The organism is Micromonospora sp. NPDC002717 (genome assembly GCF_040295705.1).
GTDB lineage: Bacteria > Actinomycetota > Actinomycetes > Mycobacteriales > Micromonosporaceae > Micromonospora.
Window position 1 is genome coordinate 168,187 of sequence record NZ_JBEOVW010000001.1, and the last position, 56,225, is coordinate 224,411.

At 74.4% G+C, this 56,225-nt stretch carries 56 protein-coding genes (1 of these 56 running past the window's edge); 22 read left to right on the forward strand and 34 right to left on the reverse strand.

What is annotated here, in order from left to right; all coding sequences use genetic code 11:
• The 9 genes from eccB to ABT006_RS00890 form a co-directional block, all read left to right on the forward strand.
• Nucleotides 1-600 carry the end of a type VII secretion protein EccB gene (eccB, locus tag ABT006_RS00850; RefSeq protein WP_350701659.1) on the forward strand. 993 nt of this gene lie to the left of the window's left edge, so only the last 600 of its 1,593 coding nucleotides appear in the window; its start codon lies beyond the left edge, outside the window; it ends in the stop codon at nt 598-600.
• A gap of 107 nt (nt 601-707) precedes the next feature.
• Nucleotides 708-1,076, forward strand: coding sequence for a hypothetical protein (locus ABT006_RS00855; protein WP_350701661.1), 369 nt, complete (start codon nt 708-710; stop codon nt 1,074-1,076).
• The gene (locus ABT006_RS00860) at nt 1,069-2,346 is read left to right on the forward strand and encodes a WXG100 family type VII secretion target (RefSeq protein ID WP_350701662.1); all 1,278 of its coding nucleotides are present in this window, start codon (nt 1,069-1,071) and stop codon (nt 2,344-2,346) included. The genes ABT006_RS00855 and ABT006_RS00860 overlap by 8 nt, the downstream gene beginning before the upstream one ends.
• Nucleotides 2,347-2,547: 201 nt before the next feature.
• The gene (locus ABT006_RS00865; RefSeq protein WP_350701664.1) at nt 2,548-2,922 is read left to right on the forward strand and encodes a hypothetical protein; all 375 of its coding nucleotides are present in this window, start codon (nt 2,548-2,550) and stop codon (nt 2,920-2,922) included.
• A 304-nt stretch (nt 2,923-3,226) separates the two neighbouring features.
• A complete protein-coding gene (locus ABT006_RS00870) occupies nt 3,227-4,039 on the forward strand; it encodes a hypothetical protein (RefSeq protein WP_350701666.1) in 813 nt (270 codons plus the stop codon).
• 156 nt (nt 4,040-4,195) lie between these two features.
• Nucleotides 4,196-4,528: a DUF1232 domain-containing protein gene (locus ABT006_RS00875; RefSeq protein WP_350701668.1), complete on the forward strand. Its 333-nt coding sequence runs from the start codon at nt 4,196-4,198 to the stop codon at nt 4,526-4,528.
• Nucleotides 4,529-4,561: 33 nt separating this feature from the next.
• The gene (locus tag ABT006_RS00880) at nt 4,562-4,966 is read left to right on the forward strand and encodes a pyridoxamine 5'-phosphate oxidase family protein (RefSeq protein WP_350701669.1); all 405 of its coding nucleotides are present in this window, start codon (nt 4,562-4,564) and stop codon (nt 4,964-4,966) included.
• A gap of 347 nt (nt 4,967-5,313) precedes the next feature.
• Entirely contained in the window at nt 5,314-6,000 is a 687-nt protein-coding gene (locus ABT006_RS00885) for a C39 family peptidase (protein WP_350701671.1), read from the forward strand.
• 221 nt (nt 6,001-6,221) lie between these two features.
• Nucleotides 6,222-7,106: an aminoglycoside phosphotransferase family protein gene (locus tag ABT006_RS00890; protein WP_350702658.1), complete on the forward strand. Its 885-nt coding sequence runs from the start codon at nt 6,222-6,224 to the stop codon at nt 7,104-7,106.
• A gap of 41 nt (nt 7,107-7,147) precedes the next feature.
• Here ABT006_RS00890 and ABT006_RS00895 read toward each other — a convergent pair whose 3' ends face one another.
• The 3 genes from ABT006_RS00895 to ABT006_RS00905 form a co-directional block, all read right to left on the reverse strand.
• Nucleotides 7,148-7,384, reverse strand: a complete 237-nt coding sequence (locus ABT006_RS00895) for a ferredoxin (RefSeq protein WP_350701672.1) — start codon at nt 7,382-7,384, stop codon at nt 7,148-7,150.
• Nucleotides 7,385-7,388: 4 nt separating this feature from the next.
• Nucleotides 7,389-8,594, reverse strand: coding sequence for a cytochrome P450 (locus tag ABT006_RS00900; protein WP_350701674.1), 1,206 nt, complete (start codon nt 8,592-8,594; stop codon nt 7,389-7,391).
• A 195-nt stretch (nt 8,595-8,789) separates the two neighbouring features.
• Nucleotides 8,790-8,972: an antitoxin gene (locus ABT006_RS00905; RefSeq protein ID WP_350701676.1), complete on the reverse strand. Its 183-nt coding sequence runs from the start codon at nt 8,970-8,972 to the stop codon at nt 8,790-8,792.
• Between the two features lie 270 nt (nt 8,973-9,242).
• Between ABT006_RS00905 and ABT006_RS00910 the strand changes: the two genes are divergently transcribed.
• Nucleotides 9,243-10,379, forward strand: coding sequence for an AI-2E family transporter (locus ABT006_RS00910; protein ID WP_350701677.1), 1,137 nt, complete (start codon nt 9,243-9,245; stop codon nt 10,377-10,379).
• A 152-nt stretch (nt 10,380-10,531) separates the two neighbouring features.
• Here ABT006_RS00910 and ABT006_RS00915 read toward each other — a convergent pair whose 3' ends face one another.
• The gene (locus tag ABT006_RS00915; RefSeq protein ID WP_350701679.1) at nt 10,532-11,197 is read right to left on the reverse strand and encodes a dienelactone hydrolase family protein; all 666 of its coding nucleotides are present in this window, start codon (nt 11,195-11,197) and stop codon (nt 10,532-10,534) included.
• A gap of 210 nt (nt 11,198-11,407) precedes the next feature.
• Here ABT006_RS00915 and ABT006_RS00920 point away from each other — a divergent pair, with 210 nt between their 5' ends.
• Nucleotides 11,408-11,584, forward strand: coding sequence for a hypothetical protein (locus ABT006_RS00920; RefSeq protein WP_350701680.1), 177 nt, complete (start codon nt 11,408-11,410; stop codon nt 11,582-11,584).
• 39 nt (nt 11,585-11,623) lie between these two features.
• Here the strand turns inward: ABT006_RS00920 and ABT006_RS00925 are convergent, their stop codons facing one another.
• The 9 genes from ABT006_RS00925 to ABT006_RS00965 all read right to left on the reverse strand — a co-directional run bounded on the left by ABT006_RS00925 (nt 11,624) and on the right by ABT006_RS00965 (nt 24,014).
• The gene (locus ABT006_RS00925) at nt 11,624-13,996 is read right to left on the reverse strand and encodes a glycoside hydrolase family 65 protein (RefSeq protein ID WP_350701681.1); all 2,373 of its coding nucleotides are present in this window, start codon (nt 13,994-13,996) and stop codon (nt 11,624-11,626) included.
• Nucleotides 13,993-14,745 carry an HAD-IA family hydrolase gene (locus ABT006_RS00930; protein ID WP_350701683.1) on the reverse strand — a complete coding sequence of 251 codons (753 nt, stop codon included), beginning with the start codon at nt 14,743-14,745 and terminating at the stop codon, nt 13,993-13,995. The genes ABT006_RS00925 and ABT006_RS00930 overlap by 4 nt, the downstream gene beginning before the upstream one ends.
• A gap of 64 nt (nt 14,746-14,809) precedes the next feature.
• On the reverse strand, nt 14,810-15,274 hold the full coding sequence (locus ABT006_RS00935) for a DUF4442 domain-containing protein (RefSeq protein ID WP_350701684.1): 465 nt from the start codon (nt 15,272-15,274) through the stop codon (nt 14,810-14,812).
• A 46-nt stretch (nt 15,275-15,320) separates the two neighbouring features.
• Complete coding sequence (locus ABT006_RS00940; RefSeq protein WP_350701686.1) at nt 15,321-16,616, reverse strand: ABC transporter ATP-binding protein; 1,296 nt, start codon at nt 16,614-16,616, stop codon at nt 15,321-15,323.
• 159 nt (nt 16,617-16,775) lie between these two features.
• Nucleotides 16,776-18,983 carry a bifunctional glycosyltransferase/CDP-glycerol:glycerophosphate glycerophosphotransferase gene (locus ABT006_RS00945; RefSeq protein WP_350701687.1) on the reverse strand — a complete coding sequence of 736 codons (2,208 nt, stop codon included), beginning with the start codon at nt 18,981-18,983 and terminating at the stop codon, nt 16,776-16,778.
• 16 nt (nt 18,984-18,999) lie between these two features.
• Nucleotides 19,000-21,012 carry a DUF5941 domain-containing protein gene (locus ABT006_RS00950; protein WP_502890819.1) on the reverse strand — a complete coding sequence of 671 codons (2,013 nt, stop codon included), beginning with the start codon at nt 21,010-21,012 and terminating at the stop codon, nt 19,000-19,002.
• Nucleotides 21,009-21,755 (reverse strand): ABC transporter ATP-binding protein, encoded by a 747-nt coding sequence (locus ABT006_RS00955; protein ID WP_350701689.1) that lies wholly within the window; start codon nt 21,753-21,755, stop codon nt 21,009-21,011. Before ABT006_RS00955 ends, ABT006_RS00950 begins: the two co-directional genes overlap by 4 nt.
• A gap of 2 nt (nt 21,756-21,757) precedes the next feature.
• Nucleotides 21,758-22,585 carry an ABC transporter permease gene (locus ABT006_RS00960; RefSeq protein WP_350701691.1) on the reverse strand — a complete coding sequence of 276 codons (828 nt, stop codon included), beginning with the start codon at nt 22,583-22,585 and terminating at the stop codon, nt 21,758-21,760.
• A 58-nt stretch (nt 22,586-22,643) separates the two neighbouring features.
• Nucleotides 22,644-24,014 carry an L-serine ammonia-lyase gene (locus tag ABT006_RS00965; protein WP_350701693.1) on the reverse strand — a complete coding sequence of 457 codons (1,371 nt, stop codon included), beginning with the start codon at nt 24,012-24,014 and terminating at the stop codon, nt 22,644-22,646.
• A gap of 367 nt (nt 24,015-24,381) precedes the next feature.
• On the opposite strand from ABT006_RS00965, the gene ABT006_RS00970 reads away from it, so the two are divergent.
• Entirely contained in the window at nt 24,382-24,576 is a 195-nt protein-coding gene (locus tag ABT006_RS00970; protein ID WP_350701694.1) for a PspC domain-containing protein, read from the forward strand.
• Nucleotides 24,577-24,886: 310 nt separating this feature from the next.
• Here ABT006_RS00970 and ABT006_RS00975 read toward each other — a convergent pair whose 3' ends face one another.
• The 7 genes from ABT006_RS00975 to pdxH all read right to left on the reverse strand — a co-directional run bounded on the left by ABT006_RS00975 (nt 24,887) and on the right by pdxH (nt 31,074).
• Nucleotides 24,887-25,651, reverse strand: coding sequence for a DUF4230 domain-containing protein (locus tag ABT006_RS00975; protein WP_350701696.1), 765 nt, complete (start codon nt 25,649-25,651; stop codon nt 24,887-24,889).
• 143 nt (nt 25,652-25,794) lie between these two features.
• Nucleotides 25,795-26,955 carry an acyl-CoA dehydrogenase family protein gene (locus ABT006_RS00980; protein ID WP_350701698.1) on the reverse strand — a complete coding sequence of 387 codons (1,161 nt, stop codon included), beginning with the start codon at nt 26,953-26,955 and terminating at the stop codon, nt 25,795-25,797.
• 99 nt (nt 26,956-27,054) lie between these two features.
• Nucleotides 27,055-27,360 (reverse strand): type II toxin-antitoxin system VapB family antitoxin, encoded by a 306-nt coding sequence (locus tag ABT006_RS00985; RefSeq protein WP_007454850.1) that lies wholly within the window; start codon nt 27,358-27,360, stop codon nt 27,055-27,057.
• Between the two features lie 187 nt (nt 27,361-27,547).
• Nucleotides 27,548-28,150, reverse strand: coding sequence for a nitroreductase family protein (locus ABT006_RS00990; RefSeq protein ID WP_350701700.1), 603 nt, complete (start codon nt 28,148-28,150; stop codon nt 27,548-27,550).
• 12 nt (nt 28,151-28,162) lie between these two features.
• Nucleotides 28,163-29,092 carry an aldose 1-epimerase family protein gene (locus ABT006_RS00995; RefSeq protein WP_350701702.1) on the reverse strand — a complete coding sequence of 310 codons (930 nt, stop codon included), beginning with the start codon at nt 29,090-29,092 and terminating at the stop codon, nt 28,163-28,165.
• Nucleotides 29,093-29,146: 54 nt separating this feature from the next.
• Nucleotides 29,147-30,448: an MFS transporter gene (locus tag ABT006_RS01000; RefSeq protein WP_350701704.1), complete on the reverse strand. Its 1,302-nt coding sequence runs from the start codon at nt 30,446-30,448 to the stop codon at nt 29,147-29,149.
• Nucleotides 30,445-31,074 carry a pyridoxamine 5'-phosphate oxidase gene (gene pdxH, locus ABT006_RS01005; RefSeq protein ID WP_350702662.1) on the reverse strand — a complete coding sequence of 210 codons (630 nt, stop codon included), beginning with the start codon at nt 31,072-31,074 and terminating at the stop codon, nt 30,445-30,447. The genes ABT006_RS01000 and pdxH overlap by 4 nt, the downstream gene beginning before the upstream one ends.
• Before the next feature lie 281 nt (nt 31,075-31,355).
• Here pdxH and ABT006_RS01010 point away from each other — a divergent pair, with 281 nt between their 5' ends.
• The 4 genes from ABT006_RS01010 (at nt 31,356) to ABT006_RS01025 (ending at nt 36,174) form a co-directional block, all read left to right on the forward strand.
• A complete protein-coding gene (locus tag ABT006_RS01010) occupies nt 31,356-32,462 on the forward strand; it encodes a citrate synthase 2 (RefSeq protein WP_350685273.1) in 1,107 nt (368 codons plus the stop codon).
• A 254-nt stretch (nt 32,463-32,716) separates the two neighbouring features.
• The gene (gene serC, locus ABT006_RS01015; protein ID WP_350701706.1) at nt 32,717-33,844 is read left to right on the forward strand and encodes a phosphoserine transaminase; all 1,128 of its coding nucleotides are present in this window, start codon (nt 32,717-32,719) and stop codon (nt 33,842-33,844) included.
• 187 nt (nt 33,845-34,031) lie between these two features.
• Nucleotides 34,032-35,111 carry a septation protein SepH gene (gene sepH, locus ABT006_RS01020; RefSeq protein ID WP_350701708.1) on the forward strand — a complete coding sequence of 360 codons (1,080 nt, stop codon included), beginning with the start codon at nt 34,032-34,034 and terminating at the stop codon, nt 35,109-35,111.
• Nucleotides 35,112-35,187: 76 nt separating this feature from the next.
• Entirely contained in the window at nt 35,188-36,174 is a 987-nt protein-coding gene (locus tag ABT006_RS01025; protein WP_350701710.1) for an aldo/keto reductase, read from the forward strand.
• Between the two features lie 188 nt (nt 36,175-36,362).
• Here the strand turns inward: ABT006_RS01025 and thpR are convergent, their stop codons facing one another.
• The 5 genes from thpR to ABT006_RS01050 form a co-directional block, all read right to left on the reverse strand.
• Nucleotides 36,363-36,941: an RNA 2',3'-cyclic phosphodiesterase gene (gene thpR / locus ABT006_RS01030; protein ID WP_350701712.1), complete on the reverse strand. Its 579-nt coding sequence runs from the start codon at nt 36,939-36,941 to the stop codon at nt 36,363-36,365.
• 13 nt (nt 36,942-36,954) lie between these two features.
• Nucleotides 36,955-37,464, reverse strand: a complete 510-nt coding sequence (locus ABT006_RS01035; RefSeq protein ID WP_350701714.1) for a hypothetical protein — start codon at nt 37,462-37,464, stop codon at nt 36,955-36,957.
• A gap of 103 nt (nt 37,465-37,567) precedes the next feature.
• Complete coding sequence (locus tag ABT006_RS01040; protein ID WP_350701715.1) at nt 37,568-38,851, reverse strand: MFS transporter; 1,284 nt, start codon at nt 38,849-38,851, stop codon at nt 37,568-37,570.
• 71 nt (nt 38,852-38,922) lie between these two features.
• Nucleotides 38,923-39,372, reverse strand: a complete 450-nt coding sequence (locus ABT006_RS01045; RefSeq protein WP_350701717.1) for a MarR family winged helix-turn-helix transcriptional regulator — start codon at nt 39,370-39,372, stop codon at nt 38,923-38,925.
• 119 nt (nt 39,373-39,491) lie between these two features.
• On the reverse strand, nt 39,492-40,970 hold the full coding sequence (locus tag ABT006_RS01050; RefSeq protein WP_350701719.1) for an NCS2 family permease: 1,479 nt from the start codon (nt 40,968-40,970) through the stop codon (nt 39,492-39,494).
• An 88-nt stretch (nt 40,971-41,058) separates the two neighbouring features.
• On the opposite strand from ABT006_RS01050, the gene ABT006_RS01055 reads away from it, so the two are divergent.
• Nucleotides 41,059-41,307: a DUF2530 domain-containing protein gene (locus ABT006_RS01055; protein WP_350701721.1), complete on the forward strand. Its 249-nt coding sequence runs from the start codon at nt 41,059-41,061 to the stop codon at nt 41,305-41,307.
• 171 nt (nt 41,308-41,478) lie between these two features.
• On the opposite strand, the gene ABT006_RS01060 is transcribed toward ABT006_RS01055, so the two are convergent.
• Nucleotides 41,479-42,318, reverse strand: a complete 840-nt coding sequence (locus tag ABT006_RS01060; protein WP_350701723.1) for a DUF3027 domain-containing protein — start codon at nt 42,316-42,318, stop codon at nt 41,479-41,481.
• Nucleotides 42,319-42,405: 87 nt separating this feature from the next.
• Here ABT006_RS01060 and ABT006_RS01065 point away from each other — a divergent pair, with 87 nt between their 5' ends.
• Both ABT006_RS01065 and ABT006_RS01070 read left to right on the forward strand, forming a co-directional pair.
• A complete protein-coding gene (locus ABT006_RS01065; protein ID WP_350701725.1) occupies nt 42,406-44,064 on the forward strand; it encodes an MFS transporter in 1,659 nt (552 codons plus the stop codon).
• Nucleotides 44,061-44,711 carry a futalosine hydrolase gene (locus tag ABT006_RS01070; RefSeq protein ID WP_350701727.1) on the forward strand — a complete coding sequence of 217 codons (651 nt, stop codon included), beginning with the start codon at nt 44,061-44,063 and terminating at the stop codon, nt 44,709-44,711. Before ABT006_RS01065 ends, ABT006_RS01070 begins: the two co-directional genes overlap by 4 nt.
• Nucleotides 44,712-44,817: 106 nt before the next feature.
• Here the strand turns inward: ABT006_RS01070 and ABT006_RS01075 are convergent, their stop codons facing one another.
• Nucleotides 44,818-45,720 (reverse strand): GNAT family N-acetyltransferase, encoded by a 903-nt coding sequence (locus ABT006_RS01075; protein ID WP_350701729.1) that lies wholly within the window; start codon nt 45,718-45,720, stop codon nt 44,818-44,820.
• Between the two features lie 676 nt (nt 45,721-46,396).
• On the opposite strand from ABT006_RS01075, the gene ABT006_RS01080 reads away from it, so the two are divergent.
• Entirely contained in the window at nt 46,397-47,290 is an 894-nt protein-coding gene (locus tag ABT006_RS01080) for a 1,4-dihydroxy-6-naphtoate synthase (RefSeq protein ID WP_350701730.1), read from the forward strand.
• Here ABT006_RS01080 and ABT006_RS01085 read toward each other — a convergent pair.
• Nucleotides 47,251-47,637 (reverse strand): cold-shock protein, encoded by a 387-nt coding sequence (locus ABT006_RS01085; RefSeq protein ID WP_091098926.1) that lies wholly within the window; start codon nt 47,635-47,637, stop codon nt 47,251-47,253. The genes ABT006_RS01080 and ABT006_RS01085 overlap by 40 nt on opposite strands.
• Before the next feature lie 28 nt (nt 47,638-47,665).
• Complete coding sequence (locus ABT006_RS01090; protein ID WP_350701732.1) at nt 47,666-48,289, reverse strand: HAD family hydrolase; 624 nt, start codon at nt 48,287-48,289, stop codon at nt 47,666-47,668.
• Between the two features lie 87 nt (nt 48,290-48,376).
• Here ABT006_RS01090 and ABT006_RS01095 point away from each other — a divergent pair, with 87 nt between their 5' ends.
• Complete coding sequence (locus ABT006_RS01095; protein WP_350701734.1) at nt 48,377-50,860, forward strand: helicase-associated domain-containing protein; 2,484 nt, start codon at nt 48,377-48,379, stop codon at nt 50,858-50,860.
• Nucleotides 50,861-50,921: 61 nt separating this feature from the next.
• Here the strand turns inward: ABT006_RS01095 and ABT006_RS01100 are convergent, their stop codons facing one another.
• Both ABT006_RS01100 and ABT006_RS01105 read right to left on the reverse strand, forming a co-directional pair.
• Nucleotides 50,922-51,170 carry a hypothetical protein gene (locus ABT006_RS01100; RefSeq protein WP_350701735.1) on the reverse strand — a complete coding sequence of 83 codons (249 nt, stop codon included), beginning with the start codon at nt 51,168-51,170 and terminating at the stop codon, nt 50,922-50,924.
• A 132-nt stretch (nt 51,171-51,302) separates the two neighbouring features.
• Nucleotides 51,303-52,169, reverse strand: coding sequence for a L,D-transpeptidase family protein (locus ABT006_RS01105; RefSeq protein ID WP_350701736.1), 867 nt, complete (start codon nt 52,167-52,169; stop codon nt 51,303-51,305).
• Nucleotides 52,170-52,345: 176 nt separating this feature from the next.
• Between ABT006_RS01105 and ABT006_RS01110 the strand changes: the two genes are divergently transcribed.
• Entirely contained in the window at nt 52,346-54,025 is a 1,680-nt protein-coding gene (locus ABT006_RS01110) for a DNA repair helicase XPB (RefSeq protein WP_350701737.1), read from the forward strand.
• A gap of 70 nt (nt 54,026-54,095) precedes the next feature.
• Here ABT006_RS01110 and ABT006_RS01115 read toward each other — a convergent pair whose 3' ends face one another.
• The 3 genes from ABT006_RS01115 to ABT006_RS01125 form a co-directional block, all read right to left on the reverse strand.
• Nucleotides 54,096-54,455, reverse strand: coding sequence for a hypothetical protein (locus ABT006_RS01115; RefSeq protein ID WP_350701739.1), 360 nt, complete (start codon nt 54,453-54,455; stop codon nt 54,096-54,098).
• A 337-nt stretch (nt 54,456-54,792) separates the two neighbouring features.
• Nucleotides 54,793-55,389: a dihydrofolate reductase family protein gene (locus ABT006_RS01120; RefSeq protein WP_350701741.1), complete on the reverse strand. Its 597-nt coding sequence runs from the start codon at nt 55,387-55,389 to the stop codon at nt 54,793-54,795.
• Complete coding sequence (locus tag ABT006_RS01125; RefSeq protein ID WP_502890820.1) at nt 55,389-56,153, reverse strand: TIGR03089 family protein; 765 nt, start codon at nt 56,151-56,153, stop codon at nt 55,389-55,391. Before ABT006_RS01125 ends, ABT006_RS01120 begins: the two co-directional genes overlap by 1 nt.
• Nucleotides 56,154-56,225: the final 72 nt, after the last annotated feature.

Below are 56,225 nucleotides of genomic sequence, written 5' to 3' on the forward strand. Positions count from 1 at the left end.
ATCTGCGCGACCTTCCGGGAGGGGGTCAACGGCGGTCCGCCCACCACCACGCTGGAGGTCTTCGACCGCGCGCCGCAGGAGCTGGTCGCAGCCGTTCCGGTGCGGCAGACCGGGCGCGACGGCGTGCGTACCGCCGAGGCCGTGCTGCTGCCCGGCGGCAAGGGCGTGCTCGTGCAGGCCGCTCCAGGGTCCGGCGAGAGCGGCACGCCCGCCGCCGGCGCCACCGTCTACCTGATCAGCGCCCAGGGGGTCCGCTACCCGCTCGGCATCGGCGCCATGAGCGCGCTCGGCTACGAGGGGCACAAGCCGCTGGCCGTACCCGCGTCGCTGCTGGCCCTCGTGCCCACCGGGCCGACCCTGTCGCGGGACGGCGCGCTCGCCCACTTCTCGCCCGGCACCGCGCCGTCGGCCAGGCCGGCGGCCTCCTCGGGCGGGGCGGCGAAGCCGTCGGACAGCCCGACGTCGAGCCCGTCGGGCGGGTCGGCGGAGCCGTCCGGGAGGCCGTCGTCGGGCGGGTCCACGGAGCCGTCAGGCGGGCCGTCGTCGGGGGCGCCGGCCTCGCCCGACCCGGCCGCCTCCTCGCCGGGCGCGGGCAACTGAGCCCGGACGCGACGGATCGGTACACCCGGCGGGTCGCCCGACTCGCATCGGTCGACTAACCTGTGCGTGCCAACGGTTTATCGACGATGACGTACGGGGATGCTGCCATGACGGGGCGCACGACAGTCGACCTGATGTCCCTGGAGGACTTCCAGCAGAAGTTGGCCACCCGGCTGACCGAAGCGGAGAAGGCGTTGCGGAAGCTGCGCACCGAGATGCAGTGCCGGCCGCCGGCGCTGGGCTCGTTCGCCGACGCGACCGAGAACGCCCGTCGCTATTCCGAGATCTACCAGTCCTACGTGGACCAGGTCGATCGGCTGCGCGAGGCGGTGAAGGCGTCCCAGAGCGCGACCGCGACGATCCTGTCCAACTACCGCACCACCGAGGAGCGCAACGCGGCCAACGCCGCCGACATCGAGGCCGCGCTGGCCGGGGTCGACGACGCGCTGAAGCGGGAGGGGGAGCCGCGTGTCTGAGTACACCCAGCGCTACCAGCACGTCAGCCACCAGCAGCTCTACGACGGTGTGATGGCCGGCCAGCCGGGCCAGATCGACGGCATCGCCGCCCAGTGGACGTCCCTCAAGGGCATCCTCGACGGGCTCGTCAAGGAACTCGACGGCGACCTCGACAAGCTGGCCAACACGTGGACGGGTTCGGCCTCGCAGGAGTTCCAGCGCCGGCTCGCCCTGGTCAGCGACTACGCCGGCAAGCTCGGCGAGGGCATGGCCGACGTCAGCCGGGGGCTGACGCTGATGGCCGCCGACCTGCGCACCGCCCGCGAGCAGGCGGAGAGCCCGGCCGAGACCGACGACCACGACAAGGCGCTCTCCGGCGCGGCCAAGGGCGCCGTCTTCGGCGTGCCGGGCGTCCTGGTCGGCGGGCTGCTCGGCCACCAGCAGGACAAGGCCGAGCAGGAGAAGGCGCACCAGCGCATGGTCAAGGTGGTGGCCGAACTGGCCGCCGGCTACGACCTGTCGGCGTACGGTCGCCTGGTCCCGCCGCCCCCGCCGGACCCGGACATCCCCGGTACCACCCAGAACAACTCCGTCACGGTCCCGCGCCTCGGCCCGGGTTCCACCACGCCGACGGCCGCGCCGACCAGCAGCGGTCTCGCGGGGCAGCCGGGCGGCGCCACCATCGCGGCCCCCGACCGGCCGTCCTCCGGGCCGGAGACCGGCTCCGGCCAGGGCTCCCCGGCGCCGGGCGGCAGCGGGCAGCCGGGCACCGGCACGACCGGCGGCGTGCCGGGCGGCGTCGGTGCCGGCACCTCCCTCGCCGGGGCCGCGCTGCTGACCGGCGCGACGGCCGGCACGACCGGCCTGACCGGGCCGGGCGGCACCGCGACGGCCTCGGCCAACCCCGGCCTGAACTTCGGCCCCCAGGGCGGCACGCCGGCCGGCGGTCTGGTCGGCACCGGCGCCCTCGCCGGGTCGAGCACCGCGCCGAGCACGGCGGCCCGGCCCGCAGGCGGCACCCCCGCGGCGGAAAACCGAGCGGCCACCGGGATGGGGCGGCGCTTCGACGCCTCGCGTCAGGGCACGGCCGGTGCCGGCAACCAGGCAGCCACCGGGGCGGGACGGCCGGGCGCGGGCCGGGCCGCGAACCGGCCCGGCATCCTGGGTGCCCGCCAGGGGCAGCACGACGACGACACCGCCGACGGCCGGCTGACCTGGCTGACCGAGGACGACATGGTCTGGCGGGACGGCGCGGACGCCGCGCCGCCGGTGCTCGGCACCGACGGCTGACAGCACGACGACGGCCCATCCGGCGGGAGGCTTCCCCCGGGTGGGCCGTCGCATGTCCGGCGGCCGGCGCTGGCCCACCCGGCCCGGACGGCACTCCCACGGCGTCGACCAGCACCTCCACAGGGGACGGCGTGGTGTCGGTCACCGAACCGGCGTGGCCGCCGCGCTGCGCCGGCCGCTCGCGGGGGATAGGTTGGAACGGTGCCGTTCGTAGCGCCCGCCGACCCGTTCTGGTCGGTCACGCTGCGCTCCCTGCGCGAGCTGACCCGGCTGGCGGTCGCCGCGCTGGTGCTCGCCGTCGGCCTCGGCGGCGTGACCGCCGCACCGGCACCGCCCGCCCCCGCCCTCGGCCCGGCCGCCGCGAGCGCCCCCGCCGCCGTTGGCGGCCCGGTCGAGCAGCCGCTTCCGGGCCGTGCCCCGGCCGCCGAGCACGTGGTCGACGCGGCCACCCCGCCGGCCGTCCGCCGGGCCGTCGTCCCGGCCGAGACCGGGGCCGAGGCGCTCGTCCGCCGGGACGTGCCGGCCCGCGACCCCGGCCGGGGGGTGCCCGCCCGGCGCGGTCCACCCACCGCCTGACCCGTCGGCCACCGGGCCTCTCCGAGGCATCGGCCCCGCCACGGACCGCCCGCGCGCCGCGCGAGGCCCGTCCGGCCGGGCCGCCTCCCGACATCCCGGCCGCCTCGGCACCCGGTCCGCCACCGCGTGGACCGGCACGCCAATTCCGGCCGCCCCGCCTCGGTACCGGCCCGTCCGGCCGTTCCCGCACGCCCGCCGGAACGACCACCGCCGACGTACACCCAAGCGTCCACGATGCCCGACCGCCCGTCAGACGGGCACGACCACACGTCGATTTCGCTCGATCGACCGCGAGGTGCTGACCATGCAGACCGTGCTCTCCTCCGTCCTGCTCGATGTGCCGCGGGCCGCCGTGATCTGGCTGAGCCTGCTCGGCGTCGTCGCCGTCACCGTCGCCGGCCTGTTGCTGCGGCCGGGCCGGCTCCGCTTCGACGCGGGGGGCCTGATCCGCCGCGCGGCGATGCCGAGCGAACTGGAACGGGCCGAGGAGCAGCGCGAACGGTCCCGGTACGCGGAGGAGGTCGCGGTGGCCGCGGAGCGGGCCGCCGCCACCGCCGCCCGCCTACGGGCCGAGTGGCTGACCACGCAGGAGGCGGTCGAGACGGCCTGGCAGGCGTACGAGGCCGCCGAGGCGGACGTCCGACGGCTGGCGAACGCCGAGGCGATGCCCCTGCCGCGTACCGGCCGGACCCCCGCCGAGTACGCCGAGCGCGAGCGCTTCCTGCACCGGGCCGCGCTGGACGCGTACTGGCGCAAGGAGCTGTCGGTGGAGCAGCTCAGCGACGTCTTCGCGCACCGCAACGGGTGGGACCCGCGGCTGCACCCGGTCGAGCAGGAGCTGGTGCTGCGCCGGGCGGTACGGGACAACCTGTTCGCCCGGCAGCAGGCCGCCCGGGAGCGGGAGCAGGCCGCCTGGCGCGCCGCCGAACTCGCCGCCGAGTCGGCACGCAGCCTGCGGGACGAGGCGTTCGCCGCGGTCAACCGCCAGCCCGAGGAGTCGCCGTCGCTGCTGCCGCTGATCGAGGGGCCGGTGGAGCAGACCCGGGAACTTCCGGCGGTGTCCGGCCGGGAGGTTCCGCCGGCGGCCCGGGGTCGGGCGGCCGTGGCCGCGTACTGACCGGCGCGGCCGGGTGGCCGTGGCCGCGTACTGACCGGCGCGGCCGGGTGGCCGTGGCCGCGTACCGACCGGCACGGCCGGGTGGCCGTGGCCGCGTACCGACCGGCCGGCCGACGGATCCGGGCGGAGCTGGCCCGGCTGGGCTAGCGTGGCCGTATGTCCAGGGAGGCGTGGGTCCTCGTCGGTGTCGTGGCGGTCGTCACGCTGGTCGGCGCGGTGCTGCTGGCCGTTCGCGTGATCCGCACCCGCCGGCTGCTCGGCACGCTCGGGGTGAAGGGCAAGGTCGCCTTCTACGGGGCGCTGCTCTACACCGTGCTCCCGATCGACGTGCTGCCCGACCCGATCTACCTCGACGACATGGCCGTGCTGACCGGCGCGCTGATCTACCTCGGTCGGCTGCTCCGGCACCGACGCGCCGGCAGTCCTCCGCTGCCCGGCCGACCGGTCGCCGGGCCGGAACCGGACCGGAACCGCCGCCGCGTTCCCTGACCCGGCACGCCCACCGCGAGACAGGGGACGGACATGCCCGACCACCGGTTGGCACCGCAGGACGAGCGGGTCGCCGCGTTCTGCCGGGAACGGCACCTGGCGACGTTGACCACCCTGCGGGCCGACGGCACCCCGCACGTCGTGCCGGTGGGCGTCACCGTCGACGCTGCGGCGGGCCTGGCCCGGGTGATCACCAGCGGCACGTCCCGCAAGGCCCGACACGTCGCCGCCGCCGGCCCCGTGGGCGCCCCCGTGGCCGTCTGCCACGTCGACGGGCGACGGTGGCTCACCATCGAGGGGCGGGCGGTCGTCCGCTCCGACCGGGCCGCCGTGGCCGAGGCCGAGCGCCGGTACGCCGAGCGGTACCGGACACCGCGCCCCAATCCCGACCGGGTCGTCATCGAGATCACCGTGACGCGCCTGCTGGGAAGTCTGTGACCGTCTGACCGGTTCGCCCGGCCTGCCGGTGTCGGCTGCGGTAGACGGCCGACCACCGCTGCCCGGGGCACCGCCGGCACGAGCCCGAGGAGCCCGTCGCACGTCGCGGGTGTGACGAGCCGCATCCGTACGCCGGAATCCTGCTGCCCCTGGCGCCGTTGCATCTCATCGTGCCGCCGGACCCCCGGCCCCTGCCCCGGAATGCCCCGTGGAGCAGGGCCGTTGGGTCCCTGGTACGCCCGGCCACGGACGCGCTCCGGGCCGTCGAATCCCTTTAGGCGAGCGCCTGTCCCGGTGCTTGCGCCTCCGGCTCCCGGAGGCGTCAACCCCCGATTGGAGCCCGACCAATGAAGCCGATCATCCACAAGAGCGGTCTCTCCGTCGCCGGCCTGCTGGTGGCGGGCAGTTGCATCGCCGGACCCGCGATGGCCGCCCAGGCCGCGCCGGTGGCCACCGCCCCGGTCGCCTCGGTGCACACCGACAAGGGCGGGCGGGCCGACAAGGCCGACAAGAACGGCCGCCCCGACAAGCGGGCCGAGCGCACGGTGGGCATCGAGTACCAGGCGCAGCCCAACTTCTACTACTGCGGCCCGGCCGCGACGCGGATGGCCCTGTCCGCGCAGGGCAAGATCCTCTCGCAGGACGAGGTCGCGAAGCTGCTGGGCACCACGGAGGCCGGGACCGACTCGGCCCTGGACACCACGCGGGTGCTCAACGAGCTGACCGGCGGCCGGTACCGGACCACGGAGATTTCGGGCCCGGTGGCCAAGCCGGAGCAGGTCGACAAGCTGCGGGCCGACGCGGTCGCCGCCCTGGACGAGGGCCGGCCGGTGGTGGCCAACGTCAAGGGCACCGCGGTCGACACCGACGGCCACCCGCAGTCGTACGAGGGCGGGCACTACCTGACCCTGGTGGGCTACCGGGACGGCGGTGACCTCATCCGGATCGCCGACCCGGCCTCTCCCGAGGGCGAGTACTGGATGACCCTGGAGAAGGTCGCCAACTGGATCGCCGAGCGCGGTTACTCGGCCTGATCCGACGCACCGGCGAGGGCCGGTCTCCCCGCACGGGGGGACCGGCCCTCGCGCGTACCACCCGACCCTTGCCCGTCCCCACCGGCGCTTGCGCGCGTTCCTGCGGTGCCTCGCGCCGGGCCACGCCCGGTCCGGTGGGCACCCGGGTGCCGGCCCCTGGCGCGCCCGGTGAAAACCGGTCGCTCTGTCCCCGGGGCGGCGGCAGGATCGGCCCGGTGAGGATGCATGCCGACCAGGTCGACGTCACCACCGACGTCGTCACCGCCCTCGTCGCCGACCAGTTCCCCCGCTGGCGCGGGCTTTCGGTGCGCCCGGTCACCTCGTACGGCACCGTGAACGCGCTGTTCCGACTCGGCGAGGACATCGTGCTGCGCTTCCCGCTGCAACCCGGCGTCGACCCGGAGCTCCGCGACGACCTGCGGCGCGAGCAGGAGGACGCGCGCCGCCTCGCCCCGCACGTACCGCTGCCGGTTCCCGAGCCGGTGGCCCTCGGCGAGCCGGGCGAGGGCTACCCGGGACCGTGGACGGCGTACCGCTGGATCCCCGGGGAGACCGCCGGCGACCGGAGCATCGGCGATCCGGTCGAGTTCGCCCGCGACCTCGCCGGGTTCGTCCGTGCGCTGCACGAGGTGGACACCGGCGGCCGGGCGTGGAACGGACGCACCCGGGGCGGCCCGCTGCCCGTCCGGGACGAGTACGTCCGTAGCTGCCTGGCCGAGAGCACCCACCTGACCGACACCGCCCGGGTCGCCCGGGTCTGGGCGGAGTGCCGCGACGCCCCCGCACACGACGGGCCGGACGTATGGATCCACGCCGACCTGATGCCGGGCAACCTGCTGGTCCGCGACGGCCGGCTCGCCGCGGTCATCGACCTCGGGGCGGTCTGCGTCGGCGACCCGGCGGTCGACCTCATGCCGGCGTGGAACCTGTTGCCGCCCGACGCCCGGGAGACCTACCGCCGGGCGCTGGGGGCCGACGACGCCACCTGGGCGCGCGGGCGGGGCTGGGCGATCGTCCAGGCCGTCGGCACCCTCCCCTACTACGTCGACACCAACCCGGTGATGGCCGACACCGCCCGCCGCACCCTGGAGGCGGTCCTCGACTGAGGCGTGGGAGCGGCCGGACGCGGGCTTGGTGGACCGGCCGCTCACGGCTCCGGTGCGATCCGGCGCAGGCTGTCCACCTCGGACACGATGACCGCCTCCATGGGGCACGAGTCCGCGGCGTCCACCAGCGCGTCGTCGGGTGCCACCCGCTCGGCCAGCGGGCGGGACAGCCCGTCCACCAGCACGAAGTGCCCCGGCGCGGTGCCCGCGCAGATCCCCGACCCGATGCACCGGGTCCGGTCCACGTGCACGCGCCACTGCTCGTCCGGCCCGCTCACCGCGTCACCAGCTCACCGGCATGGCCACCAGGCCCCGCACCAGCAGGCCACTCTTCCAGGTCAGCTCCGACTCGGGCACCGCCAGGCGCAGGCCGGGGGTGCGGGCGATCAGGGTCTCCAGGACGACCTGGAGCTCCATCCGGGCGAGTTGCGCGCCGACGCAGTGGTGCACCCCGTGGCCGAAGCCGAGGTGGGGGTTGGCCTGCCGGGCCAGGTCGAGCCGGTCGGGCTCGGCGAAGACCGTCTCGTCCCGGTTGGCCGACGGGATCGACACCACGACCGGTTCGCCGGCACACACCAGCACGCCGCCGAGCTCGACGTCCTCCAAGGCGTAGCGGGCGAAGGCCGACGACGCGCCGAGCGGGACGAAGCGCATCAGCTCCTCCACGGCGCCGGGCACCAGCGCCGGCTCGGCCCGCAGCCGTGCCCACTCGGCCGGGTGGGTGAGCAGCACGTACACGAAGTTGGGAATCTGGGTCACGGTCGTCTCGTGCCCGGCGGCGAGCAGCCCGGCGGCCAGCCGCACGACCTCGTCCGCCGCGAGCCGGTCGTCGGCGTCCCGGGCCCGGACCATCGCGCCGAGCAGGTCGTCGGTGGGTTCGCGGTGCCGGCGCGCGATCAGCTCGCCCATGTACGCGAACAGGTTGTCGATGTACTGCTGGGCCTGTTCCGGGCTCAGCGAGGTGGTCGACACGATCGCCTCGGACCAGGTGTGGAAGCGGTCCTGGTCGGCCACGGGCACGCCGAGCAGGTCGCAGATGACCCGGATCGGCAGCGGGGTGGCCAGGTGCTCCACCAGGTCGGCCGGGGGGCCGGCGGCGAGCATGCCGTCGACCAGTTCGTCGGCGGCCCTCCTGGTGCGGGGGCGCAGCTCCTCCACCCGGCGGGCGGTGAAGGCCTTCGCCACCAACCGACGCAGCCGGGTGTGCTCCGGCGGGTCCATGGCCAGGATCCCGGTGTCCTGCTGCCGTGGCGAGTTGCGGGGCTCGTCCCGGCCCACCGAGGCGGCCCGGCTGAACCGGGGGTCGCCGAGCACCGTACGCACGTCGGCGTGCCGGGTGGCCAGCCAGGCCGGCTCCCCGAAGGGCATCCGGATCCGGGTGAGCGGTTCGTCCCGGCGCAGCCGGGCGTAGCGCGGGTCGAGGTTGAGCCGGTCGGGGTCGCTGAACGGATAGCGCTGGGGGACGGTCGTCTCGGGTGCCTCGGTCACCGGCTGACTTCCTCTCGTCGCGGCGTCCGCGGGGGACGCCGGTCCGGCCGGGGGCGACTCGACGGCGAGTCATGTTCCGACTGCGGATAGTAGCGAGAATGGTCGATGCCTGGCTAGCGGTGACCGTCGATCCGCCGGAAACGACGCTCCCGGGCCGCCGACCGCGCGGCGACCCGGGAGCGGACCGAAGGAGCTTCAGCGGACCTGGTCACCCTCGCCCGTACGGGCCTGGGCCTGGTCGACGCCCTTGTCGATCTGGTCGTCGTACTTCCCGCCGGTACGCTGGTCGGCCATCTCGCCGCCCTTCTCCAGGCCCTGGTCGACCTGCTTGTCGTGCTTGTCGGCGAAGTCCTTGGCCTTGTCCATGAAGTCGCTCATCGGGTCCTCCTCGGGTCGGGTTTCGATCTCTGCCTTCCCTGGGGCCCCGGGCACAAACGCGACCGGGCAGGCCGTCACCGACCGGACGGGCGACCCGTGGAGCGCCACAGAAGGCCATGGAGCGGACAGGCCGGCGGGAACGCCACGCGAGGGCGCTCGGCCGCCGACTCGCCCTCCCGGGCCGGGTGCGGCATCCAGGTTGACAGGGGCCACGGGTGTCGGGAGGACGCCGGCCGGGTACCGACTCGCGGAAGATCGAGGAGGGCCGACGTGGTCGCAGACGGTGCCGGGCGGACGCCCGAGGGGACGACGGACCGGGCCTCGGGGCCCCGACAGGCCTGGGCGGCGCTGCCCTGGCCGGTCCGCTCGGCCGTGGTGTGGAGCGCCTGCCTGGTGGTGGTCGTCGCCGGGCTGTACCTGCTGGGAAAGATCGCGGTGCTGCTCGCGCCGCTGGCCATCGCGCTGGCCGCCACCGTCTTCCTCACCGCGCTGCTCGACCCGGTGCAGCTCGCGCTGCGCCGCCTCCGGCTGCCCGCGTCGCTGGCCGCCCTGCTCACCGTGCTGCTGCTGCTCGGCGTGCTGTTCGGGGTCGGCGCGCTGGTGTGGAAGCTGACCGCCAGTCAGTTCAGCGAGCTGAGCCAGGAGCTGAGCCAGGGCCTGCAACGGACCCGGGAGTTCGTGACCTCCACGCTGCCGGTCAGCGACCAGCAGCTCGACCGGCTGCTCGACCAGGCCCGGCAGGGTCTCGGGCAGGGCTCGGTCGACCCGGTGTCGGGGGCTCGGACGGCCGCCGAGGTGATCGGCTCGGCGCTGCTCGCGCTCGTGCTGCTGTTCTTCCTGCTCAAGGACGGCCGGTCGATGTGGCACTGGGTGCTGTCCCGGATGACCGGCCCGAACCGGTCGGTGACCGCCGAGGCGGGCCGGGTGGGCTGGCGGACGCTGGGCGCGTACAGCCGGGGCACCATGATGATCGCCGCGATCGACGCGATCGGCATCGGCCTGGCCCTGGTGCTGCTCCGGGTGCCGCTGGCCTTTCCGCTGGCGCTGATCACGTTCTTCGGCGGCTTCGTCCCGATCATCGGCGCGACCGTGGCCGGCGCGGTCGCGGTGCTCGTCGCGCTCGCGGCGAAGGGGCCGGTCACCGCGCTGCTGGCCCTGGCCGCCGTGATCGCCGTGCAGCAGATCGAGGGCAACCTGCTGGAGCCGCTCATCATGAAGCGCCAGGTGCGGCTGCACCCGGCGGTGATCCTGGTGGCGGTCACCGCCGGCACCCTGATCGCCGGCATCGCCGGCGCCTTCGTCTCGGTGCCGATCACCGCCGTCGTCTGGCGCGTCATCGACACCGTCCAGCAGCACCGCGAGCGCCCCGCCCCGGACGCCAGGGCCACGCCGCCGGCCCCCGCCTGAGCGGGGCCTGTCAGGCCGCTGCCCCGCCTGAGCGGGATCCGCCAGGCCGGCGGTTCCCGCCTGAGCGCGATCTGCCAGGAGGGCGGTGCCCGCCGGCCGAGCCGTCCACGGGGCCGGTGCCCGCACGAAGCGGCCGTCCACCGGGCCGGCGCTCAGGCCGGGCGGGGCACGGCGAGGTGGGCGTTGAACCAGTCGGCGGCGCAGTGGGCGACCTGCTCCAACTTGCCGGGCTCCTCGAAGAGGTGCGTGGCGCCGGGGATCACCGTCAGCTCGGCGCTCTCCGGCAGCGCCTCCTGCGCCTGCTCGTTGAGGGCGATCACCTGCTCGTCCAGGCCGCCGACCAGCAGCAGCGTGGGCGCGCGCACCTCCCCGAGGGCCGGGCCGGCCAGGTCGGGCCGGCCGCCCCGCGAGACGACCGCGCCGACGAGGTCCGGTCTGGCGGCCGCCGCCACCAGCGCGGCGGCGGCCCCGGTGCTGGCCCCGAAAAGGCCGATCGGCACCCGACCGAAGGGCCGCTCCGCCGCCAGCCAGTCCACGACCGCCGCGAGCCGGCCGGCGAGCAGTGGGATGTCGAAGCGCAGCTCGGCGGTCCGGGCGTCCACCCGGTCCTCGGCCGGGGTCAGCAGGTCGACCTGCACGGTGCCGAAGGCGTCGCGGTTGAGCACGTGCGCCACGGCGGTGTTGCGCGGACTGTGCCGGGAGCTTCCGCTGCCGTGGGCGAAGAGCACCACGCCGGCCGGCTCGGCCGGGACCAGCAGGTCAGCCGGGAGTTGCGCGTCCCCCGCCGGGATCGTCACCTCGCTGCTGCGCACGTCCATCTCCGCCTCCGTCCCGTACGTCGTCGGCCAGGACCGGTCGTCCGAACCACCGGACCACGGCTCCTCCCCGGCGGCTCGCATACCCGCCCGCACGGCCCGCAAGCGGGCCGGCCGCCCCGGTGTTTGCCACCGGGGGCGTCGGGTAGCCGGCGGGTGACCGCAGACCGTACCGGCGCAAGACCGCGCCCCCGACGGATCGCGAGGATCGCCATGGCGCAGCAGCGAGAGTCCCGCCAGCAGACCGCCGACCGGGAACGGCGCGAACAGGACGCCGAACGCGGCCGGGACTGGGCGGACGAAGCGGCCCAGGCACGCACGGCCGACGACCCGCGGGCGATGACGCCCCGCGACGCGGCCGGCCGCCCCTCGCAGGGCAGGCCGCTCTGACCGACGCCGCCGGCCCGCCGAGCGCGGGCCGGCGGCGGGTCACGGCTCGTTCTCGGGCAGGCGGAGCAGCGGGGCCCGGCCCGGCGCCTGCTCCGGGGCCGGTCCGGAGACCTCCAGCGGCGGGATCGGCACGGTGACGGGCTCGTCGCAGGTGACCCGGACCGTCTCGCCGTGGTGCCGCAGCTCCAGCACGTCCTCCGGGTCACCGTGGCGCAGCGCGTACGTGGTCTCGTGCGGCCGGACGTCCACCCGCAGCCGCATCCCGCGCCACTGGAGCGAGAACTCCAGCCGCCCGAGCCGGCTGGACAGGCGCGGCGCGAACGACAGCGTGCCGTCGTGGTCGCGCAGCCCGCCGAACCCGGCCACCAACGCGATCCACGCGCCCGCGAGCGACGCCATGTGCACGCCGTCGCGGGTGTTCTCGTTGAGGTCGTGCAGGTCCATCAGCGCGGCCTCGCGCAGGTAGATGTGCGCCAGCTCCGGATGGCCCACCTCGGCCGCCAGCACCGCCTGGGTACACGCCGACAACGACGAGTCCCGCACCGTCCGGCGCTCGTAGTAGAGGAAGTTGCGCAGCTTCTCCTCCGGGGTGAACGCGTCGCCCCGCCAGTGCATGGCGAGGACCAGGTCCGCCTGCTTGACCACCTGCTTTCGGTAGAGGTCGAAGTACGGGTAGTGCAGCAGCAGCGGGTACTTCTCCGGCGGCGTGTGCCCGAAGTCCCACTCCTGGAGCCGGGTGAAGCCCTCCACCTGCTCGTGGACGTCGACCTCCTCGTCGTACGGGATGTGCATGGAGGCCGCCGCGTCCCGCCAGGCGGCCGCTTCCTCGTCGGTCACGCCGAGGTGGAACGCCTCGTCCCGGTAGCGCATCACCGCGTCGGCGGCGGTGATCAGGTTCCGCTGCGCCATCAGGTTGGTGTAGATGTTGTCGTTCTTCACCGCCGTGTACTCGTCGGGGCCGGTCACCCCGTCGATGTGGAACTGGCCGTGCCGGTCGTGGTGGCCCAGCGACCGCCACAGCCGGGCGGTCTCCACGAGCAGCTCCAGCCCGATCTCGCGCTCCAGCTCGGTGTCCTCGGTGACCTGCACGTAGCGCCGCAGCGCGTCGGCGACGTCGGCCGCGATGTGGAAGGCAGCGGTGCCCGCCGGCCAGTACGCCGACGACTCCGGTCCCTCGATGGTGCGCCAGGGGAACGCCGCACCCTCCAGGTTGAGCATCCGGGCCCGCTCGTGCGCGGCGGCCAGCGTGCGGTGCCGCCAGTGCAGCGCGTCCCGCACGGCGGCCGGGTGGGTGTAGGTGAGCACCGGCAGGACGAACATCTCGGTGTCCCAGAACGCGTGCCCGTCGTACCCGGGGCCGGTCAGGCCCTTCGCGGCGATCGGCCGCCGCTCCGCCCGGGTGCCCGCCTGGAGGACGTGGAACAGTCCGAACCGGACGGCCTGCTGGACCTCCGGGTCGCCCTCCACCACCACGTCGGCGGCGTCCCAGAACTCGTCGAGGTATTCCCGCTGCTCCCGGTGGAGCCCGTCCCAGCCGTCCAGCCGCGCCGCCGCCAGGGCCGCGCCGACCTGGTCCCGCAGGGCCGGCAGCGAGCGGCGGCTCGACCAGCCGTAGGTGAGGTATTTGACCACCCGCAGGGTCTCGCCCGGCTTGAGCACGCACCCGATCGTGGTACGCACCCAGTCCTCGTACCCCTCGGACTCGATGGTCTTGCGCGCCGGGGCGTACACCTCGTGCTCCATCGCGGCGGCGACCCGCAGCCCGGAGAGCTTGGTCCGGTGGATCAGCAGCCCGCCGTCGTCGGTGGTGAGTTCCTCCTCGGCCTGCAACGGCGACTCCAGCACGGCCGCCACCCGGGGGTCCCGGCTCTGCGCGGGCAGCGTCTCGTTCGCGACGAGTTCCGACTGGATGATCAGCCGCAGCGGGGCGCCGACCGCCTCCACCTCGTAGTTGATCGCCGCGACGGAGCGCTGGGTGAAGGAGACCAGCCGGGTGCTGCGGACCTTGACCTCGCGGCCGGCCGGCGACCGCCAGTGCAGCTCGCGGTGCAGGGTGCCGGCGCGCAGGTCGAGGACCCGCTCGTGGGAGAGGAGTTCGCCGTACCGGACGTCGAGCGGCTCGTCGTCGACCAGCAGCCGGATCAGCTTGCCGTTGGTGACGTTGACGATGGTCTGGCCGGATTCCGGGAACCCGAACCCGGCCTCCGCGTACGGCAGCGGGCGCAGCTCGTAGAAGGAGTTGAGGTACGTGCCGGGCAGGCCGTGCGGCTCGCCCTCGTCCAGGTTGCCGCGCAGCCCGACGTGCCCGTTGGAGAGCGCGAACACCGACTCGGACTGGGCCAGGACGTCCATGTCCAGCCGGATCTCCCGGATGTGCCACGGCTCGACGGGATAGGCGCGTTCCCTGATCACGCGGGCCGCCCGGTGTCGAGCAGGTCGGCGAGGTCGGTGACCACGACGTCGGCGCCGTGGGCACGCAGCTCGGCCGCCTGGCCGACCCGGTCGACCCCGACCACGTAGCCAAACCCGCCGGCCCGGCCGGCGGCCACCCCGGCCAGCGCGTCCTCGAAGACGGCGGCGTGGGCCGGGTCGACCCCGAGCAGCCGGCCCCCGGCCAGGAAGGTGTCCGGGTGCGGCTTGCCGCGCAGCCCCTCGGCGCGGGCGACCAGCCCGTCGACCCGCGCCTCCAGCAGCGGCTCCAGGCCGGCGGCGGCGACCACCTGCCGGCCGTTCGCGCTGGCCGTGACGACCGCGCGCCGCAGGCCGGCGGCGGCCGCGGCCTTCAGGTAGGCGACCGAGCCGGGGTAGACGTCCACGCCGCGGGTGCGCAGCTGATCCAGCAGCAGCACGTTCTTCCGGTTGCCGACCCCGTTGACCGTGTCGGCGTCCGGGGGGTCGTCGGGCGCTCCCTCGGGCAGCACGATCCCCCGCGAGGCGAGGAAGGTGCGCACCCCGTCGGCGCGGGGCCGGCCGTCGACGTACCGGTTGTAGTCCGGCCCCGGGTCGAAGGGGCGGAACGCCTCGCCGGTGGCGGCGGCACGCTGCCGCAGGAAGCCGTCGAACGTCTCGGTCCACGCGGCGTTGTGCACCCGGGCGGTCTGCGTCAGCACCCCGTCCAGATCGAAGAGACAGGCGGTCACGTGAGCAGGCAGGCCCAGCACGGTTACGAATCTATCCAGACCTCCGCGCCGGCAAACCGGTTTCGGCCCGGTTGCCCGGAACGGCTCAGTGCGGGCGCAGCGTCCAGACGACCGTCATCGCGCCGGTGGCCTTCCCCTCCTCGGTGGCGATCTCCACCTGCACCGGGAACTCCGGCCGCCGGCCGGCCTCCAGCTCGGCGACCACCTCGGCCGGAGGCCGGCCGAGCCGCGCCGTCGCCAGCACCGGGCCCATGGCGAGCTTCCGGTACGCGATCTCGGCCCGCACCGCCAGCGGCGTGGCCCGGTCGAGCAGCGGCGCGAACGCGGCCAGCACGACCGCGCCGGAGGCGGTCTCGCCGAGGGTGAACATGGCCCCGGCGTGCGGCCCGCCGACGTGGTTGTGGGTGGCCGGCGAGTCGGGCAGGCGGACGACCGCCCGCACCCCGCCCTCCGCCTCGGGGGCCACCTCGACGAATTCGAGGCCGAGCGTACGCGCGAACGGCACGGCCTCCAGCATGCCGGCCGCCACCTGGCGCGAGTCGATGGTCATGCCCCGACGTTACTAGTCGGTAACTTCACCGGCAAGGGCCACCCGGTCAGCGCCAGCCGACGTCGATGCGGTCGCCCCGCTCGTCGAAGAAGTGCAGCGCGTCCATTCGCACGGAGACGGCCAGGGGGTGACCGGCGGAGACCGCGGGGTACGGCGCGAGCCGGACCGCCAGCTCGGCCGGGCGGCGGTGGTGCCGGCCCGGGTCGCTCAGCACGCTGGTCCGGGCGCTGTGGCTCGGGGCGGGCTCGTCCTCCGCCGCGCGCCCGGTCAGCCGCTGCATCATCTGGCCGAAGCGGCGCAGACCGCGCTGGTCGACCGGGGCGTCGACGGGGGTGCCCATCTCGTCCACCACGATCGCGGTGGCCCCGATGTCGACGAACGCGAGCGACTCGTGACCGTGGTGCTCCAGGTAGCGGATCCGGCCGTGGAGCACGTCGCCCGGCGTGTCCGGGGCGACCGGGGTGAGCGCCTCGGCCCGCATCCCGACCACGATCCGCTCGCCGTGGTAGTGCGCGACCGCCCGGCTGCGGATGTCGTCCCAGGGCAGGCGCAGCGCCTGCTCGCCGAGGGTGAGGGTGACGTAGCGGTCCAGGTGGACGTAGACCGACGCCTCCAGCAGGTTCATCCGCGGGCTGCCGAGGAACGCGGCCACGTAGAGCGTGGCGGGGCGGCCGTAGACCTGGGTCGGGGTCCCCACGTCCTGGAGGACGCCCCTGCGCATGATGGCGACCCGGTCGGCCATGGTCAGCGCCTCGGCCTGGTCGTGGGTGACGTAGATGGTGGTGACGCCCAGCTCGCGGGTGAGCCCGGAGATCTCGGCGCGCAGCTCGGCCCGGAGCCCGCTGTCGAGGTTGGACAGCGGCTCGTCCATCAGGAACAGGCCGGGGCGGCGGACGATCGCCCGCCCCATCGCGACCCGCTGGCGCTGCCCACCGGAGAGCTGGTTGGGCCTGCGGCCGAGCACGTCGCCGATGCCGAGCGCGCTGGCCACGTCGGTGACCCGCTCGCCGCGCGGCTCCGCATCCATGCCGGCCAGCCGGAGCGGGAAGGCGATGTTGTCGCCGACCGTCATGTGTGGGTAGAGCGCGAAGTCCTGGAAGACCATGGCGATCTTCCGCTCCCGCGGCGGCAGGTCGTTGACCAGCTCACCGTCGAGCAGCACCGCGCCCGACGTCGGGTCCTCCAGCCCGGCGACCATCCGCAGCACCGTGGACTTCCCGCAGCCCGACGGGCCGAGCAGCACCATGAACTCGCCGTCGTTGACGTCCAGGTTGACGCTGTCGACGGCGAGGGTGCCGTCCCTGAACACCTTCGTGACATCCTTGAGCGCGACGGTGGTCACCGTCACCTCCCCCCAGCTCGTCGACCGAACCCCGAATGACTGTGACGAGGATCATTCGATCCGGATATCGGGTAAACGTGCCATGTTCGACTCGTGACGTCCCTGTTGCGCCCACCGGGTGCGACGGGCAGGCGACCCCGGGGGCGCGGGCGGTCGCGGTCAGCGGCAGCGGGGCTGCGACTGCTCGCCGAGGAAGACCCGGCGGACCACCCGTTCGGCGGCGTGGCCGTCCTCGAGCGCGCAGAACCGGGCCCGGAACCGCTGCCGGGCCCTCGCCGCCTCCGCCGAGTCGACCCCGCCGGCGCGGAACAGGTCGAGCAGGTCGGCGAAGCTGGTGGCCACCGCGCCGGGCGGCTCCGCGAGCAGGTCGAAGTAGACACCGCGGGCCAGCCGGTACGCCTCCCAGTCCGGGGCGTAGACCACGATCGGCCGGTCCAGCACGGCGTAGTCGAACATCGCCGACGAGTAGTCCGTGACCAGCACGTCCGCCACGAGGTAGAGGTCCTCGACGCGCGGGTGGCCGCTGACGTCGCGCACCCGGTCCCGGTCCACCGGGCGCCGGGCCCGCCGCTCCCGGTCGTGGAAGTAGTGGCTGCGCATCAGCAACCGGCCGGCCGGGCCGAGCACGTCGAGCAGCCGCCCCGGGTCGAACGGCGGCCGGTAGCCGGGCAGGTGTTCCCGGTGCGTCGGGGCATACAGGACGACCCGCTCGCCGAGGCCGAGCCCGAACTCCGCGCGCAGCCGGAGCACCTCCTCGGCGGTGGCGTTGACCAGCCGGTCGTTGCGCGGGTAGCCCACCTCCAGGGTGGTGTACTCCGCCGGATAGGCCCGCTCCCACATCTGGGTGGAGAAGCTGTTCGCGCTGATGCTGAAGTCCCACCGGTCCACCCGGCGCAGCAGCCCGGCGAAGTCCATCCCCACCGCGCCGATCGGATACCGCTGCTGGTCGAGCCCCATCACCTTCACCGGCGTGCCGTGGTGGGTCTGCACGTGCACCGACCCGGGCCGCTTGCGGACGTAGTCCGGGAAGTTCACGTTGTTGACCAGCCAGCGCGCCCGCGCCAGCGCCCGGTAGTAGGCGGCGGTGCCGGCCACCACGTACTCGACGCCCTCGGGCATGGTGTCCACCCGGTCGCGTCGGACGATCCACACCCCCCGGACCTGCGGCGCCAGCCGCCGCGCCGCCTCGTGGACCGCGGCCGGGTTGTCCGCGTAGCCGCGGTACCAGTAGGCCGCGTACACGGCCAGCGTCGGGTCGACGGGTCGGCGCAGCTCGGCCCGGTAGTACTCGCGCAGCAGCGTGTCCCGGGCCAGCCGGGCGGCCCGCCGGGCCCGGGGCGCGACCCGCCGCCTCGTCGTCCGGGCGGTACGCCGGGCGGTGTCCCGCGCCAGGTAGGCGGTGCGCAGGGCGCTGAACGTGCGCCAGCGGCCGGCGGCCACCAGCCGGTGCTTGAGCCCCTCCGCGCCCCCCGGGGCCGGGTAGCCGCCGGACGGCAGCCAGCGCGCGTAGTCGGCGGTGATCTGGGCGAAGAAGGCGGGCCGCAGCTCCGGCGCGATCCGCTGCCCGTTGCCGAGCACGGTCAGGTAGTGCCAGATCATCCGCTCGAAGACCGCCGGGCGCACGTCGTCGACCACCGACCCCCAGGAGTCCATCAGCCGGAACACCCGGTGCCACTGCTGGAAGACCTCGAAGTGCCGGTCGCCCCGCGTCCTGGTGATCGCGCCGGACCGCCGCTGGCGGTAGTTGACGCAGACCCGGTCCAGCACGCCGATCCGCTCGGCGGCCATCAGCACCGGGTAGCTGAACGAGACGTCCTCGTACCAGCCGGGGGCGAAGCGCAGCCCCAGGTCGCGTAGGAACTGCCGGCGGACCAGCCGGTTCCAGGCGGTGTGCAGCACCCGCAGCGTCTCGGGCCGGTCCCGCAGCCGGAAGGTGCCCTCGCCGGGTGGCTCGGGGAACACCTCCGCCATGGCGCTGCGGGTGACGGCGTTGTTCCAGTACGTCCGGACGTGGTCGACCAGGAGGACGTCGGGGCGGGTGGCGCGGAGGCGCTCGGCCACCTCCACCAGGCACTCCGGGGCGAGCCAGTCGTCGCCGTCGACGAACCAGACGTACTCGCCGACGGCCCGGTCCAGCCCGACGTTGCGGGCCGGACCGAGCCCGACGTTCTCCGTCAGCCGGACGGTGTGCATCCGCCGGTCGCGGGCGGCGTACTCGGCGAGGATCTCGCCGCTGTCGTCCGGCGAGCAGTCGTCGACGCCGATCACCTCGATGTCGGCGACGGGCTGGTCGAGGATGGAGTCCAGGCACTCGCGCAGGTAGCCCTGCACCCGGAAGGCCGGCACGACGAAACTGATCAGTGTCATCCGGCCGGCCCCTCCGTCAGCCCGGCGAGCGGCCCCCCGCACCGGCCAGGCCCACCGACGCCCGCGCGGCGCGGGCGGGCAGAACGACCCAGGCGAGGACGACACTCCCCACGAAAACCATGAGAAGGTACGTACCGAGTGTAGCCATCCCGATACCCGCAATTCCGACGATCGCCGCCAGGGTCAGCAGCACGGACCGCCCCTCCCACCCGAGCGTGAGACCGTGCAGCGGCGGCGCGGACTGCCGCTTCTCCAGCCGGGCGGTCAGGTCGTAGTGGTGCAGGGTCAGCACGAAGACGTACCCGAAGACCAGCCACGGCGGCACGTCGCCGACCACCCCGACCGCGATGGCGAAGAGGTACTCCCCCGCCCGCAGCGCGGCCGGCACCAGCCAGTCCAGCGGCCCGTTGTGCGCCGCGCCCGCCCCCAGGCCGCCGACCAGGAGCACCAGCAGCGCGACCGGCACCGCCCAGCCCAGGCCCGCCGCCTCGGTGCCGCCCCGGGTGAGCTGGGCCGCCACCAGCAGCGCCGCCGGCCCCAGCGCCGCGACGACCGCCAGCGTCAGCGGGCCCATCGGGCGGACCACCGGCAGCCGGCGGGCCAGCGGGCCGTCGTCGCGGTGCAGGGTGGCGTCGACCGTGTCCAGCACCGGCACCCACATCCAGCGCGCGCGCAGGGTACGCAGCGCCCCGGTGTACGCGAACGCCAACACCCCCCACGCCAGCACCGCGTACAGGCTGACCAGCGGGCCGAACAGCGCCACGGTCAGCGCGATCAGCGCCCACCGCTCCCCGATCGGGAAGACCACCGTCCGCTTGAGCCAGTACGACACCGACCCCGTGTCGGCCTGCACCCGGTTCGAGGCGGCGTTCAGCTTGTCGCCGATGCCGCCGCCGGAGGTGCCGACGGCCTTCGGCCGGCGCGCCGCCTCGTCGTGCAGCACGCCGTACCACGTGTCCGTCATGTGCCGGACGGTCTGCAGCGTCATCGCGGCGATCGCCAGCGCCCAGCCGTACCGGAACCCGGCCTGGGTGGCCCCGTAGCCGAGGCCGGCGTAGACCACGTACTCCTTCGCGCGGTCGGCCATCGTGTCCAGCCAGCCGCCCCAGGCGCTGAAGTGCCGCGTGTAACGCGCGAGCTGGCCGTCCACGCAGTCGAGCACGAAGCCGAGGTAGAGCAGCACCGCCCCGGCGACCAGCGCCGGCCGGCCGCCGACGCCGAACAGCACGGCGGCGGCCACCGCGAAGGCCACCGAGATCATCGTGACGGCCGTCGGGCCGAGCCCGAGCCGGGCGGACGCCTTCGTGACGTACGGGGACCAGGTGCTGACGAAGAAGGTGGTGAAGAAGTCGTCCCGCTCCTTCACCGAGAGCCGCAGCTCCGCCCGGTCCTCGTCGACGGCGGCCACGGCCGCCTCCGCGGCGGCCAGCCCCGCCGGGTCGGTCACCCGGTGCGCGACGAGCAGGCGTACCCGATGGGCGAAGGTCAGCGCGCCGAGCCCGGCGAGGCCGGCGAAGAGCCGGTCCACGGCGGGCCCGGCCGGCGGCGGCGCGGCGGCCGACGGCGCGCCGGCGGGCAGCACCCCGGCGGCGGCCGCGCGCGCGGCGGCGGCGAGCGACGGCAGGTCCGCGGCGCCGACCCGCAGCGCGCCGCCGAAGATCCCGGTGGCGTCCCCGTTCAGCGTCTCCGGCGGCCCGGCCTCGACGACCTGGCCGCGCTCCTCGCGCACGGCGGTGCGCCCGTCGCCGGGCGGATCGGTGAGCACCAGCGCCACCGTCGGCCCGACCGGGCTGGTCGCCAGGTGCCGCAGGACGGCGGTGTGCGCGACCAGGTCGGCGCCGGTGACCAGCACCGGTCCGGTGGCCGCGTCCACGAGGGCGGCCAGCTCGTCCAGGTCGGCGGCGCGGCGCACCTCGTCCGCCCCGGCTGCGCGGAGCTGGGCGGCGAGCCGGTCGGCGAGGGGTTCGCCCGCGCGGGTGGGGAGGCTCGCGGCCGGGGCGTCGGCGGCGAGCACGATCGCGAGGGTCACCGCGGGACCGCGGAGTGGTACGCGTCGAGCGCCTCGGCGATCGTGCCGTCGACGCTCAGCCGGCCCCCGTCGAGGTAGAGCCCCCGACGGCAGAACCGGGTCAGGTCCTTTTCGTTGTGTGACACCAGCACCAGAGTGCGCCCCTCCCCGAGCAGACGGTCGATCGTCGCATAACACTTCTTGCGGAACTCCGCGTCCCCGACGGCGGTCACCTCGTCCATGAGCAGGATCGGGTGCGGCAGGTGCGAGATGATCGCGAAGCCGAGCCGGACCTTCATGCCGGACGAGTAGTGCCGCACCGAGGTGTCGATGGCCCGCTCCACCTGCTCGCCGGCGAACGAGACGATGTCGTCGAAGTGCCGCCGCAGATAGCCCGACGACAGCCCGTGCAGGCCGCCGACCAGGTAGAGGTTCTCCCGCCCGGTCAGGTCGTTGGAGAAGCCGGCGGAGAGCTCCAGCAGCGGCGCCACGTCCCCGCGCACCCGGATCCGCCCCTCGTCGGGGATCAGCACCCCGGCGATCAGCCGCAGCAGCGTGCTCTTGCCGGTGCCGTTGCGGCCGATCACGCCGACGGTCTCGCCGGCCGCCACCGAGAACGACACGTCCCGCAGCGGCCAGAACTGGCCGGCGGACGCGCCGCGCGTGCCCCGGTGGATGAACAGCTCGCGCAGCCGCAGCTGCCGCCGCCGGTTGCGGACGAACCGGATGCCGAGCCCCTCCGCCTCGATGATCGGGTCGGCCATCGTCACAGTTCCTTGAGCACGGCGGGTTCGAGCCGGCGGAACGACCACCAGCCGGCGGCCAGCACCAGCAGGCTGACGCCGACGGTGGTGGCGAGCAGCCGGGCGTCCGGGAACTCGTCCGGGTACCAGACCGCGTGGTGCAGCTGGAAGATGCCGACCAGCGGGTTCAGCTCGTACGCGACCTTCAGCCAGCCCGGCAGGTCGGCGCCCCGCACCAGGCTCAGCGGGTAGATGATCGGCGTCGCGTAGAAGAGCACCCGGATGACCAGCCGCATGAACCGCTCGACGTCGCGCATCAGCACGTTGACCGCCGAGAGCAGCAGCGCCAGCCCGACCAGCAGGACGGCCTGCACCGCCACCGCCAGCGGCAGCGCGAGCAGCGACCAGCCCAGGTCGATCCCGCCGGACGCGGCGTACCCGACGGCGACGGCGACCAGGATCGGCAGGCCGGCGGCGTACTCGGCGAAGCGGCCGGTGACCCGGCCGATCGGGAAGACCTGCCGGGGCACGTTCATCGTCGTGATCAGCCGGGACTGGCCGGTCAGCGCGTTGGTCGCCTCGCTCAGCGCCGAGCTGGTCCACATCCAGGCGAAGATCCCGGTGATCAGGAACAGCGGGTACGAGTCGGCCGCGTCGCCGAGGTGCCGGGTGGTGTCCCGGGAGTAGAGGACGCCGAAGACGAACCAGTAGATCGCCCCCATGCCGAGGGGCTCGATCAGCGACCAGAGGTAGCCGAGCACGGACTGCTGGTACTTCACCGCCAGGTCGCGCCGGACGAGGATGCGCAGGGAGTTGCGGTGCGACCACAACGCCGCGACGCCAGAGGTCACCGTCGCCTCCCGCCTCACCGGACGGACGACAGGTTAGCAGTCGATGAACGAGCGCCCCTCAGCACTCGATCACGTTGACGGCCAGGCCGCCGCGCGCCGTCTCCTTGTACTTCACCTTCATGTCCGCGCCGGTCTCGCGCATGGTCTTGATGACCTTGTCGAGCGACACGTGGTGCACCCCGTCGCCGCGCAGCGCCAGCCGGGCGGCCGTGATCGCCTTGATGCTAGCCACCGCGTTCCGCTCGATGCAGGGGATCTGCACCAGGCCACCGACCGGGTCGCAGGTCAGCCCGAGGTTGTGCTCCATGCCGATCTCGGCGGCGTTCTCCACCTGCTCCGGGGTGCCGCCGAGCGCCTCGGCCAGCCCGGCGGCGGCCATCGAGCAGGCCGAGCCCACCTCGCCCTGGCAGCCCACCTCCGCGCCGGAGATCGACGCGTTCTCCTTGAACAGCACGCCGATCGCGCCCGCCGCCAGCAGGAACCGGACCACCCCCTCGTCGGAGGCGCCCGGCACGAACCGGGTGTAGTAGTGCAGCACCGCCGGGATGATCCCGGCCGCCCCGTTGGTCGGCGCGGTGACGACCCGGCCGCCGGCCGCGTTCTCCTCGTTGACGGCGAGAGCGAAGAGGGTCACCCAGTCCATCGCCCGCAGCGGGTCGGTGGGGTCGGACTCCGTCGCCAGGCTGCGGCGCAGCTCGGCGGCGCGGCGGCGGACCTTCAGCCCACCGGGCAGCACCCCGTCCCGCGAGCAGCCCCGCTCGACGCACTCCCGCATCACCCGCCAGATCTCCAGCAGGCCGGCGCGCACCTCGCCCTCGCTGCGCCAGGACAGCTCGTTGGCGAGCATCACCTCGCTGATCGACAGCCCGGTCGACGCGGTCACGTCGAGCAGTTGCGCGCCGGTGAGGAACGGGTGCCGTACGCGCGTCGCGTCCGGCTTGATCCGGTCCGCCCCGGCCGCCGCCTCGTCGACCACGAACCCCCCGCCGACCGAGTAGTACGTCCGCACGCGCAGCTCCGCGCCCCGGTCGTCGTACGCGACGAAGGTCATCCCGTTCGGGTGGTACGGCAGCGACCGGCGCCGGTGCAGCACCAGGTCCCGGTCCGGGTCGAAGCCGATATCGTGCGCGTCGAGCAGGCTCAGCCGGCGCTCCGCCCTGATCCGGCTGATCCGCGCGTCGACGGTGTCGGTGTCGACCGTCTCCGGCGCCTCGCCGGCCAGCCCGAGCAGCACCGCGCGGTCGCTGCCGTGGCCGTGACCGGTGGCGCCGAGCGAGCCGAAGAGTTCCGCCTGCACCCGGACGGTGCCGGTCAGCAGCCCGTCGGCCTTCAGCCCGGCGACGAACGTGCGGGCGGCCCGCATCGGCCCCACCGTGTGCGAGCTGGACGGCCCGATGCCGACGCTGAAGAGGTCGAAAACGCTGATCATGCTGCACTTCCTCGCCGTCGTACCCCTCGCGGGGTCCGGCCCGGTCGTGGCCGGCCCGGGACCGGGCGGCCGTCGGCACCCGGAGGTGCGGGTGCCCGACCGGCGAGCCTACCCGCCCAGCTCACCGGCTGCCCGGCGCGTCGCCCCGATCGTCGGCATCCGGAAAGCCGGCGCCGCGCGGGGACTGCCCCGAGGCCCCCGTGGGTCGTCGATCCGGACGGGTGCCACGGGCACCCGTCCGGATCGGCGCGGGTAACCACCTACGGGGACGCGGGCGGCCGATCCTCCCTGGGGCCGAGGGCGTGGTGGGTGCCCGTTCCTACCGTTGAGGCAGACGCGGCGAACGCCGCAGAATGGGAGTACGACGATGAGTCGCACACTGGTCCGCCCCCGTCAGGGGCGCATGATCGCCGGTGTCTGCGCCGGTCTGGCCCAACGTTTCGGCAGGTCGGCGGGGTTCGTCCGGCTGCTGTTCCTACTGTCGCTGCTGCTGCCCGGCACCCAGGTGATCTTCTACCTGGTGCTCTGGGTCCTGATGCCGAACGAGGACCGCAACCGGTGACGTGAGATTGCCCGGTCGAGGAGGATGGCCGGCACCGTGACGGCGGCCAGGGCGGCGCCGATCCAGGTGACGGAGGTGATGCTCGCCCCAGCGTTGAACGCGACTCGGAACGCCGCGAGGTAGTGCCACTGGACGAGTTGGTCGGGGCGCCGGAGGTCGGCGATCCGCGGATCCGTCACACGCCCCGCGTCCGCAACGGCCGCACGGTGGTCCCCCTGACCACCCAGCCCGGGCCCCTGCAAGCCTGGAAGTCGGTCATTCCGGCTGAGCAGAACCGACCCGAGCTGTGCACGCACGACGGCTACGATGGTCACGGGGCGGTGTAGGTGACCGTCACCTTCTCGTAGCCGAGGGAGCGGAGCAGACCCTCCAGCATCTTGCGGGTGTTCTCCTCGGCCCGCTGGGTGAGGCCGCTGTCCCGGGCGGCGGTGGTGATCCGCTCCTCGGCGAGCTGGTAGACCTGCTGCTGGCGGTTGGGATCGCCGTCCACCAGCTCGCCGATCCGGTTGAGCAGCCCGCGCTCCTCGGCGAAGACGTAGCTCTTCTCCAGGTCGAGGTTGGTCTTGCCGAGCTGCGGCGCCGGCAGCCTGATCTCCACCGACTTGCCGTCGGCCGACTCGACCACCGCGCCCTCGGAGATCTTGGCGAAGTCCACGTACGCCTCGACGCTGCCCGCCCCCACGAAGAGGGTGCGCTGGTTGAGCAGCCAGTCGGGCACGTTGCGCCGGTCGTTCTGGAGGTCCACGACCACCTGGAAGTTGCCCTCGGCGGCGACGTAGCGGCTGAGGTCCTGGATCGACTTGAGCAGCGGCGGCTGACTGCGGTCGGTCTGCTCCTTGGCGAACGGGTTGCGGAAGTCCGGCAGAATGCCCGTGGCCTGCACGCCGAGCAGCACCACCACCGCCAGGGCCGCCGCGCCGAGCACCCAGAGCAGACCGCGGGCCGGCCCACCGGCCGGCGTCGGCGCGCCCGGCGCGGGCTCGGGTGCGACGTCCGTCCGGGCCTTGAGCTCCTCGCCGGTCGGGTAGCCCGGGAACTCCCTGGTGGGCTCGTTGATGTCACCGTCGCGGGCCATGGCCCTCACCGTCCTCGTCAGACACGTCGTCTGTCATGACGGTAAGGCCCCGGTACGACAGGCGCTCGCCGAGCGGCGCGGCCGGGCGATGGCGCCTCGCGGGGGCCGGCGAGGACACCGGCCGGGCGGGCGGATACCGCAGGTCAGGCGAAGGCCGACAGCCCGGTCAGCCGCTGCCCGATGACGAGTTGGTGGATCTCCGACGTGCCCTCGTAGGTGAGCACGCTCTCCAGGTTGTTGGCGTGCCGCATGACCGGGTACTCCCCCGAGACGCCGTTCGCGCCGAGGATGGTGCGGCACTGCCGGGCGATGGCCAGCGCCTCCCGGACGTTGTTGAGCTTGCCCACGCTCACCTGGTCGGGGCGCAGCCGCCCGGCGTCGGCGAGCCGCCCCAGGTGCAGCGCCAGCAGCGCGCCCTTGTTCAGCTCGACGGCCATGTCGGCGAGCTTGGCCTGGGTGAGCTGGAAGCCGGCCAGCGGCCGGCCGAACTGGGTGCGCGTGGTGGCGTACTCCAGGGCGGTCTCCAGGCAGTCGCGGGCCGCGCCGAGGGCGCCCCAGACGATGCCGTGCCGGGCCTCGGTCAGGCAGCTCAGCGGCGCCTTGAGCCCGACCGCCTCGGGCAGCCGGGCGTCCGCCGGGAGCCGCACGTCGTCGAGCACGACCTCCCCGGTGACGGAGGCGCGCAGCGACATCTTGTGCCGGATCTCCCGCGCCGTCACCCCGGGCGTGTCCATCGGTACGGCGAAGCCGCGCACGCCGTCGTCGGTGCGCGCCCAGATCACCGCGACGTCGGCGATCGGCGCGTTGGTGATCCACATCTTGGCGCCGGTCAGCACCCAGTCGTCGCCGTCGCGGCGGGCCCGGGTGGTCATCGACGCCGGGTCGGAGCCGTGGTCGGGCTCGGTCAGGCCGAAGCAGCCGATCGCCTCGCCGGTCGCCATCGACGGCAGCCAGCGCTGCTTCTGCTCCTCGCTGCCGTAGCGCCAGATGGCGTACATGGCCAGCGAGCCCTGCACCGAGACCAGGGAGCGGACGCCGGAGTCACCGGCCTCCAGCTCCAGGCAGGCCAGCCCGTACGCGACGGCCGACGCGCCGGCGCAGCCGTAGCCCGTCAGGTGCATGCCGAGCAGGCCGAGCTTGCCGAACTCGACGGCCAGCTCCCGGGCGGGCACCCGGCCCTCCTCGTACCAGCCGGCGACGTGCGGGCGGACCCGGTCGTCGACGAGCTGGCGCACGACAGCGCGGATCTGCCGCTCCTCCTCGGTGAGCGAGGAGTCCAGGTCGAGCAGGTCGGTACGGCTCATGGCAGCCACCTTAACGAAGCCTCAGGCCCGGGCGTCGGACGAGGCGCGGGCATCACGAGGCGCAGGCGTCGGAGACAGCGCGGGCGACGCGGGCCCTCGTCACTCGATCGGCTCGGAGAGGACGAGCACCCGGGCGTGGATCTGGTTGCGCTGCTGGAGCGCCGCCCGCAGCGCGCGGTGCAGCCCGTCCTCCAGGTAGAGCCCGCCGTTCCACTGCACCACGTGCGGGAAGAGGTCGCCGTAGAAGGTCGAGTCCTCGGCGAGGAGCTTGTCCAGCGCCAGCTCGCGCTTGGTGGTGATCAACTGGTCCAGGCGCAGGGGCCGCGGCGGGATCTCCGCCCACTGCTTGAGCGTCAGGTTGTGCTCCGGGTAGGGACGCCCGTCCCGGACCGCTCTGAAGATCACGACGGCACGCTCCCCTCCCCCTAGGCCCGGCCGACCCACGCGGGGCCGGGTCGCGGCGTGGCACCACGACCCGCGGTGCCGATGACCGTGCCAGCGTAGCGGGCTGCGGCACCCCGCGTTCTGCTCCCTGATGTCAGTTTCACTACCCACCGTCCGGTTCTCAACCGGGCGAAACGCCCGGAGCCGGTCAGCTCCACCGCCCGCGCCGGATCACCTCGTCCACCGGACGCCGTCCCCGGCGCAGCGACGGTGACCGGTGGTCCGGCGCCCGGTAACCCACGGTGACCGCCCCGATCGGCTCGTACTCGGCTGGCACGCCGAACGCCTCGCGGTAGGCGTCGAGGCGCTGCGGCGGGATGCCGAAGAAGCACGCCCCCAGTCCCTCGTCCACGGCGGTCAGCAGCATCAGCAGGGCGGCGAAGCCGGTGTCGACGTACCAGTAGGGCACCGGCCAGCGCTCCGCCGAGCGGTCCGCCCAGCCCTTGTCCGGCTCCGCGTACCGCTCCAGGTAGGCCGAGCGGTTCGCGTGCGGCACGACGATCAGCGGGGCCCGGCGCATGCCGGCCAGCCAGCGCTCCCGGCCGCCCCCGCCGGGGGTGGCCGCCGCCCAGAACCGGTCCCGGTCCGCCGGCTCCTCCAGCACCAGGAACCCCCACCCCTGGGCGAAGCCGGCCGACGGCGCGTGGACCGCGTGGTCGAGCAGCCGCTCCACCACGTCGGGCGGCACGGGACGGTCCGGGTCGTAGTTGCGGACCATCCGGCGCCGCCGGACCACCTCGCTGAACTCCATGTGCTCCCCCGCTCAGACCCCGGGCCGTACGCCCCAGACACCCCGCCACGTCGCACCCGGCTTCAGGGTGATCACGTCCCGGCCGGAGCGGAACGCGTCCGGCGGGCAGGTCATCGGCTCCACCGCGACGGAACGGCGACACCGCTGCCCGGGAAGCGCGTCGCCGGTGAACACCTGCCACCAGCCGAACTCCCGGTCGGCCCAGATCCGCACGCCCGCCGAGCCGTCCGGGGCGGACAGGGCGACCGTCGAGCCGCCGTCGTCGTCGCGGATCACGTCGCCGAAGGTGAGGTCCAGCCGGGCGCGGCCGATCCGTCGGGGGCTGGTCCAGTCGTACTCGGTGCCGGCGACCTCGCTGGCACCGATCGGCAGCAGCCGGGAGTCCACCTGCAACCGCCTCCGGGCCGGCAGCCGCATCGACAGGTCGTCCACCGCCACCCCGGGCACGCGCAGGTACGGGTGCACGGCGAAGCCGAACGGCGCCGGCTCGGCACCGAGGTTGGTCGCCTCGTGCTCGGCGCGCAGCCCGTCCGGGCCGACGCTCCACCGGGTGCGCAGCCGCAGCGGCCACGGGTAGCCGGGCTGCGGCGGCAGGTCGTAACCGACCGTCACCGCGTCGGGCGACCGGTCCAGCAGCCGCCACGGCACCCAACTGACCAGCCCGTGGATGGCCACACCCCGGTCCGGCTCGCTGAGCGTGAGCTGCAACAACCGGTCGCCGAAGGTGTAGCGACCGTCGCGGATCCGGTTCGGCCACGGGGCCAGCACCTGCCCGGCGCAGCCGGGGCACATCTCGTCGGCGTCGTACCCGTCGAGGTGGTCGACCCCGTCGTGCCGGTATGTCCGCACCCCGCCGCCCACCTCCACGATGACGGCCTCGTGGCCGGCGCCGGAAATGGCCCACTGTGCGCCCGAAGGCGACCGCTGGTCGGGGATGTCCATGCGGGCGACCCTAACGGTTCGCGCCGTGCGTGTCGCTCGCCCCGACCCGGCCGGTCAGCCCCGCCCGCCGCCGGAGGCGGACGCCGCCCGGTAGCGCAGCAACGCCGGGAACACCACCGCGAGCAGCACCGCCAGCGCCGCCGAGATCAGCCCACCGCTGACCCAGGCGACCCCGCCGCCGAACCCGGCCGCGACCGCCCCGGCCCGCAGGTCACCCAGGCGCGGACCGCCCGCGATGACCACCGTGTTGACGCCCATGAGCCGGCCGCGCATCCGGTCCGGCGCGTAGACCAGCAGCATCGACTGCCGCAGCACCGCGCTGACCAGGTCGGCCGCCCCGGCCACCGCGAGCAGCAGCACCATCAGCCAGAGCTGGCCGGCGAGCCCGGCCGCCGCCACGGCGAGACCCCAGGCGACCACGGCCGCCACCAGCGCCAGGCCCTGCCGGCGCAGCCGGCCGATCCAGCCGGAGCTGAGCCCGCCGAGCATCGCGCCGAGCGCGATCGCGCTGTAGAGCCAGCCGACGGCCGCCCCGCCGCCGAACCGCTCCTCGGCGATCTCGGGGAAGAGCGCGCGGGGCATGGCCAGCACCATCGCGATCAGGTCGATGGCGAAGGAGAGCAGCAGCACCGGTGTGGTGGACAGGTAGCGCAGCCCGTCGACGATGCTGGCCAGCCCGGCCCGCCGGGGGGTGTCGCCCCCGTCCGGGTCCGGCTCCGGCGGCATCGCCGGCAGCCGGAAGGTGGCCCAGACGGCGACGGTGAACAGCACGGCGTCGAGCGCGTACGCGATCGGCAGGCCGACCTCGGTGTCCCAGCGGGCGAAGATCAGGCCCGCGGCCAGCGGCCCGAAGACCGCCGCCGCGGTGTAGGTGGTGAAGTTCAGCGTGCTCGCCGCCGGCACCAGGTCCAGCGGCACCAGCCGGGGCAGGATCGCGTTGCGGGTGGGCGAGCTGATCGCGAAGGCGATCGACTGCACCGCCACCAGCACCAGCAGCAGCAGCGGGCTGCCGACCCCGAGCAGCGCCTGCGCCAGCAGGCCGAGCGTCGACGCCCACAGCACCGCCGAGGTGGCCAGCAGCACCCTGCGCCGGTCGCGTGCGTCGGCCACCGCGCCGCCCCAAAGCCCGAAGACCAGCAGCGGTACGAACGCCGCGATGCCGATCAGCCCGACCCAGAGCGAGTCCTCGGTCAGCGCGTACATCTCCACCGGCACGGCCACCGCGGTGAACTGCATGCCGAACATCGCGATGCCGTTGCCCAGCCACATCCGCCGGTACGCCGGCACGGCCAGCGGGCGCAGGTCGATCGCGAACCGGCGCAGCCCGCGCGGCCGGGGTTCCTTGAGCTGGGTCACGGACCCAGCCGCTCGACGACCCACTCCCCGGCCCCGGCACGCCGGAACCGCAGCCGGTCGTGCAGCCGGCTGGCCCGGCCCTGCCAGAACTCCACGGACTCCGGCCGCACCCGCAGCCCGCCCCAGTGCGGCGGCGCCGGGATCAGCTCGACCTCGGCGAACCGCTCCGCCGCCGCCCGGTACGCCGCGTCCAGCGCCGCCCGGTCGGGGACCACCCGGGACTGCGTGCTGGCCCAGGCGCCGAGCTGGGAGCCGCGCGGCCGGCTGGCGAAGTACGCCTCGGTCTCCGCCCGGTCGACCCGCTCCACCCGGCCGGCGACCACCACCTGCCGCTGCATCGGGAACCACGGGAACACCAGACTGGCGTACGGGTTGGCGGCCACCTCGGCGCCCTTGCGGGAGCCGTAGTTGGTGAAGAAGACGAAGCCCTCCGGGTCGTACCCCTTGAGCAGCACCGTCCGGGCGCTCGGCCGGCCGGCGGCGTCGGCGGTGCCGACCACCATCGCGTTCGGTTCGGGCAGCCCGGCGGCGACCGCGTCGGCGAACCAGCGGTCGAACTGGGTGTGCCAGTCGGCGGCCAGGTCCGCCTCGGAAAGGCCCAGGTCCGCGGCGTACTCGTTACGCATCGCGGCCGGGAGCACTGTGTCGCCCGTCACTTTCTCTCCCTCCCCGTCGACCCGGCCCACGCCCTCCGAGCAGGCCAGGCCGCACCGCCCAGTGTCGCCGACGCGTCCGGGCCGTCCCGGGCGGGGGATGTCGCGTGCAGCACAGTCGCAGCGGGTCGCGGATCCGGTACCCAGCAGGCAAGATGTCACGAACACATCCCTGATGAGGGTCGCCTGGGGCACTCGGCCGGCTGGCCGGTGAGGGCTGGCCGGGCGCACCGAGCAGACCCAGGAGAGATGACATGGCCGATTTCAAACCCGGGCTGGAGGGCGTCGTAGCCTTCGAGACCGAGATCGCCGAACCCGACCGCGAAGGCGGCGCGCTGCGCTATCGCGGGGTCGACATCGAGGATCTGATCGGCCAGGTCTCCTTCGGCAACGTGTGGGCGCTGCTGGTCGACGGGCGGTTCGGCCCGGGCCTGCCGCCGGCGGAGCCGTTCCCGGTGCCGGTGCACTCCGGCGACATCCGGGTGGACGTGCAGTCCGCGGTCGCGATGCTCGCCCCCTACTGGGGCCTCGACCAGCTCCTCGACATCTCCGACGAGCAGGCCCGCGAGGACCTCGCCCGGGTGTCCGTCACCGCGCTGTCCTTCGTCGCCCAGTCCGCCCGCGGCCTCGGCCTGCCGGCGGTGCCGCAGAAGGAGATCGACAAGGCGTCCACCATCGTCGAGCGGTTCATGAAGCGCTGGCGCGGCGAGCCGGACCCGCGGCACGTCAAGGCCGTCGACGCCTACTTCATCTCGGCCGCCGAGCACGGCCTGAACGCCTCCACCTTCACCGCCCGGATCGTCGCCTCCACCGGCGCCGACGCCGCCGCCTGCATCTCCTCCGGCATCGGCGCCCTCTCGGGCCCGCTGCACGGCGGCGCCCCCTCCCGCGTGCTCAGCATGCTGGAGGCGGTCGAGCGCAGCGGCGACGCCGAGGGCTACGTGAAGGGCGTCCTCGACCGGGGCGAGCGGCTGATGGGCTTCGGCCACCGGGTCTACCGGGCCGAGGACCCGCGCGCCCGGGTGCTCCGCCGCACCGCCAAGGAGCTGGGCGCGCCGCGCTTCGAGATCGCCGAGGCGCTGGAGAAGGCCGCGCTGGCCGAGCTGCAGGCCCGTCGCCCGGACCGGGTGCTCGCCACCAACGTCGAGTTCTGGTCGGCCGTGGTGCTCGACTTCGCCGAGGTGCCGGCGCACATGTTCACCTCGATGTTCACCTGCGCCCGGATGGGCGGCTGGAGCGCGCACATCCTGGAGCAGAAGAAGCTCCAGCGGCTGGTCCGCCCGTCGGCCCGCTACGTGGGCCCGGGCAGCCGCAAGCCCAGCGACGTCGAGGGCTGGGACGCCATCCCGCACGGCGTCTGACCGCGTACCTCCGAGGGGCCCCGTCCGCGGACGGGGCCCCTCGCGCGTGCCCGCACCTTTGTGGCGGACGACTCACGCCCGGGTGTGGGACCAGCGGCCGGATCGGGCGGCCCGGATGGGAGGATGAAGGCCGGCAGTGTCGCCGGACCGGCCCGGATCCCGGCCGCCCCGCGCGCCCGCGCGCGTCCGCCGTCGATCCGCGCCCGCCTGAAGACCGGGCCCGCCATCGCACATGCGGAAGGATCTCGACAACCGTGGCTGACGCACCGACCATCCGGATTCCCGACGACCTCAAGCCCGCCGACGGAAGGTTCGGCTGCGGGCCGTCCAAGGTCCGTCCGGCGGCGGTCTCCGCCCTCGCCGACGTGGCGACCAGCTACCTGGGCACCTCCCACCGGCAGAAGACCGTCCGCGACCAGGTCGCCCGGCTGCGCCGTGGCATCGCCGAGTTCTTCTCCCTGCCCGACGGCTACGAGGTGGTGCTCGGCAACGGCGGCACCACCGCGTTCTGGGAGGTCGCGACGTTCGGCCTGGTCCGGGACCGGGCGCAGTTCGCCAGCTTCGGCGAGTTCGGCGCGAAGTTCGCCAAGTCCGTCAAGGACGCCCCCTTCCTCGGCGAGCCCACCATCCGCAAGTCGGAGGCCGGCACCGCCCCGAGCCTGGTGGCCGAGGCGGGGGTCGACGTCTACGCCACCCCGCACAACGAGACCTCGACCGGCGTCGCGGTGCCGATCAGCCGGGTGGCCGGCGCCGACCCGGGCTCGCTGCTGCTGGTCGACGCCACCTCCGGCGCCGGCGGGCTCGACGTCAACGTCGGCGAGACCGACGTCTACTACTTCGCCCCGCAGAAGTGCTTCGGCTCCGACGGCGGTCTCTGGCTGGCCCTGATGTCCCCGGCCGCCCTGGAGCGGGCCGGCGAGATCAAGGCGTCGGGCCGCTACGTCCCGGCCTTCCTCGACCTGGTCACCGCGATCGACAACTCGCGGCTGGAGCAGACCTACAACACCCCGGCCCTGGCCACCATCTTCCTGGCCGCCGAGCAGACCGACTGGATGAACGCGCAGGGCGGGCTGGCCTGGGCGGCCAAGCGCACGGCCGAGAGCGCCGCGATCGTCTACGGCTGGGCGGAGCGCTCCGACGTGGCGACGCCGTTCGTCGCCGACCCGGCGCTGCGGTCCAACGTGGTCGCCACCATCGACTTCGCCGACGGGGTCGACGCCACCGCGATCGCCAAGGCGCTGCGCGCCAACGGGATCGTGGACACCGAGCCCTACCGGAAGCTGGGCCGCAACCAGCTGCGGGTCGCGCTCTTCCCGGCCGTCGAGCCGGCCGACGTCGAGGCGCTGACCGCGTCCATCGACTACGTGGTCGAGCGGCTCTAGGCCGCCGTCACGTTCGGTGGCCGCCGGGCCGTACGGCGGCCACCGAACGTGATCATCGCCGCAGCTCAGTCGCGACATGCGGGTGTCGCATCCCCCACCTCGGGGAAGATGCGCGTACGGTGGTGCGAGACGCCCGGGTGGCCGGCTCGTGGCGTGACGGCCAGCGAAGCGGGACGGAGGCAACGCTATGCGCCCAGTACGCTTCGTCGCCCTCTCCGAGGACGGCCAGGCCCTGGTGCTCGCCGACGAGGTCGGGCGACTGCTCGCCCTGCCCATCGACGACCGCATCGCCGGCGCGCTGCACGCCGAGCCCGGTGCCCCGCCGCTCGCGGTGGCCCCGGCCGCCGCCGACCCGGTGCCCTCACTGTCCCCACGCGACATCCAGGCCCGGATCCGCTCCGGCGAGTCCGCCGAGGACGTCGCCCGGATCGCCGGCGTGCCGGTCGACCGGGTGCTGCGCTACGCCGGCCCGGTGCTCCAGGAGCGGGCCATGCTCGCCCAGCACGCCCGGCGCACCCGGCTCAAGGGCGCGGAGAAGCCGACCCCGCTCGCCGAGGTCGTCAACGGCCGGCTGGCCCAGCACGGGATCGACACCGAGAAGATCTCCTGGGACGCGTGGCGCCGCGACGACGGCACCTGGCGGATCGTCGCGACCTGGCCGTCGGGCAAGGCGACCGCACAGGCGGTCTGGGATCTCGACAAGACCCGGCAGGCGGTCACCCCGCACGACGACATGGCGCAATACCTCTGCGCCGAGCGGCCCACCCCGATCCTCGGTCAGGAGCCGGCGCCGGAGCGGGGCGGTCACGCGCTGCCCGGCCCGTCGCGCGGCGAGCCGAGCCGAGGCGGGCACGGCCTGCCTGCGCCGGCCGAGCACAGCCGGCCGGGCCGCGACCCGATCCGGGCCGGGCGGGACGCCCTGCTCGCCTCCCTCGACCGTCCACTCGGCTCGACCTCGGGCCGTGGGCTCGACCCGCGCTCCCCGGCCGCCCTGGCGGGGCAGGACGCGCCCCGGCAGCGGCCGGTCGGCGGCGGCGCGGCGGCGCTGCTCGGCGGCGGGCAGGGTTCCGCGTTCGACGACGACTCGGACGCGCCCAAGGAGGTGCCGGCCGTGCCGTCCCTGGCGGTGCTCCGGCCCCGCCGCACGGGCGCGCCGGCGGCTGCTGCCGGCGAGTCGGCCGAGGCCGGGGGCAAGCCCCGCAAGCGCCTGCCGAGCTGGGACGACGTCCTCTTCGGCAGCGGGCCGGCGGCCCGCGAGTCCTCCTGACGCGTCGACTCCGGCGGCGAGCGTTCGCCGGAGTCGGCGCGAGGCACTCGAAGTGCCGCCGTGGCAGGGTGGCCGTATGGAGTACACGAACCTGGGCCGCACCGGCCTGTCGGTCAGCCGCCTCTGCCTCGGCACGATGAACTTCGGGCCGCAGACGACCGAGCCGGACAGCTTCGCGATCATGGACCGGGCCCTCGAACACGGCATCAACTTCTTCGACACCGCCAACGTCTACGGCTGGCAGACCGGCGAGGGGATCACCGAGCAGATCATCGGCCGCTGGTTCGCCCAGGGCGGCGGCCGGCGGGACAAGGTCGTCCTGGCCACCAAGGTCTACGGCAAGATGGGCGAGTGGCCCAACGAGCAGGGCCTGTCCGCCCGGCACATCATCCGGGCCTGTGAGGACTCGCTGCGCCGGTTGCAGACCGACACCATCGACCTCTACCAGATGCACCACGTCTCCCGGGCCACGCCGTGGGAGGAGATCTGGCAGGCCATGGAGACCCTGGTCGCCCAGGGCAAGGTGCTCTACGTCGGGTCGTCCAACTTCGCCGGGTGGCACATCTCGGTGGCGCAGGAGGCGGCGGCGAAGCGCCACTTCCTCGGTCTCGTCTCGGAGCAGTGCATCTACAACCTGCTCACCCGGCACGTCGAACTCGAGGTGGTGCCCGCCGCGCAGCACCACGGGCTCGGCATCATCCCGTGGTCGCCGCTGCACGGCGGGCTGCTCGCCGGGGTGCTGCGGAAGATGGCCGAGGGCGGGGCCGCGCGCGGCGCCAGCGGCCGCTCCGCCGACGCGCTCGCCGAGCACCGGCCGACCATCGAGGCGTACGAGAAGCTCTGCGGCGAGCTGGGGCACGACCCGGCGGACGTGGCGCTCGGCTGGCTGCTGTCCCGGCCGGGGGTGACCGCCCCGATCATCGGGCCGCGCACCGCCGACCAGCTCGACCGCTCCCTGGGCGCCCTGACCGTCAGCCTCGACGAGGACGCCCTCGCCCGGCTCGACCAGCTCTTCCCGCCCGTCGGCAACGGCGGCCCCGGCCCGGAGGCCTGGGCCTGGTAGCACGCGCCGGCGGTGGAGCCGGCGGCGGGCGACCGCCGGCTCCACGGGTGGGCGCCGCCGGCCGGGGCCTGCGGCGACGTCCGCCCGGGCTGGCGTGGCCGGGCGGTCACACGGGCACCGGCGGCCACTGGCTGGCGTGGCCGGCGTCAGATGGGCCAGGCCGGCCACTGGCTGGCGTGGCCGGGCGGTCAGATGGGCCAGGCGGCCAGGCGGTCGTAGGTGGGGCGGGGGCCGGGGTGGCTGCGCATCAGCACCATCTCGGCGGCCGGCCACGCCGGGCCCTCGTAGCCGTCCAGGGTCGCCAGGTCCGCCGTCACGTCGACGTCGGGCACCCGGTCACCCGGTCGGGCGACCGTCAGGTGCGGGCGGAACGGCTTCTCGTCGTGTGGCAGGCGGGCGTGCCGCAGCCGGGAGCGGATCAGCCGGGCCAGCACCTGGAGCTGCTCCACCTCGCCCCGCAGGTCGGCCCAGAGCACCGTGAACCGGCCCCGCCCGAAGCGCCCGCCGCCGGCGAACCGGAGCCGGGGCGCGGCGGAACGGCCCTCCCGGGACCACTCGGCGGCCAGCCCCAGCGCGCTCTCCACGTCGACCAGCCGGTCCGCCTCGACGTCGCCGAGGAAGGCGAGGGTGACATGGGCGGTGGCCGGGTCGGCGAGCCGGACGTTGATCCCGGCGGCGGCCGCCGCGCCGACCCGCAACCGGGCGACCTGCGCGCCGAGGTGCGCGATCGCCTCCGGCGGCGGGTAGACCGCGACGAAGAGCCTCACGCCGGCCCGCCGCTCAGTGGTGGCGCTGCCGGTGACCGGCCCGGGCGGCGGGCAGGGTCAGCCCGGCGGCGTGCAGGAGGCCCTCCACCCGGACCCGCTCCAGCTCCAGGTCGACGCCCTCCAGCTCGGTCAGGTGCTCGGTGATGCCGAGCGCCCGGCAGGCCAGCCGGAGCCGGTCGTCGTACGCCCGGAGCACCGTGCCGTGCCAGACCGGCTGCCGGCCGTCGGTGCTGGCGCCCTGGCCGCGCAGGCGCCGCAGGTCGGCGGCGAGTTGCTCCAGCGGGCGCCGGTCGGGCCGATCGAAGTCGGTGAGGTCGATGTCGCGGGTCAGCGCGTCGGCCTCGACGGCCCGGTCCAGCCGGGCGATGGTGCGCCGCTCCCGCCGGCGCTCCCGCCACTCGGCCCACCCGCAGGCGACCCGGTCGATGATCTCGTCGGCGCAGAAGACCGCGGCAATCACCGCCGGCAGGCTGGCCACGCCCACGAAGGCCAGGACCAGCAGCACCCCGCGTCCGACCTCCACGCATCGACGCTAAGCCCGATCCCCCCGGGCCGCCACCGGATTGGCCGCATCCACGCCATCCGCAGGATGGGACGGATCGTCCCACCCCGGGCGGCGAGGGCGGTCAGCAGTCGGTGGAGGTGACGTAGAAGCGCGGCATCGGCAGGATGCGGAAGCGCAGCCGGGCGCCGGCGCGGCGGAGCTGCCAGGTGAGCGCGATCAGGGCGGTGGCCAGCGAGACGAGCCCGCCGATCCAGATGCTGGCGCCCGCGCCGTAGGTCTCCGCCACCCAGCCGATCAGCGGCGCGCCGACCGGGTTGGTGCCGAGGAACACCAGCACCCACAGGGCCATCACCCGGCCCCGGAAGGCGGCGTCCGTGCCGAGCTGGACCCGCTGGTTGGCGGCCTGGGCGAAGAACACCATGAAGAACCCGGTGGGCAGCAGGAGCGCCACCACCATCCAGTACGCCGAGGCGAGCCCGACCAGGGTGCCGAAGCTGGCGCAGCCGACCGCGGCGCCGAGGACCACCCAGACCGACGGGCGGCTGCGCCGCCCGGTGCCGGCCAGCGCCCCGACCAGCGCGCCGACCGCCAGCGCGGTGCTGAACAGCCCGAACGAGGCCGCCCCGGTCTGGAACACGGTCTTGGCGAGCGCGGCCAGGGTGAGCTGGAAGTTGAACAGCGACATGCCGATCACCGACATCACCGCCATCGGCAGTAGCAGGTCGGGGCGGCGCCAGACGTAGCGCAGGCCGTCGACGACCTTGGCCGAGGCCCGCTCGTCGCGCGGCGGCAGCGCCTCCCGGTGCAGCTCGGCCGGGCGCATCCGGACGACGTTGACCAGCGGGGCGATCGAGCTGAGCGCGGTGAACAGGAAGACCGGCCCCACGTCGAACGCGGCGATGGCCAGGCCGGCGGCGGCGGGCCCGACGATCCGGGCGGAGTTGAACACGGCCGCGTTCAGCGAGAGCGCGTTCGGCAGCAGCGACGTGCCGACCAGCTCCGAGACGAACGCCTGCCGGACGGGGGTCTCCACGGCGTTGGCGACGCCGAGCAGGGCCGCGAACGCGAACACGTGCCAGAGCTGCACGAGGCCGGTGATCACCAGCAGGCTCATCGCGAGCGCCAGCACGGTCCAGAACGCGTTGGCGACGAAGAGCAGCATCCGCTTGTCGTAGCGGTCGGCGAGCCGCCCGGAGAGCAGGGTGAGCAGCAGGACGGGAGCGAACTGGAGGGCGGTGACCACGCCGAGCGCGGTGGCGGAGTTGTCGGAGAGCTCGAGGACCAGCCAGTCCTGGGCGATGAACATCATCCAGACGCCGATCAGCTTGATCAGTTGCCCGGATGCGAAGAGCCGGTAGTTGCGGACCTGTAGGGACTGGAACATCGTGCTCAGCTTCGCCTGCACTCTTTGTGCGCCTCCTCGCGGTCGTACGCGTCATCGACGGCGGACGGCGCGGTGGGTGCGAGGCGCGCGGGTCAGGCGCGGGCGAGCTGCTGAAGGATCTCGGCGGCCTGCCGCAGGGTGTCCCGTTCTGCTTCGGTCAGCTCGGCCAGCCGGTGGGCCAGCCACTCGTCGCGGACGCGCTCGAACTGGTCGAGCACCGCCCGTCCCCCCTCTGTCGCCGCGAGGATGACCTGCCGGCCGTCGGTCGGATGGGGGGTGCGCTGCACGAGGCCGCGCTCCTCCAACTTCGCGACGATCTTGGTCATCGTCGGCGGCTGTACCCGTTCGACGTCGGCCAGTTCCCGGGGCGTCAGCGCGCCCGCCAGCTGGAGGCTGGTGAGCGCGGAGAGCTGGGTGACCGTGAGGTCGCCGACCGGCCGGGCCTGGCGGACCCGTCGGTTGAGTCGGGTGATCGCATCACGCAGCTGTGGTGCGAGCTGCGCCGGTGGCACGCGTTTCGCCGTCACCGTCCGCTCCGTCACGATAGTTAGCTTAACTAATGAGCCTGGCTAATGAGCTGCGATATGACCATGGTCACGAGAAGTTTGCCCTGCTCCGGGCCGGCTACCCGATTCGGTCACCGGCCCGGAGCGGAGGGTGGTCAGAGCACCAGGGACTCGATCGGCCCGCGCAGGAAGTACAGCACGAAGAGGGCGGCCACCCCGTACAGCAGGGGGTGGATCTCCCGGGCCTTGCCCTTGGCGAGCTTCACCACCACGTAGGTGATCAGGCCGGCGCCGATGCCGTTGGAGATCGAGTACGTGAAGGGCATCAGGACGATCGTGAGGAACGCCGGGATGGCGATCTCGTAGTCGGACCAGTCGATCGTCCGCACCGCGGTCATCATCAGGAAGCCGACCACCACCAGCGCGGTGGAGGCCGCCTCGAACGGCACCACCACGACCAGCGGCGCCAGGAACATCGCCAGCAGGAACAGGGCGCCGGTGACCAGGTTGGCGACGCCGGTGCGGGCGCCCTCCGCCACACCGGCGGCACTCTCGATGTACGACGTGTTGCTCGACGTGCTCGCCGCGCCGCCGGCCGCCGCCGCGATCGAGTCGACCAGCAGGATCTCCTTGGCCCGCGGCGGGGTGCCCCGCTCGTCGAGCATGCTCCCCTCCTGCCCGACCGCGACCATCGTGCCCATGGTGTCGAAGAAGTCCGTGATCAGCAGGGTGAACACGAACATGAGGACGACGAGCCAGCCGGCCCGGCTCCACGAGTCGAACACGTTGAAGTTGCCGAGCAGCGACAGGTCCGGCACGTCCAGCCAGGTCTTCGGCAGCTCGGGAACGTTCAGCGCCCAGCCCTTCGGGTTCGGCTTGCCGTCGACGAAGGACGGCCCGATGTTCGCCACCGCCTCGACGACGACCGCCAGCACGGTGGAGCCGAGGATGCCGATCAGGATCGCGCCCTTGACCCGGCGTACCAGCAGCACCACGGTCAACAGCAGGCCCACCACGAAGACCAGCATCGGCCAACTGCCGAGGGTGCCGTCGAAGCCCAGGCCGACGGGGACGGTGGTGTTCGCCGAGTCCGGGACGCGGCGGACGAAGCCGGCGTCGACCAGCCCGATGATGGTCAGGAAGAGGCCGATGCCGACGCCGATCGCCGTCTTCATCTGCGTCGGCACCGAGCGGAACACCGCCGTGCGCAGGCCGGTCAGCACCAGCACCGCGATGATCACACCCTCGATCACCACGAGGCCCATCGCGTCCGCCCAGGTCATCTCCGGGGCGATCTCGTATGCGACCAGCGCGTTGACGCCGAGGCCGGCGGCGAGCGCGATCGGGAACCGGCCGACGACGCCCATCAGGATCGTCATCAGGCCGGCGACCAGGGCAGTGGCCGCAGCGAGGGCGGGGATGGGGAGCTTCTGGCCGTCGCCGTCGACGGCACCACCGATGATGAGCGGGTTGAGCACCACGATGTACGCCATCGTGAAGAAGGTCGCCAGGCCACCGCGTACCTCGCGGCTCATCGTCGAGCCACGGGCGGAGATCTCGAAGAACCGGTCGAAACCGTTACGCGGGTGAGCCGGATCGGGTGGTGTTCCGTTGTCGGGTGGTGCTACTGCCATCAGGTCCTCGCAGGTGATCTTCCGTTGTCGCGCCGCATCGTCGCAGATCACGGGCCAGCAGCGAAAGTTGATCGCGTACGCTTGCCGCGTGTCGAAGGAGCAGCCGCCGCGCCCCGAGCCGCTCGACCCGCCGATGGTGCCGTTCGCCCTCGCCGGGATGGCGGCCTGGGCGCTCGCCGGGTTGGTGTTGCTCGTCTTCTTCCGCGGCTGGCTGACCGCGCACGGTCACCAGGACTGGCTGTGGATCTGCCTGGCCGGTTTCCTGTGGGGTTTTCCCGGTCTCGCCGTGATGATGCGGCACGACGCCAACCGACGCCGCCGCCGCGCCGGCCACTGACCTGCGACGACGCCGCGCCGCCGGCCCGGCGGCGCGGCCGGCCCGTCAGGGGTGGCCGGCCCGTCAGGGGTGGCCGGCCCGTCAGGCGCGGCCGGCCCGTCAGGCGCGGCCGGCCCGTCAGGCGCGGCCGGCCCGTCAGGCGCGGCCGGCCCGTCAGGCGCGGCCGGCCCGTCAGGGATGGCCGTACGGCTCCGCCGGCTCCGCGGCCTCCACCGAGCCCGGCGCCCGGCTGACCGACACGGGCTCCACCGCACTGTCGTCGTAGACCGTCGGCATCTCGTCGACCGGGGTGTCGGCGGCCTCGATCAGGGTCTCCGAGTGCGCGCCGCAGCCGTGGTCGGCGCTGACCACCCGGCCGTCGTCGGGGGCGTAGAAGTTGCCGCAGGCGCCGAAGGACTGCCGCAGGGCGCCGGCGAGCGGCAGGTAGAAGCCGCAGGTCCCGCAGCGGGCGGCGGCGGGAGCGGCGACCGAGATCGCGGCGGAGGGGCCGTGGTCGCCGTCGTACCAGCGCTGGGCGGCCTCACTGCGCCCCTCCCGGGAGAGCACCCGGGCCCGGCCGAGCCCCAACTCCCAGGCGGTCTCCTCGACCGCCGGGTCGTCGGAGAGCACGTAGCCGGGCTGGAGGCGCTCGTCGTCCGCCGGGGTGGGCAGCAGATCGCCGGGACCGAGGTCACCCGGCTTGAGCCGCTCCTGCCAGGGCAGCCAGCCGGGCGCGAGCATCGCGTCCGCGCCGGGAAGCAGCACCGTCTCGCAGACGGTGACGTGCCGGCTGCGGGGCACCCGGGTGACGGTGACCGCCCACCGCCAGCCGCGGTAGCCGGCGAGCCGGCACTCGAAGTAGTGGGTGACGAGCCGGTCGCCCTCCGCGACGGCCTGCAGGTGGTCGCCGATGTCCGAGGCGTTGACCTCGGTGATGGCGTCGCGCGCCACCTCGACGGCAGCGGCGCAGACCTGGTCGAGACGAGCGGCGCGGGCGGAGGCGGGCCTGGTCACCCGACCATTGTTCCCCATGCGTACGGCCGACCGACAGGCACCCGCCGAGGACGTTCTGGCGCAGTGGTGCGGCGTGCGCGGACCGGATGGGCGAGGATGGTGGGCATGCCGCTGTTCTCCCGCTCCGGGCGGTCCGTGCTCGGGCAGACCGTCGGCACCGGCATCAAGGCCGTCCGCCTGCTGTTCCGGGGCTCGGTCAGCGGTGGGCGCTGGATGACCCGCCGGGCCGGCCGGGCCCGCGCCCGGGGCGCCGGGGACGAGGTCGGCATGGTCCGCCTCTTCGACCTGCACGCGGTCTCCTGCGCCGGGGACACGCTGATCGCCATCGGCCTGGCCGGGACGATCTTCTTCAACGTCCCGCTCGGCGAGGCGCGCAGCAAGGTCGCCCTCTACCTGCTGGTGACCATGGTGCCGTTCGCCATGCTCGCCCCGGTGGTGGGCCCGCTGCTCGACCACTTCCGGCACGGCCGGCGGTACGCGCTGGCCGCCACCATGCTCGGCCGGGCCTTCCTGGCCTGGCTGATCTCCGACTACATCCACGGCTTCGGCCTCTACCCGGCGGCCTTCGGCGTGCTGGCGCTCTCCCGCGCGTACGGGGTGGCCCGCTCCGCGGCCGTGCCCCGGCTGCTCCCGGAGGGGCTCGGGCTGTCCCAGGTGGGTGCCCGGGCCAGCGTCTACGGCACGGTGGCCGGCGCGCTGGTCGCCCCGATCGGCCTGGCCGCCTTCTGGTTCGGGCCGCAGTGGCCGCTCCGGGTGGCCTCGGTCATCTTCCTGGTCGGCATGGTGATCTCCCTGCGGCTGCCCCCGAAGGCCGACTCGGAGCCGCCGGAGCGGGTGCCCCGGCCGCTGCGGGCGCTGGGTCGCCGCACCGGGGACCGCCCGCTGGGCCGGGGGCGACCGGCGGGCCGGCTCGTGATCGCCACCCTGATCGGCGCCGCGACGCTGCGCGCGGTCTACGGCTTCCTGCTGCTCTTCCTGGCGTTCGCGATCAAGGCGGGCGACCTGACCACCGTGGCCTTCGGTCGGGACCTCGGCGACGAGGCGGCGCTGGGCCTGGTCGGCGCGGCGCTCGCCGTGGGCACCTTCCTGGCCACCGCGGTCGGCACCCGGCTGCGCATCCACCGACCCGCCGCGATCCAGTCCAGCGGCATGGTCGTCGTCGCCGGGGTGGCGATCCTCGCCGCGTTGAAGTTCTCGCTGCCCATGGTCGCCCTGCTCTGCCTGGTCGCCGCGCTGAACAGCGGCATCGCCAAGCTCGCCGTGGACGCCTCGATCCAGGAACGCATCCCGGAGCGGCTGCGGGCCAGCTCCTTCGCCCACTCGGAGACGGTGCTGATGCTCGCCTTCGTCGCCGGGGGCGGGCTGGGGCTCGTACCCTTCGACGGCCGGATCGGGATCGTCGTCGTCGCCGTCGTCGGCACCGTGGCCGCCGCCCGGGGCCTGGTGGTGGCCGGCCGGCTGCGCGCGGAGCGCCTGCTCGGCCGGCCGCTCGGCGACGACGAGCTGGCCGACGGGACCGACGGAACCGACCCCGACGCCCCGGGCTCCCCGGGCACCGTCGACGCGGGTTCCCCCGACCCGGAGGCCGGGCGCCGACACGACCCCACGCCCACCTCCCCCGCCCCGACGCAGGGCGGCTCTCCGCTGGACGACCCCGGCCTGGCACCGCCGGGCTACCACATCTACCGGCCCTCGTCGGCCGTCGGCGGGCCGGGCGGGACGGACGACGAGACCCGTCGGGAGCCGCAGGGGCCGCTCTCGTGACCGCTCTGCTGGTGGTCACGGCGGTCCCCGCCGAGGCCGAGGCGATCCGCGCCGGCCTCGCCGACCAGACGACCACGGTGCTGCCGGTGGGGGTCGGCCCGGCCGTCGCCGCCGCGACCACGACCCGGCTGCTGGTGCTCGCCGAGGCCGCCGGCCGGCCCTACGACGGCGTGGTCAGCGCGGGCGTGGCGGGGGGCTTCGCCGGCCGGGTGGAGGTGGGCGCCACGGTGCTGGGCACCGTGTCCGTGGCCGCCGACCTCGGCGCCGAGTCGCCGGCCGGCTTCATCCCCGTGGACGAGCTGGGCATGCCCCCGGAATGGCTGGGCGGCAGCACCGCGCTCGCCGCCGACCCGGGCCTGCTCGCCCGGCTGCGGGCCGCGCTCCCGGCGGCCACCGTCGGCCCGGTGCTGACCGTCAGCACGGTCACCGGCACCGCCGCCAGCACCGACGCGCTGCGCCGGCGGCACCCGGACGCGGTCGCCGAGGCCATGGAGGGGTACGGGGTGGGCGTCGCCGCCGCCCAGGCGGGCCTCCCGTTCGTCGAGCTGCGTACCGTCTCCAACCCGATCGGCCCCCGCGACCGCGACGCGTGGCGCATGCGCGAGGCGCTGGCCGCCCTGACCACCGCCGCCGCCGCCCTGACCTGACCTGACCCGTCCAACCTGCCCGGCCTGCCTTCCCGCCGCCTGCCTTCCCGCTTGCCTGCCGCACGGTGGCCTGCCTGCCCGCCCGCTGCCTGCCCGCACAGGACCGTCAGCCCGTGACCGCCGGCCGACGGTCGAGCCGCAGCGACCACGGTCGGCACGCCTCCAGTTCGTAGCCGCAGGCGAGCAGGAAGTCGCTCCCGCCGGCCCCGGCGGTCGCGAGCACGGTGCGGATACCGGTCCTGTCCGTCTCCTCCGCGAGGAGCTGGAGCAGCCGGCGGCCGATGCCCAGGAAGCGCAGCTGGGGTGCCACCACCACACCGTCCAGCACCATCTCCCGCCGGCCGCCGACGTCCTCACCCAGCAACAGGTCCTCGCTCCGTTCGTGCGCCCGCAACTCGCCGACCGGCCCGCCACCGGGCAGTTCGGCCACGAATCGCCAACACCCGTCCGGCACGTCCTCGGTCACCCGGCGAAACCCCACGGCGGCGCGAAGCCGCTCCCGTACCCGTCGCTCGTCGCGCCGCCCGCGGTCGAGGTCGTACGTCCGCTCGGGCACCCGCACCGGCCACTGTTCCGGCGGTACGCACCAGTGCCCCCACCACGCGCCCGGCCAGTCCTTCAGCGTCCGGACCTCCCGGACGTCGAGGTGCGCGGGATAGCGGCGACCGCCCTCGTCGCGTCGTCCGTCGTGTGGGACGGCCGGCAGCACCGCGAGGGTGCCCGGCTCGACCGAGGACGACGTGCTGGTTCTTGCGATGTCATCTGGGAAGGCGTCTGGCATGTCGGGCCCGGCGTCTCGGACACCGACCACCAGTTCCCCGCCGGCGGCCCGGACCAACCGCTCCACCGTCCGCAACCTCGGATCGGCTCCCGGATCGGATTCGATCCGCGCCACGGTGCTCTTGGGCACGCCCGACCGCCGCGCCAGTTCCCGCTGGCTCAGGTCTGCCTGGCGCCGCAGTGCGCGCAGCGCCGCCCCCACGTCGATCGGCCAGCTCCGCTCCGTCACACCTCGATCGTCGCCATGGAGTGGGCCGACTTCAACAACAGCCGCCCACCTGTGGAAAAGCCTGTGGATAACCGCATGGTTGTGTGCAGCCGGAGGCCCTTGGGCGGACCACCACGCCCGAGCCGAGCTGCCTCCCGTCGACCCGCAGCCCGGCCGAGCCGAGCTGGCGCCGGTCTGCCCGTAGCGCGCCCGGCCCGGCGCAGCCACAACCACAGCCATAGCCGATCCGGTGGCGCAGCCGGTCGCCGGTCGCCGGCCACAGCCGTAGTCGCAACCACAGCCACTGCACGCGCCGCCGCGGAAGCCGTGCGCGGTCGCTGTCGAGCTGCCCCGCCTATGAGACCACCGGTGCGTACCGGCCCAGCCCTTCTGGCCGGGGCGTGCCCCATCTGTGAGGGCAGCTCGACAGGGGCCGAACGGGGCTGGTGACGCCACCGACGGGGCCGGCTCGACACCGTTACCCGGTGTCGCCACCGACGGCCCGCTCGACACCGTGCCTCGTGTCCCTGTGGCCCGTGGCCCTATCGTCGCGTGAGGCCGGCGGAGCGCGGCTCGGCACCGTGGGTGTGTCCCGGTCCCGTCGCGCCCGTCGCGGACGGCTTCACGTCGCGGGGCAGGTCACAGTCGCGGGTACCGGGCGGAGCCGGCCCGCGGCGGGCGGGGATACCGTGGGGGCGTGGCGCTCTCGCTGGCGATCTCGCCCTGCCCCAACGACACGTTCGTCTTCCACGCCCTGGTGCACGGCCTCGTGCCCGACGCGCCGCCGGTGGAGGTGACGTACGCCGACGTCGACGTGACCAACACGGCCGCCGAGCGGGGCGCGTTCGACCTGGTGAAGGTGAGCTACGCCGCGCTGCCGTGGCTGCTGGAGGACTACCACCTGCTGCCCTGCGGCGGGGCGCTCGGCCGTGGCTGCGGCCCGCTGGTGCTGACCAGGGGCGACGGCGCCGGCCGACCCGACCGCCCGGGCGGCGCGGGGCACGCCGACCGCGCTGGCCTCGCCGACCGGGCTGACCTCACCGGCGCGACCGTGGCGGTGCCCGGCGACCGGACGACGGCGTACCTGCTCTTCCGGCTCTGGGCGGCGGACCGGCCGCCGGCGCGGATCGAGGTGGTGCCGTTCCACGAGATCATGCCGGGCGTGGCCGCCGGCCGGTACGACGCCGGCCTGGTCATCCACGAGGCCCGCTTCACCTACCCGCGGCACGGCCTGACCGCCCTGGTGGACCTGGGCGAGTGGTGGGAGGCCGACACCGGCCTGCCCATCCCCCTCGGCGCCATCCTGGCCCGGCGCGGCGCGGTGGACCCGGAGGCCGCCGCTGGGTGGATCCGCGAGTCGGTCCGCCGGGCCTGGGCCGACCCGGCGGCGAGCCGCGACTACGTGCTGGCGCACGCGCAGGAGATGGAGCCCGACGTGGTGGACCGACACATCGGCCTCTACGTCAACGAGTTCACCGCCGACCTGGGGGACGCCGGGTTCGCCGCCGTGGAGGCGCTGCTCGGTCGGGCCGCCGCCGCCGGGCTGGTGCCTCAGACCTCCAGCTCGCGCGCGACGGCGTGGACCAGCTGAGCGATCTTCTGCGCGGTCTTGCGGTCGGGGAAGCGGCCCCGGCGCAGGTCCGGCTGCACCTTCGCCTCCAGCACCTTGATCATGTCCTCGACGAGGCCGTGCAACTCCTCGGCCGGCCGGCGGCGCAGCTCCGCCACCGACGGCGGGGCGTCGAGCAGCTTGACCCCCATCGCCTGCGCGCCCCGGCGGCTGTCCACCACGCTGAAGTCGACCCGCTGACCGCCCTTGAGGTCGGTGACACCCGCCGGCAGCGCGGTCTTGGGAAGGAACACGTCGCCACCCTCGTCGCTGGTGACAAATCCGTATCCCTTGGCCGCGTCAAACCACTTCACTCGACCCGTCGGCACCTGAGAACCCCTGCTTCGCTTGAGACGTCTACTGCCCCAAGGCTAGCCGGATCATCCCGTCCAGCGCCGCCGGGAATCCGGTGAGATCATCCAACACCGCCTCCGCCCCGGCGGCGCGGAGTTCGTCGGCCGAACACGGGCCGGTCGCGACGGCGATGCCGGGCACGCCCGCCGCCCGCGCGGCCACCATGTCGGCCACGTGGTCGCCGACGTAGTGCGTGGCGCCGTGCTCGCGCAGCGCGGTCGCCTTCTCCTCGGCAAACAGGTCGCCGGCCAGCTCGTCGACCGCCAGTCCGAGGTGGTCGAGGTGCAGCCGGGCCAGGCGGCCCAGCTTGGAGGTGACCACCAGCACCCGGCCGCCGCGGGCGCGGATCGCGTCGATCGCCTCGCGGGCGCCGGGCAGCGGGACGGTGGGCGTGATCGCGTACGCCGGGTAGAGCTCGCGGTACGTGCGGACGGCCGCGTCGACCTGCTCCGGCGGGAACCAGCGGGCGATCTCGGTACGCAGCGGCGGGCCGAGCCGGGACACGGCGGCCTCAGCGTCCACGTGCACCCCCGTCAGGGCGGTCAGCGCCCGGTAGGTCTCGGCGATGCCGGGGCGCGAGTCGACCAGGGTCATGTCGAGGTCGAAGCCGACCGTCAGTGCGGGCATGCGCAGAAACCTACCCGCCCGTCCGCACGGGTCAGCCGGACGTCCGAGGGGCGGGAAGACCCCCTGCCGGGCTAGCGTGGAACGACGATGACCACCTCACTCGCCGACCACCTGCGGTCGCTGCCCGACGAGTCGCTCGCCGCCCTCCTCCAACTGCGGCCGGACCTCGTGGTGCCCGTGCCCGCCGACGTCTCCGCGCTCGCCATCCGGGCCCAGTCCCGGGTCTCGGTGGCCCGCGCGCTCGACGGGCTCGACCAGTTCACCCTGCAGATCCTGGACGCCGCCCGGCTCACCCGGGACCCGGCCGAGGGCACCACCTCCACCGCCTCGGTGCTCGCCATGGCCACCGCCGGCCCACACCCGCCCGCCCCCACCTCCGTCCGCACCGCCGTGAACCGGCTGCGCGCGCTCTTCCTGCTGCACGGTCCCGAGAGCGCCCTGCGCGTGGTGGAGAGCGTCGACGAGGTCTCCCCGTACCCGGCGGGGCTGGGCCGGCCGGCGGCGGAGCTGGACCCGCGGGCGGCGGCGCTCTGCGCGGACCCGGCGAAGCTGCGGCGGACGCTGCTGGCCGCGCCCCCCTCGGCCCGGGCCATCCTGGACCGGCTCGCCGCCGGCCCGCCGGTGGGCAGCGTGCCGGCGGGCGCGTTGCAGGCGCCGCCGGTCGGCGCGGAGGACGACCTGCCCCCGGACCCGACCAACGGCGGCGCGCCGACCGGCTCGCCGGTGCGCTGGCTGGTCGACCACCACCTGCTGGTGCTGGTCTCCGGCCCCAACAAGGCCAGCGCCACCGGCACCGTCGAGCTGCCCCGGGAGGTCGGCCTGCTGCTGCGCCGGGACAGCGGCCCGCTCGGCCCGCTGCGAACCAGCCCGCCGCCGGTGGCCACGCCGCCGCGCGAGCCGAAGGCCGCCGACTCCGCCGGGGCCGGGCAGACCATGGAGGCGGTACGTCACACCGAGGCGCTGCTGGAGCAGCTCGCCGCCGAGCCGGCGCCCGTGCTGCGCTCCGGCGGCCTGGGCGTGCGCGACCTGCGCCGGCTGGCCCGCGCGGTCGGGGTGGACGAGCCGACGGCCGCCCTGCTGCTGGAGGCGGCGTACGCGGCGGGGCTGATCGGCGAGGTGGACCTGCCCGGGGCCACCACCACCCGATACGGGGCCGACCAGCAGGTGCTGCCCACCGCCGGGTACGAGGTGTGGCGGGCCGGCACGCTGGCGCAGCGCTGGGAGCAGCTCGGCCGGGCCTGGCTGACGATGACCCGGCAGGTCGGGCTGATCGGGCAGCGCGACGACCGGGACCGGCCGATCACCGTGCTCTCGGCCGAGGCGGAACGGGCCGGGGCGCCGGCCGCCCGACGCGCGGTCCTCGGGGTGCTCGCCGGCCTGGAGCCCGCCACCGCGCCCACCCCCGAGGAGGTGCAGTCGCTGCTCGACTGGCGGGCGCCGCGGCGCAGCCGGGGGCGGGAGGCCGCGCACCGCGAGGTGCTGGCCGAGGCGGCGACGCTGGGCGTGACCGGGCTGGGGGCGCTCACCTCGTACGGGCGGCTGCTGCTCGCCGACGTCACCGCCACCGACGAGCGGGGCGGGGACGACCCGCTCGGGCTACGCGCGGACGCCGAGGACGGCGACGGGACCGGCGCGGTGCGCGCGCTGGACGCGTTGCTGCCCGCCCCGGTCGACCACTTCCTGGTGCAGGCCGACCTGACCGTCGTGGTGCCCGGCCCGCCCGACCCGGCCCTCGCCGCCGAACTGGAGGTGGTGGCCGAGCACGAGTCGGCCGGCGGCGCCAGCGTGCACCGGGTCACCCCGGCCAGCGTGCGCCGGGCCCTGGACGCCGGCTACTCGGCCGACGACCTGCACGCCCTGTTCCGGCGCCGGTCCCGCACCCCGGTCCCGCAGGGGCTGACGTACCTGGTCGACGACGTGGCCCGCAAGCACGGCGGGCTGCGGGTCGGCTCCGCCGGGGCGTACGTGCGCAGCGACGACGAGGCGCTGCTGACCGAGGTGCTCGCCGACCGGCGCCTGGAGTCGCTGGCGCTGCGCCGGCTCGCGCCGACGGTGCTGTCGACCCCGTACCAGGTGGGCCGGATGCTCACGGCCCTGCGCGAGGCCGGGTACGCCCCGGTGCCGGAGGACGCGAGCGGGGCGGCGGTGCTGTCCCGCCCGAAGACCCGCCGGGCCCCGGCCCGGGTGTCGGTGACGACCCGGACCCTCGACCCGCTGACCGCGCCGAAGCTGTCCATGCCCCGCCTGCTGGGCGTGGTGGAGCAGATCCGGCGCGGCGACGCGGCGGCCCGGGCGGCGCGGCGCGCGCCGGCGGTGGTCCGGGGCGGTGCGGCGCGTACCGGGCCGGCGCCGGTGCACACCCACAGCGACGCCCTCGCCGTGCTCCAGCAGGCGGTGCGGGACAAGGCGCTGGTCTGGGTCGGGTACGTCGACGCGCACGGGGCGACAGCGTCCCGGCTGGTCCGGCCGGTCTCGATCGGCGCGGGTTACCTGCGCGCCGAGGACGAGCGCACGGAGATGCTGCACACCTTCGCCCTGCACCGGATCACGGCGGCGGTGCTGGAGGACTGAGCGCCGGCGCCCGTCCGCCCACGGGTCGTTCCTCGGGCAGGGCCGGCGGCCTCGGGCCGGGTCAGCGCCGGCTGCGGCGTACCGTCCCGACGACGGAGACGATCAGCAGCAGCGCGAACCCGGCGCCGGCCGACTCGCCGACCGAGTCGACGAAGCCCTGTTCGAGCACCAGCCAGCCGAAGAGGAACCAGCCGAGGAGCACCGCCGCGGCGGCCGCGTACGCGACGACGGTGACGGTGGAGACCCCCTCGTCCGGCGACCGGTCGCGCTCGGCGCTGTGCTCCGGTCTCGCTTCCCGGTCGACCGTCATCTCCAGCCTCCCCGTCCGTCCGACGCGTGGCCTTCCAGCGTGTCACTCGGGTGACCGGAGTGACAGGGGATAAAACCCCGATCGGACGACATGTGCGACGCGGACGGGCCGGGACCCCCCGGGGGCGGCGGCTCAGGTGCCGGGGCGCCGCCCGACCACCACCACCCGGCTGCCGACCTTGCCCAGCTCCCAGTACCGGACCGCGTCGGCGTGCAGCAGGTTGACGCAGCCGTGCGAGCCGATCGCCTTGTTGTGCAGGTAGGTCGTGGTCTCGTGGAAGCCCATCCCCTGCGTGAAGTGCTGCCAGTACGGGAGCCAGACCTCGTACGGGTCGGACCACTCCTTGATGTTGCGATAGTTGATCTTGAAGGTGCCGGCCGGGGTGCGGTAGCCGGGCATGCCCGTCCGGGTGACCGTCGGCTTCACGAGCACCTTGCCGTTGCGCATCACCCAGGTCGTCTGCCGGGTCAGGTCGATGCAGAAGGTGGTGCCCGAGCCGGCCTTGCAGCGCGCCGTGTCGGTGGTGGCGAGCCGCTTCGCCACGTCGTGGGTGGTGGGCCCCGCGCGGCCGTGGGCGGGGCGGATGTCGTACCGCTTCTGGAACTTCTTGATCGCGGCGCAGTCGGCGGCGGACTGGCGGCCGTCCACGGTCAGCGTCCCGAACCCGCCCAGCCGGGCGAGGTACGCCTCCACCGCGCGCTGGTGCTCCCCCTGCGGGCAGCCGGCGGCCGACGGCGACGTGGTGGGCTTCGGCGCGGGCCGGGTCGGCCTCGGGCGGTTCGGCGCGGGCTTCACCGCCGGCTTCGCCGTCGCCGTGCCGGCCCGCTGGTCCGGCCCGGGCGCACCGCTCGCCCCCGTTAACTGCTCCGTGGCACCGACCGGGACGGGACCCCCGCCCCCACCTCCGTCGGCCCGCGGCTCGAACGCGCACGCACCGGCACCGACCAGCGTGGCCACTGCCAGGGCGACGAGCCGGGTGGTGATCCGGACGTGTTTCATGGCGCCTCCCGTGACAGGTGTCCTATTGCTAGACGTTGCGAGTGCCGTTCCGGTTGCGCCCCGTGTCCAGATTTTTCTGGCGTCACCCGGATACGTGCAACACTGGTGGGTCGGCCCGGGGCGGGTCAGTCACCTCCCGGACAGCCGGCGACCCGAGGCGGAGGAGAGGCACTGGCGTGAGCGGTGGACCCCTGATCGTGCAGTCGGACAAGACCCTGCTGCTGGAGATCGACCACCCCGACGCGCAGGCGTGCCGGATGGCCATCGCGCCCTTCGCGGAGTTGGAGCGCTCCCCGGAACACGTGCACACCTACCGGCTGACCCCGCTCGGGTTGTGGAACGCGCGCGCCGCCGGCCACGACGCCGAGGCCGTGGTGGACGCGCTGATCAAGTATTCGCGGTACCCGGTGCCGCACGCGCTGCTGGTCGACGTGGCCGAGACGATGGACCGGTACGGCCGGCTCCAGCTCGCCAACGACCCGGCGCACGGGCTGGTGCTGCGGGCCCTGGACCGGGTGGTGCTGATCGAGGTAGCCAAGAGCAAGAAGCTCGCCGGCATGCTCGGCGCGAAGATCGACGACGACACGATCGCGGTGCACCCGTCCGAGCGGGGCCGGCTCAAGCAGGCGCTGCTCAAGCTGGGCTGGCCGGCGGAGGACCTGGCCGGCTACGTCGACGGCGAGGCGCACCCGATCGAGCTGGCCGAGGCCGGCAAGGACGGCGGCAGGCCGTGGACGCTGCGGTCGTACCAGCGGGAGGCCGTGGAGGCGTTCTGGGCCGGCGGGTCGGGCGTGGTGGTGCTGCCCTGTGGCGCGGGCAAGACGCTGGTCGGGGCGGCGGCGATGGCCGAGGCGAAGGCCACCACGCTGATCCTGGTCACCAACACGGTCGCCGGGCGGCAGTGGAAGCGCGAGCTGATCGCCCGTACCTCCCTGACCGAGGAGGAGATCGGGGAATATTCGGGCGAGCGCAAGGAGATCCGCCCGGTCACCATCGCCACGTACCAGGTGCTCACCTCGCGGCGCGGCGGCGCGTTCACCCACCTGGACCTGTTCGGGGCGCGCGACTGGGGCCTGGTCGTCTACGACGAGGTCCACCTGCTGCCCGCGCCGATCTTCCGGTTCACCGCGGACCTCCAGGCCCGCCGCCGGCTGGGGCTGACGGCGACGCTGGTCCGCGAGGACGGCCGGGAGGGCGACGTGTTCAGCCTGATCGGCCCGAAGCGGTACGACGCGCCGTGGAAGGACATCGAGTCGCAGGGCTGGATCGCCCCGGCCCAGTGCACCGAGGTACGCGTGACGCTCACCGACGCGGAGCGCATGTCGTACGCGACGGCGGAGGCCGAGGAGCGCTACCGGATGGCGGCGACCGCCCGCACGAAGCTCCCCGTCGTCAAGGCGCTGGTGGACCGGCACCCGGGCGAGCAGACGCTGGTGATCGGCGGCTACATCGAGCAGCTGCACCAGCTCGGCGAATACCTCGACGCGCCGATCGTGCAGGGCTCGACCACCAACAAGGAACGGGAGCGGCTCTTCGACGCGTTCCGCTCCGGGGAGATCCGCACCCTGGTCATCTCGAAGGTCGGCAACTTCTCCATCGACCTGCCCGAGGCGGCGGTGGCGATCCAGGTGTCGGGCACGTTCGGCTCGCGGCAGGAGGAGGCGCAGCGCCTCGGGCGGGTGCTCCGGCCCAAGGCCGACGGCCGGCAGGCGCACTTCTACACCGTCGTCTCCCGGGACACCATCGACACCGAGTACGCCGCCCACCGCCAGCGCTTCCTCGCCGAGCAGGGGTACGCGTACACGATCGTCGACGCCGACGACGTCCTCGGCCCGAAGCTGCCGACGGTCGACTGACTCCCGTCACCGGACAGACCTCGCGGGAAGCGCACGTCCCTCCGGTCGGTGTGGCGGGCCTGGCGCCGGCTCAGCGGTGTGGCCCGACGCTGATGAATGACTGATCTCTGCCCGGGTACGCGGGCTGCGATACCGGCGACGGATTCGGGCCCGTGGCCCGCACCGCCATCACGCTGGGCCACGGCCCGGCGCGGAATCGCGATGGCCGACCCGACATACGCGAGAAGAGGCATGCGATGAGGGACAGGATCCTCCAAGCTCTGAAGAGGCAGACAAAGTCGATCATGGTGCGCCGCAGGCGCAGGGATTCCATGATCAGCAAGCGGGGCCGCTCCAGAAGGCCCGGCAGGCTCTTCCAATAAGGCTCAGCGCCCGCGTCGAGCCGGGCGGCGTCACCGTCTCGGCCGAGGACCAGCAGGGCGTACGCCACTGGGTCTTCTGCGACCGCCCGCTACCCGGCGGCGCGCGGTGCGCCCTGCCGACCGACCACACCGCGCACTGCTCCCGCCGACTCTGGCGGACCCGCAACCACCCCGAGCAGAAGACGACCCCGCCGCCCGGCCGCCGCCCGACCACACGCTGCTCCGGCCAGATCTTGGACGGTTTCCGTTCGTTTGGAACGACAACTGTCCAAGATTGCCAAAGGCGGCGGGGGGGGGGGGCGGGAGCGGCGCAGCGGTGTGGCGATGTGGTTCCGGCCGGTGGGCGATTGGGTCCGTGTGGGCGAGCCGGTGCTGACGGGGCCCGTGCTCGGGACTGCCGGGCGGCTACGGCCGGCGGACCCGGTAGTAGAGGTGGGTGACCTGGTCGCCCTCGATGACGGTCGGCCCGGTCAGCTCGACCGGCGGGTGACCGAGCTGGTCGAAGAACGGCACCCCGCCGCCGAGCAGGACCGGCACGAGGTTGACCCGGATCTCGTCCAGCAGCCCGGCGTCGAGGCACTGGCGGGCGATGGTGCCGCCGTTGACCCCGACCCAGCGGCCGCCGGCCAGCTCCCGGGCCTGCGCGACGGCGGCCTCGATGCCCTCGGTGACGAAGGTGAACGGCGCGTCCGGCCGGGGCCAGCCGTCCGGCACGTGGTGGGTGACCACCACGACCGGCTTGTCCAGGGGGTGCCTGCCGTCCCAGCCGCCGATCAGGTCGAAGAGTCGCCGGCCGACGACCAGGGCGCCGGTCTCGTCCATGGTGCGGCGCACGTGGCCGGCGCTCGCCGGGGAGGTGCGGAACGTCATGTCCGGCTTGGCGGTCGGCACGGGGACGTCGCCGTTCTCGTACCAGCGGAAGAGCAGGTCGAAGCCGCTCTCGTCCGGCCCGGATATGTAGCCGTCCAGCGACATGCTCGCCTCGGTGTAGACCCCGCCCATCAGAGCACCCGGGTGATCTGCTCGGCGGCGATCCGGGCGTCCAGCCGGGCCGGGTCGAGGTTGGCGCAGAGCACCACCGACGCCCCGACGGCCAGCGGCGCCAGCAGCCAGTACACGGGCTGCTCGTGCTCGGCGACGTCGACCAGCAGCCGGTCGCCGGCCCGCAGGTCGAGCCGCTCCGCCACGGCCCGCGCGACGCTGCCCCACTGGCGGTAGCTCGTGCCATCCGGGCTGGCCGCGTCGGCGCTGGTCAGCGGGGCGGACGCGGGCAGCGCGTCGGTGTACCGGCCCACCTCGGCGAGCCAGTCCAGGTAGCCGAGGGGCACCTCGGCCAACGGGGCGGACCCCAGCCCGAGGACGTAGCGGTGCCGGGCCTCGGGCACGTCCTCCAGCCAGTCGTCCAGCCGCTTCGCGCTGACGAAGACCGCGTCGAACGGCTCGTTGTCGCCCGGCCCGAGCTGCGGCAGCCCGGCGGTCGCCCGGGGACGGAACGACACCGCCACCCCGGCCGACCAGGCGCCCAGCAGCACGGCGGCGGTCTGCCAGTGGGCCGGGAGCAGCACCGCCGCCCGGTCGCCGACGCCCAGCCCGCAGCCCTCGCGCAGCAGCCCGGCGGCCCGCGCCGCCCAGCCGCCCAGCTCCGTGGCGGTCAGGTCGACCCGCTCACCGGTCGCGTCGTCGAGGTACGTCAGCAGCGGCCGGTCCATCTCGGTGGGCCGGTCACCGGTCGGCGACTCCCGGACGAGGGCATCGGTCAGGATCATCACGCACTCCTCGGGCAGGCTCAGGCCACCCTACTCAACCAGCGTCGGCCCGGCATTCGACTGACGCGCCCG

Coding starts and splice junctions, on each gene's coding strand:
- ABT006_RS01105 (WP_350701736.1), bottom strand. CDS start 52,169: ATGAAACACGTCCGGATCACCACCCGGCTCGTCGCCCTGGCAGTGGCC.
- ABT006_RS00935 (WP_350701684.1), bottom strand. CDS start 15,274: ATGACCATCGACTCGCGCCAGGTGGCGGCCGGCATGCTGGAGGCCGTG.
- ABT006_RS00995 (WP_350701702.1), bottom strand. CDS start 29,092: ATGGACATCCCCGACCAGCGGTCGCCTTCGGGCGCACAGTGGGCCATT.
- ABT006_RS00875 (WP_350701668.1), top strand. CDS start 4,196: ATGTCCAGGGAGGCGTGGGTCCTCGTCGGTGTCGTGGCGGTCGTCACG.
- ABT006_RS01050 (WP_350701719.1), bottom strand. CDS start 40,970: ATGGCAGTAGCACCACCCGACAACGGAACACCACCCGATCCGGCTCAC.
- ABT006_RS01100 (WP_350701735.1), bottom strand. CDS start 51,170: ATGACGGTCGACCGGGAAGCGAGACCGGAGCACAGCGCCGAGCGCGAC.
- ABT006_RS00970 (WP_350701694.1), top strand. CDS start 24,382: ATGAGTCGCACACTGGTCCGCCCCCGTCAGGGGCGCATGATCGCCGGT.
- ABT006_RS00905 (WP_350701676.1), bottom strand. CDS start 8,972: ATGAGCGACTTCATGGACAAGGCCAAGGACTTCGCCGACAAGCACGAC.
- ABT006_RS00975 (WP_350701696.1), bottom strand. CDS start 25,651: ATGGCCCGCGACGGTGACATCAACGAGCCCACCAGGGAGTTCCCGGGC.
- ABT006_RS01065 (WP_350701725.1), top strand. CDS start 42,406: ATGCCGCTGTTCTCCCGCTCCGGGCGGTCCGTGCTCGGGCAGACCGTC.
- ABT006_RS00920 (WP_350701680.1), top strand. CDS start 11,408: ATGGCGCAGCAGCGAGAGTCCCGCCAGCAGACCGCCGACCGGGAACGG.
- ABT006_RS01010 (WP_350685273.1), top strand. CDS start 31,356: ATGGCCGATTTCAAACCCGGGCTGGAGGGCGTCGTAGCCTTCGAGACC.
- ABT006_RS00965 (WP_350701693.1), bottom strand. CDS start 24,014: ATGATCAGCGTTTTCGACCTCTTCAGCGTCGGCATCGGGCCGTCCAGC.
- ABT006_RS01120 (WP_350701741.1), bottom strand. CDS start 55,389: ATGGGCGGGGTCTACACCGAGGCGAGCATGTCGCTGGACGGCTACATA.
- pdxH (WP_350702662.1), bottom strand. CDS start 31,074: ATGCGTAACGAGTACGCCGCGGACCTGGGCCTTTCCGAGGCGGACCTG.
- ABT006_RS01060 (WP_350701723.1), bottom strand. CDS start 42,318: ATGGGGAACAATGGTCGGGTGACCAGGCCCGCCTCCGCCCGCGCCGCT.
- ABT006_RS01095 (WP_350701734.1), top strand. CDS start 48,377: ATGACCACCTCACTCGCCGACCACCTGCGGTCGCTGCCCGACGAGTCG.
- ABT006_RS00990 (WP_350701700.1), bottom strand. CDS start 28,150: ATGGAGTTCAGCGAGGTGGTCCGGCGGCGCCGGATGGTCCGCAACTAC.
- ABT006_RS01025 (WP_350701710.1), top strand. CDS start 35,188: ATGGAGTACACGAACCTGGGCCGCACCGGCCTGTCGGTCAGCCGCCTC.
- ABT006_RS00890 (WP_350702658.1), top strand. CDS start 6,222: ATGCATGCCGACCAGGTCGACGTCACCACCGACGTCGTCACCGCCCTC.
- ABT006_RS00980 (WP_350701698.1), bottom strand. CDS start 26,955: ATGAGCCGTACCGACCTGCTCGACCTGGACTCCTCGCTCACCGAGGAG.
- ABT006_RS00915 (WP_350701679.1), bottom strand. CDS start 11,197: ATGGACGTGCGCAGCAGCGAGGTGACGATCCCGGCGGGGGACGCGCAA.
- ABT006_RS00870 (WP_350701666.1), top strand. CDS start 3,227: ATGCAGACCGTGCTCTCCTCCGTCCTGCTCGATGTGCCGCGGGCCGCC.
- ABT006_RS01090 (WP_350701732.1), bottom strand. CDS start 48,289: ATGCCCGCACTGACGGTCGGCTTCGACCTCGACATGACCCTGGTCGAC.
- ABT006_RS00945 (WP_350701687.1), bottom strand. CDS start 18,983: ATGACACTGATCAGTTTCGTCGTGCCGGCCTTCCGGGTGCAGGGCTAC.
- ABT006_RS00955 (WP_350701689.1), bottom strand. CDS start 21,755: ATGGCCGACCCGATCATCGAGGCGGAGGGGCTCGGCATCCGGTTCGTC.
- ABT006_RS00885 (WP_350701671.1), top strand. CDS start 5,314: ATGAAGCCGATCATCCACAAGAGCGGTCTCTCCGTCGCCGGCCTGCTG.
- sepH (WP_350701708.1), top strand. CDS start 34,032: ATGCGCCCAGTACGCTTCGTCGCCCTCTCCGAGGACGGCCAGGCCCTG.
- ABT006_RS01125 (WP_502890820.1), bottom strand. CDS start 56,153: ATGATCCTGACCGATGCCCTCGTCCGGGAGTCGCCGACCGGTGACCGG.
- ABT006_RS00855 (WP_350701661.1), top strand. CDS start 708: ATGACGGGGCGCACGACAGTCGACCTGATGTCCCTGGAGGACTTCCAG.
- ABT006_RS00880 (WP_350701669.1), top strand. CDS start 4,562: ATGCCCGACCACCGGTTGGCACCGCAGGACGAGCGGGTCGCCGCGTTC.